The 57671-nt window shown below is 37.5% G+C and carries 51 protein-coding genes, 9 tRNA genes, 3 rRNA genes, 2 pseudogenes and 3 riboswitches (1 of these 68 running past the window's edge); of the genes and pseudogenes, 48 read left to right on the forward strand and 17 right to left on the reverse strand.

Annotated elements, in window-relative coordinates; genetic code table 11:
* The 9 genes from NSQ69_RS00815 to NSQ69_RS00855 all read left to right on the forward strand — a co-directional run.
* A protein-coding gene (locus NSQ69_RS00815; protein ID WP_002009740.1) for an energy-coupling factor ABC transporter ATP-binding protein crosses the window boundary here: on the forward strand, positions 1-808 show its 3' portion. It extends 35 nt beyond the left edge of the window; the window shows 808 of its 843 coding nt (coding positions 36-843); its start codon lies off the left edge, out of view; its stop codon occupies positions 806-808.
* Positions 784-1665 (forward strand): energy-coupling factor ABC transporter ATP-binding protein, encoded by an 882-nt coding sequence (locus tag NSQ69_RS00820; protein WP_002124690.1) that lies wholly within the window; start codon positions 784-786, stop codon positions 1663-1665. Before NSQ69_RS00815 ends, NSQ69_RS00820 begins: the two co-directional genes overlap by 25 nt.
* Positions 1653-2447 carry an energy-coupling factor transporter transmembrane component T family protein gene (locus NSQ69_RS00825; RefSeq protein WP_002124692.1) on the forward strand — a complete coding sequence of 265 codons (795 nt, stop codon included), beginning with the start codon at positions 1653-1655 and terminating at the stop codon, positions 2445-2447. The genes NSQ69_RS00820 and NSQ69_RS00825 overlap by 13 nt, the downstream gene beginning before the upstream one ends.
* 14 nt (positions 2448-2461) lie before the next feature.
* On the forward strand, positions 2462-3205 hold the full coding sequence (gene truA, locus NSQ69_RS00830) for a tRNA pseudouridine(38-40) synthase TruA (protein WP_002169325.1): 744 nt from the start codon (positions 2462-2464) through the stop codon (positions 3203-3205).
* Between the two features lie 152 nt (positions 3206-3357).
* Positions 3358-3795, forward strand: coding sequence for a 50S ribosomal protein L13 (gene rplM / locus NSQ69_RS00835; protein ID WP_002029337.1), 438 nt, complete (start codon positions 3358-3360; stop codon positions 3793-3795).
* A gap of 21 nt (positions 3796-3816) precedes the next feature.
* The gene (gene rpsI / locus NSQ69_RS00840; protein WP_002009728.1) at positions 3817-4209 is read left to right on the forward strand and encodes a 30S ribosomal protein S9; all 393 of its coding nucleotides are present in this window, start codon (positions 3817-3819) and stop codon (positions 4207-4209) included.
* A gap of 162 nt (positions 4210-4371) precedes the next feature.
* The gene (locus NSQ69_RS00845) at positions 4372-4800 is read left to right on the forward strand and encodes a DUF2521 family protein (RefSeq protein WP_002029335.1); all 429 of its coding nucleotides are present in this window, start codon (positions 4372-4374) and stop codon (positions 4798-4800) included.
* Between the two features lie 66 nt (positions 4801-4866).
* Positions 4867-5580, forward strand: a complete 714-nt coding sequence (gene cwlD / locus NSQ69_RS00850) for an N-acetylmuramoyl-L-alanine amidase CwlD (protein ID WP_002009721.1) — start codon at positions 4867-4869, stop codon at positions 5578-5580.
* A 144-nt stretch (positions 5581-5724) separates the two neighbouring features.
* Positions 5725-6792 carry an Mrp/NBP35 family ATP-binding protein gene (locus NSQ69_RS00855; RefSeq protein ID WP_002009718.1) on the forward strand — a complete coding sequence of 356 codons (1068 nt, stop codon included), beginning with the start codon at positions 5725-5727 and terminating at the stop codon, positions 6790-6792.
* Between the two features lie 53 nt (positions 6793-6845).
* On the opposite strand, the gene gerD is transcribed toward NSQ69_RS00855, so the two are convergent.
* Positions 6846-7460: a spore germination lipoprotein GerD gene (gerD, locus tag NSQ69_RS00860; RefSeq protein ID WP_002009716.1), complete on the reverse strand. Its 615-nt coding sequence runs from the start codon at positions 7458-7460 to the stop codon at positions 6846-6848.
* Positions 7461-7599: 139 nt separating this feature from the next.
* On the opposite strand from gerD, the gene kbaA reads away from it, so the two are divergent.
* Positions 7600-8211: a KinB signaling pathway activation protein KbaA gene (gene kbaA / locus NSQ69_RS00865; RefSeq protein ID WP_002124701.1), complete on the forward strand. Its 612-nt coding sequence runs from the start codon at positions 7600-7602 to the stop codon at positions 8209-8211.
* Positions 8212-8335: 124 nt separating this feature from the next.
* Here the strand turns inward: kbaA and pdaB are convergent, their stop codons facing one another.
* Entirely contained in the window at positions 8336-9100 is a 765-nt protein-coding gene (pdaB, locus tag NSQ69_RS00870) for a polysaccharide deacetylase family sporulation protein PdaB (protein WP_002091556.1), read from the reverse strand.
* 193 nt (positions 9101-9293) lie between these two features.
* Here pdaB and NSQ69_RS00875 point away from each other — a divergent pair, with 193 nt between their 5' ends.
* The 21 genes and pseudogenes from NSQ69_RS00875 to NSQ69_RS00980 all read left to right on the forward strand — a co-directional run bounded on the left by NSQ69_RS00875 (position 9294) and on the right by NSQ69_RS00980 (position 26387).
* A complete protein-coding gene (locus tag NSQ69_RS00875) occupies positions 9294-9512 on the forward strand; it encodes a hypothetical protein (protein ID WP_033708173.1) in 219 nt (72 codons plus the stop codon).
* Between the two features lie 224 nt (positions 9513-9736).
* Positions 9737-11288 (forward strand): 16S ribosomal RNA (locus NSQ69_RS00880).
* A gap of 146 nt (positions 11289-11434) precedes the next feature.
* Positions 11435-14356: ribosomal RNA gene (locus NSQ69_RS00885) — 23S ribosomal RNA — on the forward strand.
* A 91-nt stretch (positions 14357-14447) separates the two neighbouring features.
* Positions 14448-14563, forward strand: a 5S ribosomal RNA gene (gene rrf / locus NSQ69_RS00890).
* The 16S, 23S and 5S rRNA genes sit together here with 9 tRNA genes alongside, the layout of an rRNA operon.
* 9 nt (positions 14564-14572) lie before the next feature.
* Positions 14573-14647 (forward strand) — tRNA-Asn (locus tag NSQ69_RS00895).
* Positions 14648-14651: 4 nt separating this feature from the next.
* Positions 14652-14724: transfer RNA gene (locus tag NSQ69_RS00900), tRNA-Thr, on the forward strand.
* Positions 14725-14748: 24 nt separating this feature from the next.
* Positions 14749-14823 (forward strand) — tRNA-Glu (locus NSQ69_RS00905).
* 5 nt (positions 14824-14828) lie between these two features.
* Positions 14829-14904 (forward strand) — tRNA-Val (locus NSQ69_RS00910).
* Between the two features lie 16 nt (positions 14905-14920).
* Positions 14921-15004 (forward strand) — tRNA-Tyr (locus tag NSQ69_RS00915).
* Positions 15005-15069: 65 nt separating this feature from the next.
* Positions 15070-15144, forward strand: a tRNA-Gln gene (locus NSQ69_RS00920).
* Positions 15145-15149: 5 nt separating this feature from the next.
* Positions 15150-15225, forward strand: a tRNA-Lys gene (locus NSQ69_RS00925).
* Positions 15226-15230: 5 nt separating this feature from the next.
* Positions 15231-15302, forward strand: a tRNA-Gly gene (locus tag NSQ69_RS00930).
* Between the two features lie 10 nt (positions 15303-15312).
* A tRNA-Ala gene (locus tag NSQ69_RS00935) sits at positions 15313-15385 on the forward strand.
* Positions 15386-15510: 125 nt separating this feature from the next.
* Positions 15511-16656, forward strand: coding sequence for a glycerate kinase (locus tag NSQ69_RS00940; RefSeq protein ID WP_341098867.1), 1146 nt, complete (start codon positions 15511-15513; stop codon positions 16654-16656).
* Positions 16657-16926: 270 nt separating this feature from the next.
* Positions 16927-17820 carry an arginase gene (rocF, locus tag NSQ69_RS00945; protein ID WP_002029355.1) on the forward strand — a complete coding sequence of 298 codons (894 nt, stop codon included), beginning with the start codon at positions 16927-16929 and terminating at the stop codon, positions 17818-17820.
* Positions 17821-18068: 248 nt separating this feature from the next.
* Positions 18069-18890, forward strand: a complete 822-nt coding sequence (cdaA, locus tag NSQ69_RS00950; protein WP_002124707.1) for a diadenylate cyclase CdaA — start codon at positions 18069-18071, stop codon at positions 18888-18890.
* On the forward strand, positions 18883-20376 hold the full coding sequence (locus NSQ69_RS00955; protein WP_341098868.1) for a CdaR family protein: 1494 nt from the start codon (positions 18883-18885) through the stop codon (positions 20374-20376). The genes cdaA and NSQ69_RS00955 overlap by 8 nt, the downstream gene beginning before the upstream one ends.
* Positions 20369-21715 (forward strand): phosphoglucosamine mutase, encoded by a 1347-nt coding sequence (gene glmM, locus NSQ69_RS00960; protein WP_002029377.1) that lies wholly within the window; start codon positions 20369-20371, stop codon positions 21713-21715. The genes NSQ69_RS00955 and glmM overlap by 8 nt, the downstream gene beginning before the upstream one ends.
* Before the next feature lie 286 nt (positions 21716-22001).
* Positions 22002-22187 (forward strand): annotated as a pseudogene (locus tag NSQ69_RS00965) (hypothetical protein).
* A gap of 12 nt (positions 22188-22199) precedes the next feature.
* A complete protein-coding gene (glmS, locus tag NSQ69_RS00970) occupies positions 22200-24002 on the forward strand; it encodes a glutamine--fructose-6-phosphate transaminase (isomerizing) (protein WP_002091471.1) in 1803 nt (600 codons plus the stop codon).
* Between the two features lie 417 nt (positions 24003-24419).
* A complete protein-coding gene (locus NSQ69_RS00980; RefSeq protein ID WP_063225670.1) occupies positions 24420-26387 on the forward strand; it encodes a S9 family peptidase in 1968 nt (655 codons plus the stop codon).
* Between the two features lie 181 nt (positions 26388-26568).
* Here the strand turns inward: NSQ69_RS00980 and NSQ69_RS00985 are convergent, their stop codons facing one another.
* Positions 26569-27075 (reverse strand): DoxX family membrane protein, encoded by a 507-nt coding sequence (locus NSQ69_RS00985; RefSeq protein ID WP_000236347.1) that lies wholly within the window; start codon positions 27073-27075, stop codon positions 26569-26571.
* A gap of 372 nt (positions 27076-27447) precedes the next feature.
* Here NSQ69_RS00985 and NSQ69_RS00990 point away from each other — a divergent pair, with 372 nt between their 5' ends.
* The gene (locus tag NSQ69_RS00990; RefSeq protein ID WP_341098869.1) at positions 27448-28224 is read left to right on the forward strand and encodes an SDR family oxidoreductase; all 777 of its coding nucleotides are present in this window, start codon (positions 27448-27450) and stop codon (positions 28222-28224) included.
* Positions 28225-28272: 48 nt separating this feature from the next.
* Here NSQ69_RS00990 and NSQ69_RS00995 read toward each other — a convergent pair whose 3' ends face one another.
* The 4 genes from NSQ69_RS00995 to NSQ69_RS01010 all read right to left on the reverse strand — a co-directional run bounded on the left by NSQ69_RS00995 (position 28273) and on the right by NSQ69_RS01010 (position 31969).
* Positions 28273-28941: a methionine ABC transporter permease gene (locus tag NSQ69_RS00995; protein WP_002124718.1), complete on the reverse strand. Its 669-nt coding sequence runs from the start codon at positions 28939-28941 to the stop codon at positions 28273-28275.
* Positions 28916-29956, reverse strand: a complete 1041-nt coding sequence (locus NSQ69_RS01000) for a methionine ABC transporter ATP-binding protein (protein WP_341098870.1) — start codon at positions 29954-29956, stop codon at positions 28916-28918. The genes NSQ69_RS00995 and NSQ69_RS01000 overlap by 26 nt, the downstream gene beginning before the upstream one ends.
* Positions 29957-29968: 12 nt before the next feature.
* The gene (locus tag NSQ69_RS01005; protein WP_341098872.1) at positions 29969-30781 is read right to left on the reverse strand and encodes a MetQ/NlpA family ABC transporter substrate-binding protein; all 813 of its coding nucleotides are present in this window, start codon (positions 30779-30781) and stop codon (positions 29969-29971) included.
* An 85-nt stretch (positions 30782-30866) separates the two neighbouring features.
* A riboswitch (SAM riboswitch) is annotated at positions 30867-30980 on the reverse strand.
* A gap of 80 nt (positions 30981-31060) precedes the next feature.
* Positions 31061-31969, reverse strand: a complete 909-nt coding sequence (locus NSQ69_RS01010; RefSeq protein WP_002124723.1) for an NAD(P)-dependent alcohol dehydrogenase — start codon at positions 31967-31969, stop codon at positions 31061-31063.
* Between the two features lie 145 nt (positions 31970-32114).
* Between NSQ69_RS01010 and NSQ69_RS01015 the strand changes: the two genes are divergently transcribed.
* The 6 genes from NSQ69_RS01015 to NSQ69_RS01040 all read left to right on the forward strand — a co-directional run bounded on the left by NSQ69_RS01015 (position 32115) and on the right by NSQ69_RS01040 (position 38898).
* A complete protein-coding gene (locus NSQ69_RS01015) occupies positions 32115-32879 on the forward strand; it encodes a DUF6612 family protein (RefSeq protein WP_002009840.1) in 765 nt (254 codons plus the stop codon).
* A gap of 112 nt (positions 32880-32991) precedes the next feature.
* A complete protein-coding gene (locus NSQ69_RS01020) occupies positions 32992-34428 on the forward strand; it encodes an FAD-binding oxidoreductase (RefSeq protein ID WP_002167147.1) in 1437 nt (478 codons plus the stop codon).
* A complete protein-coding gene (locus NSQ69_RS01025) occupies positions 34425-34958 on the forward strand; it encodes an MFS transporter (RefSeq protein WP_002091456.1) in 534 nt (177 codons plus the stop codon). Before NSQ69_RS01020 ends, NSQ69_RS01025 begins: the two co-directional genes overlap by 4 nt.
* 90 nt (positions 34959-35048) lie before the next feature.
* Positions 35049-36767: a DUF3981 domain-containing protein gene (locus NSQ69_RS01030; protein ID WP_002187530.1), complete on the forward strand. Its 1719-nt coding sequence runs from the start codon at positions 35049-35051 to the stop codon at positions 36765-36767.
* Between the two features lie 117 nt (positions 36768-36884).
* Complete coding sequence (locus NSQ69_RS01035) at positions 36885-38144, forward strand: Bcr/CflA family multidrug efflux MFS transporter (protein ID WP_341098873.1); 1260 nt, start codon at positions 36885-36887, stop codon at positions 38142-38144.
* A 250-nt stretch (positions 38145-38394) separates the two neighbouring features.
* On the forward strand, positions 38395-38898 hold the full coding sequence (locus NSQ69_RS01040) for a hypothetical protein (RefSeq protein ID WP_341098874.1): 504 nt from the start codon (positions 38395-38397) through the stop codon (positions 38896-38898).
* 18 nt (positions 38899-38916) lie between these two features.
* Here NSQ69_RS01040 and NSQ69_RS01045 read toward each other — a convergent pair whose 3' ends face one another.
* Complete coding sequence (locus tag NSQ69_RS01045; protein WP_341098875.1) at positions 38917-39132, reverse strand: DUF3951 domain-containing protein; 216 nt, start codon at positions 39130-39132, stop codon at positions 38917-38919.
* 173 nt (positions 39133-39305) lie between these two features.
* Positions 39306-39411, forward strand: a riboswitch (SAM riboswitch).
* Positions 39412-39548: 137 nt separating this feature from the next.
* Here NSQ69_RS01045 and NSQ69_RS01050 point away from each other — a divergent pair.
* Genes NSQ69_RS01050 through NSQ69_RS01070 form a run of 5 tightly spaced genes read left to right on the forward strand, consistent with a single transcriptional unit; the run spans position 39549 to position 44848 of the window.
* Entirely contained in the window at positions 39549-40466 is a 918-nt protein-coding gene (locus tag NSQ69_RS01050) for an ABC transporter permease (protein WP_002140132.1), read from the forward strand.
* A gap of 16 nt (positions 40467-40482) precedes the next feature.
* Positions 40483-41487, forward strand: coding sequence for an ABC transporter permease (locus tag NSQ69_RS01055; RefSeq protein ID WP_341098876.1), 1005 nt, complete (start codon positions 40483-40485; stop codon positions 41485-41487).
* Entirely contained in the window at positions 41444-42454 is a 1011-nt protein-coding gene (locus NSQ69_RS01060; protein WP_002124734.1) for an ABC transporter ATP-binding protein, read from the forward strand. The genes NSQ69_RS01055 and NSQ69_RS01060 overlap by 44 nt, the downstream gene beginning before the upstream one ends.
* A complete protein-coding gene (locus NSQ69_RS01065; RefSeq protein ID WP_002169314.1) occupies positions 42451-43224 on the forward strand; it encodes an ABC transporter ATP-binding protein in 774 nt (257 codons plus the stop codon). The genes NSQ69_RS01060 and NSQ69_RS01065 overlap by 4 nt, the downstream gene beginning before the upstream one ends.
* A gap of 13 nt (positions 43225-43237) precedes the next feature.
* The gene (locus NSQ69_RS01070) at positions 43238-44848 is read left to right on the forward strand and encodes a peptide ABC transporter substrate-binding protein (RefSeq protein WP_341098877.1); all 1611 of its coding nucleotides are present in this window, start codon (positions 43238-43240) and stop codon (positions 44846-44848) included.
* A gap of 24 nt (positions 44849-44872) precedes the next feature.
* Here the strand turns inward: NSQ69_RS01070 and NSQ69_RS01075 are convergent, their stop codons facing one another.
* Positions 44873-45340, reverse strand: coding sequence for a YusW family protein (locus tag NSQ69_RS01075; RefSeq protein WP_002187526.1), 468 nt, complete (start codon positions 45338-45340; stop codon positions 44873-44875).
* Positions 45341-45512: 172 nt separating this feature from the next.
* Between NSQ69_RS01075 and NSQ69_RS01080 the strand changes: the two are divergent.
* The 3 genes and pseudogenes from NSQ69_RS01080 (at position 45513) to NSQ69_RS01090 (ending at position 46877) form a co-directional block, all read left to right on the forward strand.
* Positions 45513-46408 (forward strand): annotated as a pseudogene (locus NSQ69_RS01080) (helix-turn-helix domain-containing protein).
* Between the two features lie 18 nt (positions 46409-46426).
* Positions 46427-46618: a hypothetical protein gene (locus NSQ69_RS01085; protein WP_002124741.1), complete on the forward strand. Its 192-nt coding sequence runs from the start codon at positions 46427-46429 to the stop codon at positions 46616-46618.
* Positions 46605-46877: a hypothetical protein gene (locus NSQ69_RS01090; RefSeq protein ID WP_002091435.1), complete on the forward strand. Its 273-nt coding sequence runs from the start codon at positions 46605-46607 to the stop codon at positions 46875-46877. Before NSQ69_RS01085 ends, NSQ69_RS01090 begins: the two co-directional genes overlap by 14 nt.
* Before the next feature lie 46 nt (positions 46878-46923).
* Here NSQ69_RS01090 and NSQ69_RS01095 read toward each other — a convergent pair whose 3' ends face one another.
* The 4 genes from NSQ69_RS01095 to proC form a co-directional block, all read right to left on the reverse strand.
* Positions 46924-48564 (reverse strand): peptide ABC transporter substrate-binding protein, encoded by a 1641-nt coding sequence (locus NSQ69_RS01095; RefSeq protein WP_033730967.1) that lies wholly within the window; start codon positions 48562-48564, stop codon positions 46924-46926.
* Between the two features lie 505 nt (positions 48565-49069).
* On the reverse strand, positions 49070-50710 hold the full coding sequence (locus NSQ69_RS01100; RefSeq protein WP_341098878.1) for a peptide ABC transporter substrate-binding protein: 1641 nt from the start codon (positions 50708-50710) through the stop codon (positions 49070-49072).
* A 135-nt stretch (positions 50711-50845) separates the two neighbouring features.
* A riboswitch (SAM riboswitch) is annotated at positions 50846-50950 on the reverse strand.
* 153 nt (positions 50951-51103) lie between these two features.
* Positions 51104-51937, reverse strand: coding sequence for an aldo/keto reductase (locus NSQ69_RS01105; protein WP_341098879.1), 834 nt, complete (start codon positions 51935-51937; stop codon positions 51104-51106).
* A gap of 1 nt (position 51938) precedes the next feature.
* Positions 51939-52742 carry a pyrroline-5-carboxylate reductase gene (gene proC / locus NSQ69_RS01110; protein WP_002124750.1) on the reverse strand — a complete coding sequence of 268 codons (804 nt, stop codon included), beginning with the start codon at positions 52740-52742 and terminating at the stop codon, positions 51939-51941.
* 196 nt (positions 52743-52938) lie between these two features.
* Between proC and pnuC the strand changes: the two genes are divergently transcribed.
* Entirely contained in the window at positions 52939-53589 is a 651-nt protein-coding gene (gene pnuC, locus NSQ69_RS01115; protein ID WP_002091429.1) for a nicotinamide riboside transporter PnuC, read from the forward strand.
* A 67-nt stretch (positions 53590-53656) separates the two neighbouring features.
* Here the strand turns inward: pnuC and NSQ69_RS01120 are convergent, their stop codons facing one another.
* From NSQ69_RS01120 to modA, 3 genes are all read right to left on the reverse strand, one after another.
* Complete coding sequence (locus NSQ69_RS01120) at positions 53657-54508, reverse strand: GRP family sugar transporter (protein WP_341098880.1); 852 nt, start codon at positions 54506-54508, stop codon at positions 53657-53659.
* A 299-nt stretch (positions 54509-54807) separates the two neighbouring features.
* A complete protein-coding gene (modB, locus tag NSQ69_RS01125) occupies positions 54808-55482 on the reverse strand; it encodes a molybdate ABC transporter permease subunit (RefSeq protein ID WP_002169310.1) in 675 nt (224 codons plus the stop codon).
* Positions 55483-55487: 5 nt separating this feature from the next.
* The gene (modA, locus tag NSQ69_RS01130; RefSeq protein WP_341098882.1) at positions 55488-56285 is read right to left on the reverse strand and encodes a molybdate ABC transporter substrate-binding protein; all 798 of its coding nucleotides are present in this window, start codon (positions 56283-56285) and stop codon (positions 55488-55490) included.
* Between the two features lie 131 nt (positions 56286-56416).
* On the opposite strand from modA, the gene NSQ69_RS01135 reads away from it, so the two are divergent.
* Positions 56417-57364: a helix-turn-helix transcriptional regulator gene (locus NSQ69_RS01135; protein ID WP_341098884.1), complete on the forward strand. Its 948-nt coding sequence runs from the start codon at positions 56417-56419 to the stop codon at positions 57362-57364.
* 65 nt (positions 57365-57429) lie between these two features.
* Here NSQ69_RS01135 and NSQ69_RS01140 read toward each other — a convergent pair whose 3' ends face one another.
* The gene (locus NSQ69_RS01140) at positions 57430-57531 is read right to left on the reverse strand and encodes a DUF3948 family protein (RefSeq protein WP_002124760.1); all 102 of its coding nucleotides are present in this window, start codon (positions 57529-57531) and stop codon (positions 57430-57432) included.
* Between the last annotated feature and the right edge of the window lie 140 nt (positions 57532-57671).

The following is a 57671-nucleotide window of genomic DNA, read 5'->3' on the forward strand; positions in this document are numbered from 1 at the left end:
ATTTCAATATCCTGGGGCAGCCTCTTATGCATTAAAAGATGTTTCGTTTTCCTTATATGAAGGAGAATGGGTATCTGTTATTGGACAAAATGGTTCAGGGAAGTCTACACTTGCAAAATTATTGAATGGCTTATTTTTACCGGAATCAGGGAAAATTACTTTAAATGATACAATGATTTTATCAGAGGAAACAGTATGGGATGTTCGAAAGCAAATTGGCATGGTATTTCAAAATCCAGATAATCAATTTGTTGGAACGACAGTACAAGATGACGTTGTATTCGGCCTAGAGAACATCGGAATGCCAAGGGAGCAGATGATAGAAAGACTAGAACAAGCTCTGCAACTTGTCCGTATGGAAGATTTTTTAAATGAAGAACCCCATTCGTTATCTGGTGGACAAAAGCAGCGAGTCGCAATAGCAGGTGTTCTAGCACTTCAACCATCTATTTTAATACTAGATGAAGCAACTTCAATGTTAGACCCTCAGGGGAGACGTGAAGTAGTAGAAACGGTCAGACAACTTGTTGATCAAAAGGGTATTACGGTATTATCGATTACGCACGATTTAGAAGAAGCGGCACAGTCAGACCGTATTATTATTTTGAACAAGGGAGAAATATTAGAGGAAGGTACTCCAGAGCAAATTTTCAAATCCTCTCATATGCTCCAAGAGATTGGATTAGATGTACCTTTTTCGGTGAAAATAGCAGAATTATTAAAAAGAAATGAAATTCACTTGCAAAATACGCATCTTACAATGGAAAGCTTGGTGAACGAACTTTGGAGATTACATTCCAAAAAGTAGAACATCGTTATCAATATAAAACTCCATTTGAAAGACGCGCACTTTATGATGTAGACGTGTCGTTTCCAAGTGGGGGCTATTATGCCATTATCGGTCATACTGGTTCAGGTAAGTCGACGATGATTCAACATTTAAATGGTTTATTGCAGCCGACAAATGGTACGGTTCAAATTGGTGAACATTTAATTTCAGCAGGGAAGAAAGAGAAAAAGCTTAAGCCGCTACGAAAAAAAGTAGGGGTTGTCTTTCAGTTTCCAGAACATCAACTATTTGAAGAAACAGTTGAAAAGGACATTTGTTTTGGACCGACTAATTTTGGTGTATCTGAAGAAGAGGCAAAACAAAAGGCGAAAGATGCAATCCAGCTTGTTGGATTGGACATAGAGTTATTAGCACGTTCTCCGTTTGAATTAAGCGGTGGGCAAATGAGGCGTGTTGCAATAGCAGGCGTACTTGCGATGGAACCCGAAGTGCTTGTATTAGATGAACCTACAGCAGGGCTTGATCCAAAAGGACAGCACGAGCTCATGGAGATGTTTTACAATTTGCATAAGGAACAGGGGCTTACAGTCATTCTTGTTACCCATAATATGGAGGATGCCGCTAAGTATGCAGATCAAATAGTGGTCATGCATAAAGGAACGGTCTTTTTGCAAGGAAGAGCAGAGGAAGTATTTTCATATGCTGATGAATTAGAACAAATCGGTGTGGATCTTCCAATGTCTTTAAAGTATAAACGTGCAATTGAAGAGAAGTTTGGTATTTCAATTTCGAAGGCTACCTTATCTTTAGAGGATCTTACTCATGAAGTTGTACAGGTGTTACGAAAAGGTGGTCATGAATCATGCAGCAGTTGATTATTGGGAGATATATTCCAGGTCAGTCACTCATTCATCAACTGGATCCTCGTACGAAGCTGTTGATTGTCTTTTTATATGTATTTGTTGTTTTCTTAGCAAATAATGCGATTTCATATGGATTTTTATTTTTATATGCACTCATTGCTTTATTTTTTGCAAAAGTGCCGATTCGTTATGTACTTTCGGGCTTAAAACCAATTCTGTGGATTTTTCTTTTTACATTTTTCCTGCATATTTTTACAAATAAAGAAGGGGAAGTACTATTCCAGCTTGGTTGGTTTTCGATACATGAAAAAGGATTAGAGCAAGGAATATACATTTCTATACGATTCTTCGTTATTATTTTAATGACGACATTATTAACGTTAACGACGACACCTATTGAAATTACAGATGGGTTGGAGACGTTATTAAAGCCGTTCAAGCGTATAAAAGTTCCTGTTCATGAAATCGCATTAATGATGTCAATTTCACTACGTTTTATCCCGACATTAATGGATGAAACGAGTAAAATTATGAAAGCACAAGCGTCACGTGGCATTGATTTCGCCGGGGGACCGATAAAAGATAGGATGAAAGCTATTATCTCACTACTCGTTCCATTATTTATCAGTGCTTTTAAGCGTGCAGAGGACTTAGCGATTGCGATGGAATCTCGTGGATATAAAAGTGGCGAAGGACGTACTAAATTTAGGCAACTACGCTGGAAAATAAGTGATACAGTAACAATTGTAAGCTTACTTTGTTTAGCTTGTATTTTGGCATGGGTGCGGTCGTAATGGAGAATAGAGAAATGGAAAGAATAAAATGTACAGTTGCATATGATGGCATTCATTTTTGTGGTTACCAAATTCAACCACAGCATCGGACTGTTCAACAAGAAATAGAGAAAGCATTGCAGAAGTTGCATAAAGGAGAACTTGTTCGTGTGCAGGCATCAGGCAGAACGGATTCTACCGTTCACGCCAAAGGACAAGTGATACACTTTGATACACCTTTGTCTCTTGAAGAGTGGCAATGGAGTAATGCTTTAAATACAATGTTGCCGGATGATATTATTATCAGGCAGGTAGAGAAGAAAACAGAAGAATTTCATGCACGTTACGGTGTCGAGAAAAAAGAATATCGCTATCGTGTATTATTATCAAAGACTGCGGATGTATTCCGTAGAAATTATGTATATCAATATCCATATCCACTCGAAATAAACTCTATAAGAAAAGCGATTCCTTATTTTATTGGAACGCATGACTTTACTTCTTTTTGTTCGGCAAAAACTGACAAAAAAGATAAAGTACGAACAATTTATGAAATCGAATTAATTGAGCAAGACGATGAATTAATTTTTCGCTTTGTAGGTAATGGATTTTTATATAATATGGTCAGAATTATTGTTGGTACGTTACTTAGCGTAGGTCAAGGAAAGCTTGATCCGGATAGTATTCCAGAGATTTTAGCGAAACAAAATCGCCAGTTTTCTGGAAAGATGGCTCCAGGTCATGGACTTTACTTATGGCAGGTAAACTATAACAACTAATCCTGGTGTAACATTTGCTTGACATTAGAAACTCAAAAGTATATCATAACATATGGTATTGTTTCTAAAACCACGATTAGCCCCGGAAGGAAATCGTGTTTAAGATAAACAATAGATTTTTTCTATGGAAAAGATAACGAGGAGGGAAACACATGCGTACGACTTTTATGGCAAAAGCTAACGAAGTTGAGCGTAAATGGTATGTGGTTGATGCTGAAGGTCAAACTTTAGGTCGCCTATCTACTGAAGTAGCATCCATTTTACGTGGTAAACACAAACCAACATTTACACCACACGTTGACACGGGTGATCATGTAATTATTATTAACGCTGAGAAAATTCATTTAACAGGTAATAAATTAAACGATAAAATTTACTACCGTCACACTAACCACCCAGGTGGACTTAAGCAAAGAACAGCTCTAGAAATGCGTACAAACTACCCTGTACAAATGTTAGAGCTTGCAATTAAAGGCATGCTTCCAAAAGGACGTTTAGGACGTCAAGTTTCTAAGAAATTAAACGTGTATGCTGGAGCAGAGCATCCACACCAAGCACAACAACCAGAAGTTTACGAACTTCGCGGATAATTAATTAAAGGAGGGCTTACTTTGGCACAGGTTCAATACTATGGCACTGGACGTCGTAAGAGTTCAGTAGCGCGCGTACGCCTAGTTCCAGGCGAAGGACGCGTTATTATTAACGGTCGTGATTTTGAAAACTATATCCCATTTGCTGCATTACGTGAAGTAGTGAAACAACCTCTAGTTGCAACAGAAACTTTAGGTAACTACAATGTACTTGTAAACGTAAATGGTGGTGGATACACTGGTCAAGCTGGTGCTATTCGTCACGGTATTTCTCGCGCTTTATTAAAAGCTGATCCAGAATACCGTCTAACATTAAAACGTGCGGGTCTATTAACTCGTGACGCACGTATGAAAGAGCGTAAAAAATACGGTCTTAAAGGCGCACGTCGTGCACCTCAGTTCTCAAAACGTTAATTTTTGCGAACTACAAACCCCAACCATTTTGGTTGGGGTTTTTTTATGTTTAATTCTTCTTTTGTAATTTTTTTAGCTTGGAATATTTTAGTGCTACCGTCCTACGTATGCTTCTTCTTTAGAAGTTTAGACTAATACGTATTAGGGAGGTTTATAAGTACTATGAATGTCATTGTCAGCTTACAAGAAAAACAAAAAGAAAAGCAGTTAAAATACGAGCGGAAGATGCTGCGAGAATTATCATTAAAAACATTGCGTTTAAATATTCGTGATGCCTTTCAGATGCAAGAACTTCATCGTCAGTATGAAGATTATTGCATTGAACTAGGGATAGAATCTTATTTATTAGGAGCGAGATACAGTAAATTTGGTTATCATGGCGAATCATTCTTTGATGTGAAATATAGGGCTTTAGAAGAAGAACAACAATTAACTGAAACGTTATTTCAATTTTTAACGAGTATGACTATACGTGAAATTAAGTTGCAAGACGAGGAATTGCTTTTTGAATCTTGCCAGCAGTTTATCGGCTTGTGGTGGCAGGAAGGCTATGAAAAAGGCGAAAGAAGATATCGATTAAAGCTACACTAAGACAAGCATAAACTTTCCTCTTGTCCCATATAAGTAATTAGAGGGACTAGCTGGAGGAGGAAAGGTATGAAGAGAATTCGAATTATCTCTTTTGCGCTCGCTGCGGTTGTTTTGTTTTTTTTAGTTAAACAAGAATTTCAAATTACAAAATCGTGGCGAGCTTGGAATTTACCCTTATCAGGGAAAGTGATTGTACTAGATGCTGGGCATGGTGGGCCAGACGGAGGGGCTGTTGGTGGAAAGGATATTGTAGAAAAAGACATTACACTTGAGATTACAAAAAAGGTACAAGATTATTTACAAGAACAAGGTGCTTTAGTTATTTTAACGCGTGAAGGAGATTATGATTTAGCTAATAAAGATACAAAGTCATATAGTAGACGTAAAGCAGAGGATTTAAAAAAGCGTGTTGAGATCATTAATAAGCCTGATGTAGACTTTTTTGCGAGTATTCATTTAAATGCCCTAACTAGTAGTGGATCTAAAGGCGCACAAACGTTCTACTATCGTTCTTCGATTGAAAATGAACGGGCTGCGAAATTTATACAAGCTGAATTGAGAACAAGCTTAGAAAATACGAATCGTTCTGCTAAAACAATTCCTCACGTGTATTTATTGAAGTATGCCAAAACACCAGGTGCTTTAATTGAGGCGGGCTTTTTATCGAATGTGAATGAAAGATATATGTTAAATTCGGAGAAATACCAACAAAAAGTAGCTGCTGCAATATATCGTGGTATATTACGTTATTTTACGGAAAAAGGAAATCCTCCAGAATAAGGAGGATTTTTTCGAGTTTCTCTCGTTAACGAAGTTTTCGGAAAATATGTTATACTGGAAATGTAAACGCATTTATTTTAAAAATAAAGAGAGATAAATTTAATTAACAATACGTTATTTTTCATACAGGGGGCTGGGCTAATTATGGTAACAAAAGAGCAGGTAGTGGAAGCATTGGAAGGGATTGTAGATCCGTTTATACATAAAACGTTAAAAGAAACAAATGCAATTAAAGAGGTGACAGTCAAGCCTGAGAAGGAACATGTAAGTGTTAAAATTGCAATTGTAAAGACGGGTACAGCGGAACAAATGCAGTTGCAGTCTGGAATTGTAAAGTTAGTAAAAGAACTTGGAGCAACAACAGTGGGACTTCGTTTTGCAGAATTTACAGAAGAGGAATTAGCTCAGTTTGCACCACCGCAAGAGGAAGAGAAAAGTGAATCCTTATTATCACCGAATTCAAATACAACATTTTTAGCAGTGGCAAGTGGAAAAGGTGGAGTAGGGAAATCAACTGTTTCTGTTAACCTTGCAATTGCTTTAGCTCGTTTAGGCAAAAAGGTTGGTATCATCGACGCGGATATTTACGGTTTTAGTGTACCGGATATGATGGGTATAGAAAAACGTCCAATCGTAAGAGGGGATAAGATAATACCAGTGGAGCGTCTAGGCGTGAAAGTAATCTCAATGGGATTCTTTGTAGAAGATAACGCACCTGTTATTTGGAGAGGACCGATGCTTGGGAAAATGTTAAATCACTTTTTCACAGAAGTAGAGTGGGGTGATTTAGATTACTTAGTATTGGACCTACCACCAGGTACGGGTGATGTTGCTTTAGATGTACATTCGATGTTGCCGGCTTGTAAAGAGATTATTGTAACAACGCCGCATCCAACAGCGGCATTTGTAGCAGCGCGCGCTGGAGCCATGGCTTTACGTACAGAACATAGTATTCTTGGTGTTGTTGAAAATATGGCGTATTTTGAAAGTAAAGCAACTGGTGAAAAAGAGTATGTGTTTGGAAGAGGTGGAGGAGATAAATTGGCTACGGAACTCCAAACGGATATACTTGGCCGAATTCCACTTCAACAACCTGATTGGAATAAAGAGGACTTTGCGCCGTCAGTATATGAAGATACACATACAACGGGTCTCATTTATCGTACGATAGCTGAGACAGTTATTGATAAAACAGCTGTTACACAAAAATAAAGTAGTAATGAGTGGACAATATATACATTGTCCACTCAGTTCTATAATTTTTATTATTGTTCTTTGTTCCCATCTTGAGAACCGCCTTCACCACCTGCGCCTTTCTTATCAGACCCACCTTTTTCGGCTTTTTGTACACCTTTACTAATGATGTCAATCATCTTAGCTTGGAAGAGAGGACTTTCGGCAGTTTCAGTTAGTACTTGCTGTAAATATTGACGATATTCTTTACTCTTCATTGTTTGTAACATAATTTTCTCTACTTCAGGATTTTTCATAATCTCTATAACACCTGATTGGTATTCAGGATCTTTTAGTAAAGTTTTCATTAAGTTTGTTTGTTCTTTTCCCATACTTTTAGCAAATTTCGATGAGAACTCAGGGTCTTTAAAGAGCTTTTCCCAGAATTGTTGCCCTTTTTCAGATACCAGTGCATCTTCAATCGTTTTCTTTACTACTGTTTCATCTAGTATGAGTGCTTGTTTCATTTTTTCATCAGTTAATACATCTTGGATCGCTTTTTTTCCTTGATCGGTTTTTAAAATATCAACAATCATTTTTTTTGTTTGATCATAATCAAGTTCGGATTTTGCTTCTTTTTCTTGTGCACATGCCGCTAGTGCTATAAATAGAAAAGAAGAAATCAAAACGAGCAGCATCCGTTTCATAAGTTGGAGCTCCTTTCAGCAAAGTTCTCTTTTTTTAATATAAATCTCTTTAAGGAATTTATACATTAACATGGCTAGCTTTTTGAAATTGTCATTGTTACAATTTAATTAGAAATATAAGAATAATGGGGGATGTGTTGTGAATAGCCGCAAGTGGGTACGACTATTTTTTACGACGTTGTTTCTTGGTGGGATTAGCACAGTCTTTATTGGTTTTGTTTTAGAGTGGGACAAGTACGCTAAATTTTTTCAAAATTTCGACGGAAAAGAGATTTTAGCAATTTCCTTTTGGTTGATGGGCGTAGGATTTATTTTTAGTGTTATAAGTCAAATGGGGTTCTTTGCGTATTTAACGATCCATCGTTTTGGATTAGGGATGTTTCGGTCATCTTCTTTATGGAATACAGTGCAACTGTTCTTTATTGCGTTCGTATTGTTTGATTTCGTTTATTTAAGGTCAGTACTTGTTGCGAATGGGGAAGTTTCATTAGGGAATAACATACTTGTTGCTGGGATGTTATTTGTGTTTGGGGCAATTGTCGCTTATATAAAGAGTAAAGAAACGAATAAAAAAGCATTCGTTCCCGCTCTGTTCTTTATGGTTGTTGTAACAATTCTTGAATGGGTACCAGCGCTCCGGATTAATGATACTGATTGGTTATATTTAATGGTGATACCACTTTTATTATGTAATTCATATCAGTTACTTGTATTGCATCGTTTAATTGGACAAAAGAGTAAGTCAGCTTAATGAGGAGAGTGGATTTTTAATTATCCAGATTCTTATCGTCTGTAAATGCTAGGATAAAAAAGCTCTGCTATCTTAACAAAAGATAGCAGAGCTTTTTATGTGTGAAGAACCGTGTAGAAAGGAACTACTTAATATCTTCACTTTTTGTACTTGTGTTGGAAATAAGTTGTGATACAGATGTTTGTTCATATCCGTCGCTCTTTAATTTTTGTAAGAGTAATGGTAAAGCCTTATTTGTTTGAAGGGCAGAATCAGAAGCATGTAATAAGACGATATCTCCACCCTTTAAATTGCTAGAGACTGTGGAAATGATTTTATTTACGCCGGGATTTTTCCAGTCATTTGAATTGTTACTCCAATGAACGATGGTGTATCCGAGTGATTCCGCTATTTTAAGAGTTGTTTTGTTAAAATCGCCACTAGGTGGACGTAATAGCTTGACTTGTTTTACGCCAAGTTTCGTAAAAACATCTTGTGCCCGCAAAAGATCTCGTCGTATTTCATTTGCTTCTAGTGAAGTGTAGGATGTGTAATTATAGCCCATACTACCAATCTCATGTCCATCTTTCATGATGCGTTCGACAATATCAGGGTGTCTTTCAGCCCATGCAGCAGAGAGAAAGAAGGTTGCATTCTTAATTTCTCTTTCTTTGAGTGTATTAAGGATTGGAATAGCTTTTTTGTCCCCCCAACTAATGTCAAACGTGAATGCAACTTGTTTTTTTGCAGTGTCCCCTTTGTAAATCACTTTAGGGCCAGTAGCAGTTGAAAAAGCAGATTCATGTGAATATGTTTTTAAAAAGAGTAGCCATGCTGTAAATAAGGAAAGTACGATTATTAAGCTAATGTGTTTAAATGTTCTTTTACTCGTAATAAAAAAGAAAAACATAATATTACGCCCCTTTGTCCAATCCTTTTCAGTTACATATATGCTTTAAATTAAAAAAAGAGAACAAGGGATTAATATCGTAAGTGGTGGATATAATGAGTGATAGAATTTTGTTTTTTGATGATACAGTATTGATAATTGAAAATGAGTGGGGCGTTTATCGGTACACGTAAGGAGTTATTGGGGTGATAATTTGCTTGGGATTATGTTGACGAAGGAAGAGAAAAAAGAAATTGAATACATACTGAAGAGAGAGTTAGAGGAACTTTTATTTGATTTTGAAGATGAGCGTATACATAGCGTTGTAAAAAAGGCGATGGAAGAAAGGTATAAAATCATTTTTTGTTTATTTCGGAGAGTTGCTAATAGGGAAGAATGTATTCGTTATGTAAGAAAAAGAATTTTTTATTAAAAAGTGTTGACGCTAAGAGTAAGGATATGATAAATTAATAAACGTCGCTGATGCAGAAACGCAGAAAACGACAAAAAAGAAATTAAAAAACTTAGTTGACATCGAAAAATGAAGATGTTAACATAAGGAAGTCGCAAATGAGCGACTAAGTAGTTCTTTGAAAACTGAACGAAACAAACAACGTGAACGTCAATTTTTATTTTTAGATGCTAGACAAACTAACTTTATTGGAGAGTTTGATCCTGGCTCAGGATGAACGCTGGCGGCGTGCCTAATACATGCAAGTCGAGCGAATGGATTAAGAGCTTGCTCTTATGAAGTTAGCGGCGGACGGGTGAGTAACACGTGGGTAACCTACCCATAAGACTGGGATAACTCCGGGAAACCGGGGCTAATACCGGATAATATTTTGAACTGCATAGTTCGAAATTGAAAGGCGGCTTCGGCTGTCACTTATGGATGGACCCGCGTCGCATTAGCTAGTTGGTGAGGTAACGGCTCACCAAGGCGACGATGCGTAGCCGACCTGAGAGGGTGATCGGCCACACTGGGACTGAGACACGGCCCAGACTCCTACGGGAGGCAGCAGTAGGGAATCTTCCGCAATGGACGAAAGTCTGACGGAGCAACGCCGCGTGAGTGATGAAGGCTTTCGGGTCGTAAAACTCTGTTGTTAGGGAAGAACAAGTGCTAGTTGAATAAGCTGGCACCTTGACGGTACCTAACCAGAAAGCCACGGCTAACTACGTGCCAGCAGCCGCGGTAATACGTAGGTGGCAAGCGTTATCCGGAATTATTGGGCGTAAAGCGCGCGCAGGTGGTTTCTTAAGTCTGATGTGAAAGCCCACGGCTCAACCGTGGAGGGTCATTGGAAACTGGGAGACTTGAGTGCAGAAGAGGAAAGTGGAATTCCATGTGTAGCGGTGAAATGCGTAGAGATATGGAGGAACACCAGTGGCGAAGGCGACTTTCTGGTCTGTAACTGACACTGAGGCGCGAAAGCGTGGGGAGCAAACAGGATTAGATACCCTGGTAGTCCACGCCGTAAACGATGAGTGCTAAGTGTTAGAGGGTTTCCGCCCTTTAGTGCTGAAGTTAACGCATTAAGCACTCCGCCTGGGGAGTACGGCCGCAAGGCTGAAACTCAAAGGAATTGACGGGGGCCCGCACAAGCGGTGGAGCATGTGGTTTAATTCGAAGCAACGCGAAGAACCTTACCAGGTCTTGACATCCTCTGAAAACTCTAGAGATAGAGCTTCTCCTTCGGGAGCAGAGTGACAGGTGGTGCATGGTTGTCGTCAGCTCGTGTCGTGAGATGTTGGGTTAAGTCCCGCAACGAGCGCAACCCTTGATCTTAGTTGCCATCATTAAGTTGGGCACTCTAAGGTGACTGCCGGTGACAAACCGGAGGAAGGTGGGGATGACGTCAAATCATCATGCCCCTTATGACCTGGGCTACACACGTGCTACAATGGACGGTACAAAGAGCTGCAAGACCGCGAGGTGGAGCTAATCTCATAAAACCGTTCTCAGTTCGGATTGTAGGCTGCAACTCGCCTACATGAAGCTGGAATCGCTAGTAATCGCGGATCAGCATGCCGCGGTGAATACGTTCCCGGGCCTTGTACACACCGCCCGTCACACCACGAGAGTTTGTAACACCCGAAGTCGGTGGGGTAACCTTTATGGAGCCAGCCGCCTAAGGTGGGACAGATGATTGGGGTGAAGTCGTAACAAGGTAGCCGTATCGGAAGGTGCGGCTGGATCACCTCCTTTCTATGGAGAATTGATGAACGCAGTTCATCAATAAACGTTGACTTGTTTTGTTTCGTTCAGTTTTGAGAGAACTATCTCTCAAGTTTAAATGTATGTTCTTTGAAAACTAGATAACAGTGTAGCTCATATTTTTTTAATTTTAGTTTGGTTAAGTTAGAAAGGGCGCACGGTGGATGCCTTGACACTAGGAGTCGATGAAGGACGGGACTAACGCCGATATGCTTCGGGGAGCTGTAAGTAAGCTTTGATCCGAAGATTTCCGAATGGGGAAACCCACTATACGTAATGGTATGGTATCCTTACCTGAATACATAGGGTATGGAAGACAGACCCAGGGAACTGAAACATCTAAGTACCTGGAGGAAGAGAAAGCAAATGCGATTTCCTGAGTAGCGGCGAGCGAAACGGAATCTAGCCCAAACCAAGAGGCTTGCCTCTTGGGGTTGTAGGACATTCTATACGGAGTTACAAAGGAACGAGGTAGACGAAGCGACCTGGAAAGGTCCGTCACAGAGGGTAATAACCCCGTAGTCGAAACTTCGTTCTCTCTTGAATGTATCCTGAGTACGGCGGAACACGTGAAATTCCGTCGGAATCTGGGAGGACCATCTCCCAAGGCTAAATACTCCCTAGTGATCGATAGTGAACCAGTACCGTGAGGGAAAGGTGAAAAGCACCCCGGAAGGGGAGTGAAAGAGATCCTGAAACCGTGTGCCTACAAATAGTCAGAGCCCGTTAATGGGTGATGGCGTGCCTTTTGTAGAATGAACCGGCGAGTTACGATCCCGTGCGAGGTTAAGCTGAAGAGGCGGAGCCGCAGCGAAAGCGAGTCTGAATAGGGCGTTTAGTACGTGGTCGTAGACCCGAAACCAGGTGATCTACCCATGTCCAGGGTGAAGTTCAGGTAACACTGAATGGAGGCCCGAACCCACGCACGTTGAAAAGTGCGGGGATGAGGTGTGGGTAGCGGAGAAATTCCAATCGAACCTGGAGATAGCTGGTTCTCCCCGAAATAGCTTTAGGGCTAGCCTTAAGTGTAAGAGTCTTGGAGGTAGAGCACTGATTGAACTAGGGGTCCTCATCGGATTACCGAATTCAGTCAAACTCCGAATGCCAATGACTTATCCTTAGGAGTCAGACTGCGAGTGATAAGATCCGTAGTCAAGAGGGAAACAGCCCAGATCGCCAGCTAAGGTCCCAAAGTGTGTATTAAGTGGAAAAGGATGTGGAGTTGCTTAGACAACTAGGATGTTGGCTCAGAAGCAGCCACCATTTAAAGAGTGCGTAATAGCTCACTAGTCGAGTGACTCTGCGCCGAAAATGTACCGGGGCTAAATACACCACCGAAGCTGCGAATTGATACCAATGGTATCAGTGGTAGGGGAGCGTTCTAAGTGCAGTGAAGTCAGACCGGAAGGACTGGTGGAGCGCTTAGAAGTGAGAATGCCGGTATGAGTAGCGAAAGACGGGTGAGAATCCCGTCCACCGAATGCCTAAGGTTTCCTGAGGAAGGCTCGTCCGCTCAGGGTTAGTCAGGACCTAAGCCGAGGCCGACAGGCGTAGGCGATGGACAACAGGTTGATATTCCTGTACCACCTCTTTATCGTTTGAGCAATGGAGGGACGCAGAAGGATAGAAGAAGCGTGCGATTGGTTGTGCACGTCCAAGCAGTTAGGCTGATAAGTAGGCAAATCCGCTTATCGTGAAGGCTGAGCTGTGATGGGGAAGCTCCTTATGGAGCGAAGTCTTTGATTCCCCGCTGCCAAGAAAAGCTTCTAGCGAGATAAAAGGTGCCTGTACCGCAAACCGACACAGGTAGGCGAGGAGAGAATCCTAAGGTGTGCGAGAGAACTCTGGTTAAGGAACTCGGCAAAATGACCCCGTAACTTCGGGAGAAGGGGTGCTTTCTTAACGGAAAGCCGCAGTGAATAGGCCCAAGCGACTGTTTAGCAAAAACACAGGTCTCTGCGAAGCCGTAAGGCGAAGTATAGGGGCTGACACCTGCCCGGTGCTGGAAGGTTAAGGAGAGGGGTTAGCGTAAGCGAAGCTCTGAACTGAAGCCCCAGTAAACGGCGGCCGTAACTATAACGGTCCTAAGGTAGCGAAATTCCTTGTCGGGTAAGTTCCGACCCGCACGAAAGGTGTAACGATTTGGGCACTGTCTCAACCAGAGACTCGGTGAAATTATAGTACCTGTGAAGATGCAGGTTACCCGCGACAGGACGGAAAGACCCCGTGGAGCTTTACTGTAGCCTGATATTGAATTTTGGTACAGTTTGTACAGGATAGGCGGGAGCCATTGAAACCGGAGCGCTAGCTTCGGTGGAGGCGCTGGTGGGATACCGCCCTGACTGTATTGAAATTCTAACCTACGGGTCTCATCGACCCGGGAGACAGTGTCAGGTGGGCAGTTTGACTGGGGCGGTCGCCTCCTAAAGTGTAACGGAGGCGCCCAAAGGTTCCCTCAGAATGGTTGGAAATCATTCGTAGAGTGCAAAGGCATAAGGGAGCTTGACTGCGAGACCTACAAGTCGAGCAGGGACGAAAGTCGGGCTTAGTGATCCGGTGGTTCCGCATGGAAGGGCCATCGCTCAACGGATAAAAGCTACCCCGGGGATAACAGGCTTATCTCCCCCAAGAGTCCACATCGACGGGGAGGTTTGGCACCTCGATGTCGGCTCATCGCATCCTGGGGCTGTAGTCGGTCCCAAGGGTTGGGCTGTTCGCCCATTAAAGCGGTACGCGAGCTGGGTTCAGAACGTCGTGAGACAGTTCGGTCCCTATCCGTCGTGGGCGCAGGAAATTTGAGAGGAGCTGTCCTTAGTACGAGAGGACCGGGATGGACGCACCGCTGGTGTACCAGTTGTTCTGCCAAGGGCATAGCTGGGTAGCTATGTGCGGAAGGGATAAGTGCTGAAAGCATCTAAGCATGAAGCCCCCCTCAAGATGAGATTTCCCATAGCGTAAGCTAGTAAGATCCCTGAAAGATGATCAGGTTGATAGGTTCGAGGTGGAAGCATGGTGACATGTGGAGCTGACGAATACTAATAGATCGAGGACTTAACCATATAATATGAAGCTAATGTTATCTAGTTTTGAAGGAATATATATTTAAAATTCCTTTGGACATTCTCAAAAGAATGTGTATAATGTTAAAAGTCTGGTAATGATGGCAGAGAGGTCACACCCGTTCCCATACCGAACACGGAAGTTAAGCTCTCTAGCGCCGATGGTAGTTGGGACCTTGTCCCTGTGAGAGTAGGACGTTGCCAGGCTTATATTATTCCGCAGTAGCTCAGCGGTAGAGCTATCGGCTGTTAACCGATCGGTCGTAGGTTCGATTCCTACCTGCGGAGCCATTATGCTTCCATAGCTCAGCTGGTAGAGTACTTCCATGGTAAGGAAGAGGTCACCGGTTCAAGCCCGGTTGGAAGCTTGGGAAAAGTTTTGTTTTTTTTTTGGCCCGTTGGTCAAGTGGTTAAGACACCGCCCTTTCACGGCGGTAACACGGGTTCGAATCCCGTACGGGTCACCACTTTTGGAGGATTAGCTCAGCTGGGAGAGCACCTGCCTTACAAGCAGGGGGTCGGCGGTTCGATCCCGTCATCCTCCACCATATATTTTTAAATGTCGGAGGGGTAGCGAAGTGGCTAAACGCGGCGGACTGTAAATCCGCTCCTTTGGGTTCGGCAGTTCGAATCTGCCCCCCTCCACCATTTTCTTTAAAATAACCTGAGAGGGTTTATTTTTTTGAAAAGATAACCATACTAGTAAATATTAATGGGCTATAGCCAAGCGGTAAGGCAACGGACTTTGACTCCGTCATGCGCTGGTTCGAATCCAGCTAGCCCAGCCATTTACGAGCCATTAGCTCAGTTGGTAGAGCATCTGACTTTTAATCAGAGGGTCGAAGGTTCGAATCCTTCATGGCTCACCATTTTCGCGGAAGTAGTTCAGTGGTAGAATACAACCTTGCCAAGGTTGGGGTCGCGGGTTCGAATCCCGTCTTCCGCTTAATTACTAAGGGGCCTTAGCTCAGCTGGGAGAGCGCCTGCCTTGCACGCAGGAGGTCAGCGGTTCGATCCCGCTAGGCTCCATATAAATAGGAAAAGCTTACATCAAATGATGTAAGCTTTTTTTGTGTTTAAATTTCACTCAAAAAGGAAACTTTTCCGTATATCGTTTAAAATGAAAAAAAGGGATTGAATAAGGGGGGATAATTATGAAAGTTGTCATTGCATCGGATTCATATAAAGAAAGCCTGAAAGCTATAGAGGTATGTGAAGCTATTGAAAGGGGTTTTGCAGCAGTTTTTCCTAAAGCAGAGTACGTTAAAGTACCAATTGGAGATGGAGGTGAAGGAACGGTCGAATCTCTTGTTGGTGCTACAATGGGGGGAATTATATCACTTAATGTGACAGGGCCGCTTGGGGAGAGTGTGCAAGCCTATTATGGAATGTCTAAGGATAAGGAGACAGCATTTATTGAAATGGCGGCAGCATCAGGATTACAACACGTTCCAATTGAAAAGAGAAACCCACTTATTACAACGACAAAAGGGACAGGTGAACTGATATTACATGCATTAGATCAAGGAGCTAAACACATTATTTTAGGGCTTGGAGGAAGTGCTACAAATGATGGTGGGGCAGGTATGTTGTCTGCTTTAGGCGTAGAGTTTATTAATAGGAAAGGTGAAGTAATTGAGCCCTCTGGAGGAACATTACATTTGATTACTGCTCTTAACCTTTCTCGTATGGATACACGTTTGAAGGATATAAAGCTAGAAGCAGCATGTGATGTCGACAATCCATTAGTTGGACCAAAGGGAGCGTCTTTTGTATTTGGGAGACAAAAGGGTGCGAATGTAGAGATGATGAAAGAGCTAGACGGGAGTTTAAAACATTATGCTAATATACTTAAACAGTACGTATCTTTTGATGTGTCCCTAATACCTGGTGCAGGGGCAGCTGGAGGAATGGGAGCCGCTGTCGTTGCAGTACTAAAGGGACAGCTAAGAAAAGGGATTGAAATTGTATTAGATTATACAAATTTTGATAAGTGTATAGAGGGTGCCGATCTTATTGTAACTGGTGAGGGAAGGATAGATGAACAAACAGCTTATGGAAAAGCTCCTGTTGGTGTCGCGAAGCGGGCGAAATGCCGTCATATTCCTGTAATTGCTATTGGTGGATCTGTATCTCCGAACTATACAATTGTTTATGAAAAGGGAATTGATGCAGTATTTAGTATTACAGCAAGTCCAATGACATTAGAAGAGGCATATAAAAGGGCAGAAGAGAATATAGAAATGACAGCGAGAAATATTGCAGCAGTGTGGAAACTAGCATCAGAAAAACGCTTCTAAGTGTAGAAGTGTTTTTTAAATTCAGTTATTTGAGGATGTTTTGTGTAATTCTAGGTATTGATGGAGAAAGGCACGGATAAAAATATTAGCTGATAGAAAAGTTAGTTGGTTCATTAAGTTAACTTTATACATAGAATAGTTTAAAAATCGGGAGTCCAACGTAAATATAAGTGAATAAAATGTATATCCATGCAGAAAAATGTCGAGTTGAGTCAGACTATATAAAAGATTTAAAATATTTAGTGAAGGCATAAAAGGGGGATACTATCTATGAAAAAAGAAATCTCAGTTATTGGAGTTCCAATGGATTTAGGACAGATGCGTCGCGGGGTTGATATGGGACCAAGCGCGATCCGTTATGCAGGGGTAGTTGAAAGAATTGAACAAATTGGATATGACGTAAAAGATATGGGAGATATATGTATAGAGAGAGAAAAAGAAGTAGATGAAAATACAAAGTTACGAAACCTTACTCAAGTTGCAACTGTATGTAATGAACTAGCGACTAAGGTTGATCATATTATAGAAGAAGGTCGTTTTCCACTTGTATTAGGCGGTGATCATAGTATTGCTATCGGTACGCTAGCTGGTGTGGCGAAACATTATAAAAATTTAGGTGTTATTTGGTATGATGCACACGGTGATTTAAATACAGAAGAAACATCACCATCTGGAAATATTCACGGTATGTCACTTGCTGCAAGTTTAGGTTATGGACATTCTTCACTTGTAGATTTATACGGGGCATACCCGAAAGTAAAAAAAGAGAACGTTGTAATTATAGGTGCACGTGCATTAGATGAAGGAGAAAAGGACTTTATTCGTGAAGAAGGCATTAAAGTATTCTCAATGCATGAAATTGATCGTATGGGTATGACGGCTGTTATGGAAGAAACAATTGCGTATTTATCTCATACTGACGGTGTTCATTTATCATTAGATTTAGATGGGCTTGATCCTCATGACGCACCAGGAGTTGGAACACCTGTAATTGGTGGTCTATCTTATCGTGAAAGCCACTTAGCGATGGAGATGTTAGCAGAAGCTGATATTGTTACATCTGCTGAATTTGTTGAAGTAAATACGATTTTAGATGAGAGAAACAGAACAGCAACAACAGCGGTTGCTTTAATGGGTTCTTTGTTCGGTGAAAAACTAAAATAAATGTAAGAAAAGCAACTGAGAAGTTGCTTTTTTTATTTGAAAATAGGCGTATAATAATGACTTATATTATACTGTAGGATAAGAAAGTTTGACATCTTACCAATTTAAGCTAAAGGGGGGCGTTTGTAATTGTCGTTTGGTTCATGTATGGTATAATTAACTAGTTGTTGGAAATACATACAGATAGAGCATAAAATAATATTTCAATATATGGATAGAATTGCTCGTAAGTAGGAGGAAGGGTTAGCATGCCTTTTGAAGATACGACCATTTTGAAATATCTTAGTACGGCATTAGATATTGCTGTTGTATGGTTTATTATATATAAGCTAATTCTTATAATTCGGGGCACGAAGGCTGTGCAACTTTTAAAAGGTATTACAGTTATTATTGTCGTCCGGATGATTAGTATTTTACTTGAATTGCATACGCTATATTGGCTAACGGAACAAGTATTAACGTGGGGATTTTTAGCCGTTATTATTATCTTCCAGCCAGAATTGAGAAGAGCACTTGAGCAGCTAGGACGGGGTAGCTTATTTTCGCGTGTGGGAAATCAGGGGGAAGATGAACCTGAAATTGTTGCAACAGCGATAGCTAAAGCAACGGAATATATGGGAAAACGTAGAATTGGTGCACTAATTACTTTGTCAAAAGAGACTGGGATGGATGATTATGTAGAAACGGGTATTCCGCTAAATGCAAATGTATCATCGGAATTACTCATTAATATTTTTATCCCTAATACCCCTCTTCATGATGGAGCAGTAATTATGCAGGGGAGTACAATTAAAGCAGCAGCATGTTACCTTCCGTTATCAGAAAGCCCATTTATTTCTAAGGAGTTAGGAACTAGGCATCGCGCTGCAATGGGAGTTAGTGAAGTCACTGATAGTATTACAGTAGTTGTGTCGGAAGAAACAGGCCAAATTTCTTTAACGAAAAACGGTAAGTTACATCGTGATTTGAAGACAGAACAGCTGAAGGACATGTTGTTAGCAGAATTTAGTGGGAACGAAAAAACGACTTCTTCGTCTTTATGGAATTGGAGGAGAAAGCGTCATGGATAAGTTAATGGAGAATCATTGGTTTTTAAAAGGAATCTCATTACTATTGGCGTGTATGCTTTTCATGTCAGCAACTTTAACTGAAAAAAATACGACATCGAGTATATTACCTTTCGTAAATGAAACGAAAGAAACATTAACTGATTATCCTATTACCCTGAAGTATGATGAAGAGAAATATATTGTAAGTGGTATTCCATCAGGTGGAGTTAAGGTGAAGTTGGAAGGTCCAAAATCAGCAGTTGCTACAGCAAAAGCAAAAAAACAATTTGATATATCAGTTGATTTGCGAGATAGTCAAAAAGGAACTTATGAAGTTTCTTTAAAAGCGAATGGGCTTCCAGATGATGTGAAAGGAACAGTCCAACCAGCAACAATCAAAGTTACTCTTCATGAAAAAGCGAGAAAATATGTTCATGTAGACTTAAAATTATCAAATGAGGATCAGATGCCAGCGGGTGCTACTCTCGAAAAATCAAACATTAAACCTGATACTGTTGAGGTAGTTGGGACGAAAGAAGAAATCGAAAGTATTTCATCTGCTAAGGCGTATATTGATTTAAAAGGTGTTAATAAAACTGTTACAAAAACAGCCGAAGTTACATTATACAATAAAGAAGGAAAACGTTTAAATGTAAGAACGAGTCCATCTAAAATTAGTGTAACATTGAATGTGGCGACGCAAGCTACGGCCAATAATACTGAAAAAACTGTTCCTGTGACGTATACGAAAAAGGGGAGTTTGCCAGAAGGATTGACTGTTACAAATATTAGCGTTGAGCCGAGAGAAGTAACGATAGCAGGTCCAAAAGACATTTTGGATAATATACAATCTATAGAGGGGGTCGAGGTAGATTTTAGTCAATTGACGGATTCTACAACATTCGATGCCTCTGTTTTATTGCCAAAAGGTGTAACAAGTGCAAAACCAAATCAAGTGAAGGTTTCCGTAGGGGTACAAAAGGTAAAACAAACGAAAAGTAAAACTATTGATGGTATCCCGATTCAAAAAAGTGGAATTCCGAATGATGTTACTGCGCAGCTACTTTCGCCACAAGATGGAAAGATAAGCGTTGATATTTCAGGAGAAGCAAGTATAGTAGATAAAATAACAGCTGCTCAAATAACAGCGGCGATTAATCTGCAAAATGTATCTCCGGGGACGACAGATGTTTCTATTCAAGTGAGTGGTCCTGGTAATATTTCGATAGAAGCAAAACAAAAAAGTGCTAAAGTCACAATTGTGAAGAAAGAAAAGCCGGATAAAGAAGTACAGGGTAATATTGAACAACCAGATTCAAAAAACAATCAAGAAAATCAAACTGAAAAACCAAAAAATCCTGAACCTAATCCAGAAAAGGATCAGGAAAAAGAAAAAGAAAAAGACAAAGAAAAAGAAAAAGACAAAGAAAATGGCCAAGAAACGAGCCAAGAACCAACAGTAGATAATCAAAAAGAGCACGAAAAAGGAGCGAATAATAATGGGTAAATATTTTGGTACAGACGGAGTACGCGGGGTTGCAAATAAGGAATTAACACCTGAATTAGCTTTTAAAATAGGACGTTTTGGCGGCTATGTATTAACAAAAGATACAGATCGTCCAAAAGTAATTATTGGCCGTGATACACGTGTATCTGGACATATGCTAGAAGGAGCTTTAGTAGCAGGCCTATTATCAACTGGAGCGGAAGTAATGCGCCTTGGTGTTATTTCTACACCAGGTGTGGCTTATTTAACAAAAGCTTTAGGGGCGCAAGCAGGTGTTATGATCTCTGCATCTCATAACCCAGTACAAGATAATGGAATTAAGTTCTTCGGTTCAGATGGATTTAAATTAACAGATGAGCAAGAAGCAGAAATTGAAGCGTTATTAGACAAAGAAGTTGATGAGCTACCACGTCCAACAGGTACTAACCTTGGACAAGTGAGTGATTACTTTGAAGGTGGACAAAAATATTTACAATACATTAAACAAACTGTAGAGGAAGATTTCTCTGGGTTACATATTGCTTTAGATTGTGCACATGGTGCTACATCTTCTTTAGCTCCATATTTATTTGCAGATTTAGAAGCTGATATTTCAACAATGGGAACTTCACCGAACGGTATGAATATTAACGCTGGAGTAGGTTCTACGCATCCAGAAGTGTTAGCTGAATTAGTAAAAGAAAAAGGTGCTGACATTGGTCTTGCTTTTGATGGTGACGGAGACCGTTTAATCGCAGTAGACGAAAAAGGAAACATCGTTGATGGCGATCAAATTATGTTTATTTGCGCGAAGTATATGAAAGAAACTGGTCAATTGAAACATAATACAGTTGTTTCAACAGTTATGAGTAACTTAGGTTTCTACAAAGCGCTTGAAGCAAACAATATTACAAGTGATAAAACAGCAGTTGGTGATCGCTACGTAATGGAAGAGATGAAACGTGGTGGATATAACCTGGGCGGAGAACAATCAGGTCATATTATCTTACTTGATTACATTACAACTGGTGATGGAATGTTAAGTGCACTTCAACTTGTAAACATCATGAAAATGACGAAAAAGCCATTATCTGAGCTTGCAGGCGAGATGACAAAATTCCCACAATTACTAGTAAACGTTCGTGTAACAGATAAAAAACTAGCATTAGAAAACGAGAAAATTAAAGAAATTATTCGTGTTGTAGAGGAAGAAATGAACGGAGACGGTCGTATTCTTGTTCGTCCATCTGGAACAGAACCACTTATTCGTGTAATGGCAGAAGCACCGACACAAGAAATTTGTGATGGGTATGTACATCGTATTGTAGAAGTTGTGAAAGCGGAAGTTGGAGCTGAATAATTTACCAAATTTGTTTTAAAAGGAGCACAAGAAGTGCTCCTTTTTCATATGTTTTATAGATAATGAAAAAAATTTCATTGACGATTTATATTGTTTGTTATACGATGGTCTTGTTCTTTTTCTCAAAGGAAATATTGTAAATTATAAAAGCGCCAGAACTACAAGTAGTGTAGTTGACGAGGTGGAGTTTATCGAGATTTCGGCGGATGACTCCCGGTTGTTCATCACAACCGCAATCTTTTACTTAAAACATTAAGGTGACTTAGTGGACAAAGGTGAAAGTGTGATGAGAGAAGAGGAACGGATGAATACTAGCTGTATAAGTATATACGGACTTTAACCCAATCGAGAGGAAGGTGAAAGCCGTTACAAGCTTACAGGGCTAGCAATATGTAATCCGTTTTTTAGTATAAATAAAAATGGTATCGGACTATGTCGTTACATGTTCGCAGAGCAGTGTAAGCATTTGTAACGGCGACTAAACATGTGTGGAATCGTAGGATTTATTGGAGAGCAAGATGCAAAGGAAATTTTATTAAAAGGTTTAGAAAAGCTAGAATATCGCGGATATGATTCAGCAGGTATTGCAGTACAAGCAGAGAACGGTGTTGTTGTATACAAAGAAAAAGGCCGTATTGCAAAACTTCGCGAAGTCGTAGAAGAGAACGTAGCAGCAAGCGTGGGAATCGGTCACACACGCTGGGCTACACACGGTGTTCCAAGCAAACTAAACGCGCATCCGCATCAAAGTACATCAAAACGCTTTACACTAGTTCATAACGGTGTAATTGAAAACTATGAGTTAGTGAAAAAGGAATATTTACAAGATGTAACGTTCGTAAGTGAAACAGATACAGAAATTATCGTGCAACTTATGGAACAACAAGTAAGTACAGGACTAAGTGTAGAAGACGCGTTCCGTCAAACGTTATCTCTTTTACATGGTTCTTACGCAATCGGACTACTTGATGCTGAAAATCCAAACATGATTTATGTTGCTAAAAACAAAAGCCCGCTATTAGTAGGTGCTGGTGATAACTTTAATGTTATTGCAAGCGACGCTATGGCGATGTTGCAAGTTACAGATCAATTTATCGAGTTAATGGATAAAGAAATGGTAATCGTAACAAAAGAAAGCATTACAATTAAAAACTTACAAGGTGAAACGATTGAACGTGCACCGTTTACAGCGGAATTAGACGCAAGTGATATTGAAAAAGGAACGTATCCTCATTTCATGCTAAAAGAAATCGACGAGCAACCACTTGTAATCCGTAATATTATTCAAAAGTACCAAGATGAAAATGGCGAAATTGAATTAGATCAAGATATCCGTAACGCAATTTTAGATAGCGATCGCATTTACATCATTGCATGTGGAACAAGTTATCATGCAGGTCTTGTTGGAAAGCAATTCATTGAGAAATTTGCGAAAGTACCAGTTGAAGTACATGTAGCAAGTGAATTCTCTTACAACATGCCATTATTAACAGAAAGACCATTCTTCATTTATATTTCACAAAGTGGTGAAACAGCTGATAGCCGTGCAGTACTTGTGCAAACAAATGAAATGGGTCATAAAGCATTAACAATTACAAACGTACCTGGTTCTACGCTTTCTCGTGAAGCTGATTATACACTTCCTTTATATGCAGGACCAGAAATCGCAGTTGCATCGACGAAAGCATACACAGCACAGCTTGCAGTACTTTCAATCTTAGCGGCTGACATTGCAAAAGCAAAAGGTGAGGTTCTTGATTTCGATTTAACACATGAATTAGGACTTGTAGCAAATGCAATGGTAGTACTTTGTGATCAAAAAGAAGAAATGGACGCATTAGCAAAACAATTTTTAGCAACAACGCGTAACTGCTTCTTCATCGGACGTAGCGTAGACTTCTTCGTAGGTTTAGAAGGTGCGTTAAAACTAAAAGAAATCTCTTACATCCAAGCAGAAGGATTTGCTGGAGGAGAATTAAAACACGGTACAATTGCCTTAATCGAAAACGGTACACCAGTTATCGCACTTGCTACACAAGAGCACGTAAACCTTGGAATTCGTGGTAACGTGAAAGAAGTAGTAGCACGCGGAGCTAACCCATGTATCATCTCAATGAAAGGCTTAGAAATGGAAGGTGACAGCTTCGTATTACCAGCTGTACACGAAGCACTAGCACCGCTAGTAGCAGTTATTCCATTCCAACTTATCTCATACTACGCAGCGCTTCACCGCGAATGTGACGTTGATAAGCCACGTAACTTAGCTAAGTCTGTTACTGTTGAGTAGGAGATTGGTAGAGTAACTAGATTATTGTAAATTTAAAATAAAGTCACGACGTTTATAAAAAAGTTGTGAAGCTTTGCCCCTTTGGATATGATTATCTAAAGGGGCATTTTTGTGTCGAAAAAAAGAACATCTAAAATCGATAAGTGGATTAAAGAGGGGCAAGGAACTGGCAGTGGGAGAGATTATCAGCCTTGTCTTGAAATTCAAGATGATCCCTCATTAGATCGGTCAGTGGGATTTAAAAAGTATAAAAACCGGCAGATAGCATGAGGTTTTATCGGATTTGGGACGGAACTACTTTTATTTAACTGAATTTTCTGTTGTTATTTCAGATATTCGTTGATGGAAAAAAACACTGATTAAAGTTTCACTTTATTGAACAAATTAGATTACTAGACATTACAAGGGGGTTTATTAATGAAGGTGAAAGAAAAAACATATTTAAGTATAGAAGAGATTATTTCATTACCAACCTTATCAGGTGCAAATATAAGTGATGACGACAAAGGCGTAGCATTTGTTAAGAAGACAGCTAACTGGAAAGACAATACATATAGGAATCATATATGGATATATGAAAAAGATAAGGAGCAGAGTTACCTATTAACAACTGGGGATATAGATAGTATACACCCATTATGGTCCCCAGATTCTAGGGATATCGCATACCTTAGCCCAGTTGGTGACGGAGATAATAAGAAAAATCAAATCTTTGTTAAGTCAATAGATGGTTATAGTGAGTTACAAATTACTGATGAGAAAGAAGGGGTCAGTACATTCAAATGGGAGCCTACTGGTAAAGGTTTTTATTATGTTGCACAGTCAAAAGAATGTGAGGAAATAAAGAAACGTAAAGAGCTATATGGGGACTTCCAACATGCAGGTAAGGAACATCGGAATAATTGTTTATATTACATTGAAATAGAAAAAGGGATACAAAATGATAAAGAGGAACGTGAGATTAGCGGTGTTTATCAACTAACGGATGGTAAGGATTTTTATATACATAACTTTGATATTTCAAATGATGGGACAAAGGTTGTATTTATGGCTACACCAAGCCTAAACGATCATATGAATGGTGATCTATACATATTAGATGTTGAAGCTGAGGAACTACAAAAGATGAATGTAGATAAGTTGTTGGGCGGGAGCGTTTGCTTTTCTCCTGAGGGCAGCAAAATATGTTACTCAGCAAGCATAAGAGAGAAGGATTACTATAGAAACCATATACAAGAAAGTACATTAGAGATATATGATATGAATACTGGAGAGGTAATTCAGCCTCTAACAAATTTTGATAGTACGGTTATGCCATTACAGTGGACAGATAAGGGGATTTTAATTAGATGGCAGGATAAAACTAACTATCGTATTGGATTGCTATGTGAGGATGGCACTGTGGAAATGTTAGGTGACAAAGTAGATGGCTTTATAATGGATGCTTCTATAACAAGGGATGGAAATCATATATCCTATAGTAAGGCTATAACAAATGAAACCTTTGAAATCTATTTAGACGATAAAAAAATAACGGATGAAAATAGCTTTTTTAAAGGGAAGCTGAAAAGTAACAGGGAAATAATCTCATGGCAAAGTAGTGATGGTCTTGAAATAGAGGGTGTTTTATCAACCCCAGTAGATTTTGATGCCAACAAAAAATATCCTTTATTAGTAGTAATCCATGGTGGACCAGCTTGGGCATCTTTTCCGATATTCTCAGACTGTTTTAATGAGAAATATCCGATTGAGCAGTTTATCGAAAAAGGCTTTATAGTTTTAGAGCCAAACTATAGAGGAAGTTCTGGCTATGGTAATGAGTTCTTAAAAGCCAACTATAGAAAACAGGGAATTGCTGACTACGAGGATGTTATATCTGGAGTGGATGAACTAGTTGAGCAAGGGATTGTAGATAAAGATAGAGTAGGAGTTATGGGATGGAGTAACGGAGGATATATATCAGCCTTCTGTTCTACGTTTAGTAATAAATTTAAAGCTATTTCAGTTGGGGGCGGAATTACTAACTGGAGTACCCATTATGTAAATACAGATATCCCTTACTTTATTAGAATGCATTTAGGAAATACTCCATGGAATGATCCAGATATATATACAAAAACATCGCCAATGACATATATTAAATCAGCCTGTACGCCTACCTTAATCCAACATGGCGAAAAGGATGCAAGGATTCCAACTTCCAATGCATATGAGCTATATCAAGGGTTAAGGGATATGGAAGTTAATACAGAATTAATTATTTTTAAAGGAATGGCATATAGTTCTGACCAGCCAGGAATTAATGTGGCTATTATGAAGCAGAATTTGATGTGGTTTTCACACTATATTCTTGGAGAAAGTATGAAAGAATTTAGGGTTTTATAATGGCTTGTTTTAGTCTTTAAGCTTTTTAGGTGCTTGAAATAAAGTCGTACACATTTATTCGGTTATATATGATTGAGTTTAACATTGCGGATAAGGCAAACTGTGAAATGTTTTGGTGTAAATGAGAAAAGAGCCTGAATGTAGGCTCTTTCCTTATTTATATTTAAAAGATGAACTATTCTTATGCAGTTTTACTTAATTTATATGCTTCACGGTTATTTTTTTTGAAAAGTTTTGGGAAAACATAACCATCTAATCCAATACGTCCAGCATTCTGTCCTGCAACTAAAATGAACATAGTTAAAATAAGCAGGTTTGGGTTTACACTAACAGTTCCGCTTAATAAAAATGAAAGGTTCATTATGATGCCGAAAAATGCAGCTGTTTTTGTTAATCCACCTAAAATCAAACCTAGCCCTACTAAAATTTCTCCCCATTGAACTAAAAAGCTAAATAGGTCTGCGTTTGGAAGAACAAAATGTTGAAGAAAATCTGCCCACCAACCTTGTACTGCAGGGTGGTCACCTGATGCTTGAGCGATAGCTCCTTTTAGAAAACCACTTGCGTCAAAAGATTGTCCAAAAACTTTTCCTATTCCAGCAGCAAGCCATGCATATCCTATGTAAAGTCGTAAAAATAATAATATGAAAGTAGCGCGTTTATCAGTTCTTAAAAAATTGATAACCATTGAAATCCCTCCAATGTATTGTATTTACATGTTTATTATATATCCATTGTGAATAAATTCACAATGGAGGAAATGTGAACAAAAATAGGTTAGGAGTAATTGTTTTATTTTTTGTAACATTTCATTTATTTTGGTAGACTAATAATGGAGATATATCAAAAGGAGGCAAAATAGATATGTGGATGAACTTGTAATGATTAGAAATTAGATAGATGAATTTTTCTCTCGTAAGTGAGGGTTTATTTAGCTACCTATAAATCATTCAAGGAATGCATATTTGTTTTGTACATCCCTTTTGTAAGGATAGATGCCTATGTGGGGAAATTTATATCTCTTATATAAAATATGCGTCCTTTAACTTTGGAGGAGTATATGATGAATCAATTAAAAAATAAAGTAGCAGTTGTTACAGGTGTAAGTCGTCTAGACGGTATAGGAGCAGCTATTTGCACGGAGTTAGCAGAGGCTGGATACGATATATTTTTTACGTATTGGACAGAATACGATAAAGAGATGCCTTGGGGCGTTGATAAAAATGAACAAATACAATTAAAAGAAAAGTTGATACAAAACGGTGTCAAAGTATCGAGCATGGAGTTAGATCTAACTCAGAATGATGCATCAAATCAGCTTATAAATAAAGTTACTGAACAATTAGGGTACCCTCATATATTAATTAATAATGCAGCATATTCTACAAATAATGATTTCTCTAATTTGACTGCTGAAGAACTAGATAAGCACTACATGGTAAATGTTCGTGCGACTACATTGTTAAGTAGTCAATTTGCCCAAGGTTTTGATAAGAAATCTGGTGGTAGAATTGTGAATATGACGTCGGGACAATTTAAAGGACCTATGGCAGGAGAATTAGCGTATGCAACAACGAAGGGAGCAATTGACGCTCTTACTAGTACGTTGTCAGCGGAAGTGGCCCATTTAGGGATAACAGTGAATGCAATTAATCCAGGTCCAACTAGTACAGGATGGATGACTGAGGAGATAAAGCAAGGATTAAGACCGATGTTTCCTTTCGGCAGAATTGGTGAGCCAAAGGATGCAGCAAGGCTTATTAAGTTTTTAGTGAACGAAGAAGCCGAATGGATTACAGGGCAAGTTATTCATTCAGAAGGTGGATTTAAGAGATAATTTTATAATTAAAAAGAAGGTATCTCATTTCAATGAGATACCTTCTTTTTAATCTTTCTTCAATCTTCGTGCAACACCATTCCCTAAAGACTGTAATCCTTGAACGAGGATAATCAAAATAAAGACGGTTGCATACATTACTTCAGGTTCGTAGCGTAAATGTCCGAATCGATATGCTAAATCACCAAGGCCGCCAGCACCGACAAGTCCAGCCATTGCTGTTGCACCGATTAAGCCGATCGTTGCGATTGTTAATCCAAGTACGAGAGACGGGCGAGCTTCTTTAACCATAACGTGCCAAATGATTTTTAAAGTAGAGACTCCCATTGCTTGATATGCTTCAATGACACCGCGATCCACTTCTAATAAAGCAGTTTCCATTAAACGGGCAATGTAAGGGGCTGTGAAGACAACAAGTGGTACGATAACACCTTGCACGCCAATGGACGTTCCCATTAGAAACTTTGTAAAAGGTAAAATGAAGAATAATAGAATGATAAACGGAAGAGAACGAATGATATTAATAACTGTATTAAGAATAGGATAGATAATTTTATTTTCTCGCTGTCCACCAGGTCTCGTTAAAACAAGTGTGACACCGAGTGGTAATGCAATAAGAATAGAGATAAGTAGTGAAATAGATGTCATTTGAAATGTTTGAATTGTTGCTTCCCATATTACGTTACCCCACTCATCCAAAAAGGACTTGTTTCCCATAATCTGTTCTACCTCCTTCTACGATGATCCCTTGTTCTTGTAAAAATGATAAGGCACGGTGTACTTCACTTTTTTCACCTTGCATATGAACGATCAGTTTTCCATATGCCTCATGTTTTAACTGTGTAATATTGCCTGATAAAATATTAGGATATACGTGGAAACGTTTTGTAGCGACAGCTAACGCTGGTTCTCCTGAAGCGGTTCCTATAAATGAAAGTGTTACGATTTCCCCGGTGCTTTGTAGTTCTTTCTGTACCTCTTCTGGAATTTTAGCTGCAAACGCGCTATTTACAAATTTCTTCGTTGTTACATGTTGTGGATTTGTAAAAATGTCCTTCACTGTTCCACTTTCAACGACAGATCCATGTTCCATTACAGCAACTTGGTCACAAATACGCTGGATGACATTCATTTCGTGTGTAATTAGCAAAATCGTAATTCCGATTTCTTCGTTGATCTTTAATAATAAATCAAGAATAGAATCAGTCGTTTCCGGATCTAATGCGCTCGTTGCTTCATCACTTAATAAAACTTCAGGCTCATGAGATAGTGCGCGAGCGATCGCTACACGTTGTTTTTGACCACCAGATAATTCACTTGGATAGGCATCTTTTTTATTAAAGAGATCAACAATGCGTAAATACTTTTCTACCCTTTTTTCAATTTCATTTTTGGGAAGACCAGATAGACGTAAGGGTAGTGCGATATTTTCATAAACGGTAACGGTTTTAAGTAAATTGAATCCTTGAAAAATCATGCCGATCTTTTTTCTCGCCTTTGGGAGTTCTTTTGTCGATAAGGTTGTTAACTCTTGTTCATTTACAATGATATCTCCTGTCGTTGGTTTTTCTAATAAATTTACACAACGGATTAATGTACTTTTACCAGCGCCACTATATCCGATGATTCCAAATACTTCGCCCTTTTTTACTTTAAGGGAAGTTGATTTAAGAGCCTCAACATTCCCTTTTTTTGTTGTAAATACTTTGGAGACGTTTTTTAATTCAATCATTATAGTCAGCTCCTACCAAGACGGTAAAACAGAACCATCGAATTTTTTCTCAATGAAATCTTTTACTTCTTTAGATTGATAAGCTTTTTTTAATTTATTAACAACAGCATCATCTTTATTTTCAGTACGAACAACGACCCAATTCACATATGGTGAATCTTTTCCTTCGCGGAAAATAGAATCTTTCGCTGGGCTTAATTTTGCACCTAATGCAAAGTTTGTATTAATTGCAGCTGCCTTTACTTCACTTAGCTGTGTTGGTAATTGAGATGCCTCTAATTCAACAATCTTTAAATTTTTCGGGTTTTCAATTACATCTTTTGCAGTCGCTTTTTCTGTAGCTTTTGGATCAACCTTTAAAACACCTGCTTTTTCAAATAGCTTTAAAGCACGAAGCTCATTTGTTGGATCATTTGGGACAGCGATTGCATCGCCCTCTTTTAATTCTTTTACATCTTTTAAGCTTTTAGAATATACACCCATAGGGAATGTTACTGTGGAAAATACTTCAGTTAATTTCATGTTGCGTTCAGCTTTAAATACGTCTAAATAAGATTTAGTTTGATAGCTATTTACATCGAGGCTTTTTTCATCTAAAGATACGTTTGGCGCTACATAATCATTAAATACCTTTACATCAATTTCGAGACCATCTTTTGCTGCCACTTCTTTTACCTTTTCAAAAATTTGTTCATGCGGTCCACCCGTTACGCCGACAGTAATCTTTTTCTCATCTAATGCTTTTACCTCTTTATCAGAATTAGCACCACATGCACCTAACAATAATATCGCTCCACTTACAATACTTAATGACACCTTTTTCATCTATAATTCCCCCTTAATATACGTTCCAAAATAAAAAGCACCTCTCAAAAATAAGAGAGGTGCCGAATAGACAAAATAGGTTCCTCTCTTATCTTCCAAAACGAAAATCGTTCTGCAGGAATTAGCACCTTAGCTTATACGTTATAAGCTCGGTTGCCGGGCATCATCGGGCCAGTCCCTCCGCCACTCTTGATAAGAGTATGTGTATGTAGTTTTTTAATATGGTACTAATAGTAAATCTTACAAAAAGAATTGTCAATATTATTTTCTGAATATATTTTATTTTAGGATAATTGAAACATTCCCTTTTTTATGTCCCTTTTCCACATACATGTGAGCTTCAGCAATTTCTTCTAATCGGTAAGTTCTATCAATAACGGGCTTTAGTTTTTCCGTTTCGACTAGTTTTTTTAATAGAATCATATCCTCTTTACTTACCTTGGCCATCATTCCATTAACAGATACATATTTTCCATTGGGTGTTAATGTATTTGTACAAAGGGATTTTTTATACTTCCCAACTGCATCAAATATAATATCGTAGCATTTGCCTTGCTTAGTAAAATCTTCTTTCGTATAATCAATTACTTTATCAGCTCCTAAAGATTGCACGAGTTCAAAATTTGAATTACTACAAACAGCCGTAACGGTCGCGCCGAAATATTTAGCAAGTTGTACAGCAGCTGTTCCTACTGATCCGGAGGCACCATATATGAGCACTTGTTGCCCTTTTTTTATACGGCCCTTTCTCAGGAAATGTAATGCTGAAGTTCCGCCAAAAGGAATAACTGCCGCTTCTTCATACGTCACATTGGTAGGTTTTAATGTTATTAATCCACTTTCATGTACGCATGTGTACTCGGCATAACCACCGAGGTTTAGTTCTGTTAATGCAAAAATTGGATCACCTTTTTTAAATTGAGTTACATCTGTTCCTACTTCTTCGATTTCACCGGATAACTCTACGCCGAGTACAGGTTTTCTCGGTTTTCTGAAACCTAATATGATCCTCATAGGAATCCAAAATAAGAGGGGGCTATTAAAGCCGCGTATTCTACAATCTCCAGTCGTTACACTTGTTGCGTGAATTTTAATTAATACTTCGTTCTTTTTAGGTGTAGGTTTCTCTATATTTTGAAGCTGAAGAACGTTAGGTGGTCCATACTGTGTGCAAATGATCGCCTTCATAATGACCTCCTGAAATGAGTTGTTGTTATTTACATCATATTTAAAACCTTCATTAAACATGTCGCTATATAGCGAATAAAGATTAAAAATTATATAGATTTCGTAGGAAAAGAGGTGATATTATTTTGGGAAAGGGGGCGATATTATGAAAAAAACTATTATTATTTCAAGTTTAGTGCTTGCAATCAGTCTAGGGGTAGGGTGTAGCAATGAGAAAACAACAAAGACTGATGAACCGAAAAAAGAAGCCATGCAAAAAGAAAAGGAATTAGAAGCGAAGGATGTTTTCAAGAAAACGAACGAAGCTTTTAAAAATGAAGAAAATGTAACGATGACATATGATGTAGGGTTAAAAGCTGAGGGAACAGAGATGGATATATTAAAGGCTAAGATGCAATTAGAGCCAAAGACAAAGAATTCTCGTTCTGAAATGAATATTTCTGGTACAGATGTTGTAGTGTATACTGTGGATGGTAAAGTTGCTGGTGAGGTGAAAAACCCTAATACAGGAGAAGTTATAACCGTACCAGAGGAGCAATTAAACGCTGGTGGAATGAAAGCGACTCAAGATATTATAGATAATTTAGAAGTACCAGCAGTAGTTTTAGATAAAATGAAGATGGAGAAAAGCGGAGATAAATATAAACTGAAATTTACATTAAAAGGGCAAGAAACAGAAAGTATGTTAACTAGCATGGATGAAACGCAGAAGAAAATGTTACAAGCACAAAATGCGAAGATAGAAGAAGTGGATGCAGAATATATCATTACAAAAGATTTTAAATATGAATCAGCGAAGATAGATATGATTATGAGTAGTAATGGTAAGGATAAGGCACACATTATTACGAATGCAAAATATACGTCGTACGAAAAGTTTGACCCAATACAATTGCCGGCAGCAAAGTAACAGTTTTGATCAGGGGGGACCTAAAATAAGGTGTCCTCTCTTTTTTATACTTTCTTCTTAGGAAAATAGGTACAATATGAAGAGGGAAAACTGTGGAAGAGGAGAGTGTCATTTGAAAAAAAGAAAGATAGCGGTGGTCATTGTAGCTTATACAGTGTTGCTTGCGACATCTATAAATACATATAAAGAGCAACTAGAACATCCTATTATGAGCGATGTAGGAAAGTTGCTTCCAACGAAAATTAAACGTGTTGAAAATGCTGAGGATGAACGTTCATTAAAACAGTTAGTGCAAGATGCAAATGTTTCTGGAGAGAAGATTTCTATTGCAGGTATGCAACATAGCCAAGGCGGACAGACGTATTATCCGAACGGTACGATGCTTGATATGAAAGGATATAATGAAATATTAGAATTCGATCCGGAGAAGAAGAGGATTAGGGTGCAAAGCGGTGTCACATGGAATGACATTCAAAAGAAAATCAATCCATATGGTCTTGCAGTTCAAGTGATGCAATCTCAAAATATTTTTACTGTTGGTGGTTCATTAAGTGTAAATGTACATGGGCGTGATATTCGTCATGAAGCATTGATTGATACAGTAGAGTCGTTCAGATTGTTAATGGCAGATGGTACGGTGCGTAATGTAAATAGAGAAGAAAATGCTGACTTGTTTCCGTATGTAATTGGGGGATATGGATTATTTGGTGTGATTTTAGATGTGACGCTACAGTTAACAAACGATGAATTGTATGAAACGCATACGAAAGTACTAGATTATAAAGAATACTCTTCATACTTTAAGAATAAAGTGCGAAGGGATGAGAATATACGTATGCATTTAGCACGTATTTCTGTTGCCCCAAATTCATTTTTAAAAGAGATGTATGTGACAGATTATGTACTGGCAGAAGATCAACAGAAGTTGAAAGAGTACAGCAAATTAAAAGAAGAAAATATTATAGCTGCGCCGAAATTTTTGCTCGGGTTATCACGTTATAGTGACTGGGGAAAGGGCGCATTTTGGGACATACAAAGAAGTTATTTTGAACGTACAGATGGTAAGTACGAAACGCGAAATAACGTAATGAGATCTGATAGTACTTTTATGGAATACGATAATCCAAACTTGACCGAAGTTTTACAAGAGTACTTTGTACCGATAGATGGTTTTGCAGCGTATATAGATGATTTGCGAAGCGTTTTAAATGAAGAGGAATTAAACCTTCTTAACATTACAATCCGCTATGTAGAAAAGAATGAGAATGCGGTGCTATCTTATGCGAAAGATGATATGTTTGCGCTTGTGCTTCTAATTAATCAAGGGCGTTCTGAAGATGAAATAAAGAAAACAAAAGTGGTCATTCAAAAGATGATTGATGTTACGTTAAAGCATAATGGAAGTTATTATTTACCGTATTATTCTTATCCGGAAAAGGAGCAACTAAAGAAAGCGTATCCTCGCATAGAAGAATTCCTTCAGAAGAAGAAGGAAGTAGACCCAGAGGAAAGGTTTGTGAATTTATTTTATAAGGAGTATAGCAAATGACATATAGAAGATTTGTAGCCTCACAAAGCATTATTATGATGGCGGGTAGTATGGTATTTCCTTTTTATATACTATTGCTTCGAAATGTAGGAAATAGTTTCTCGCAATTTGGCTGGGCGTACGGCTTATTTGCCTTAACTTCAGCTCTAGTATATCCGTTAGTTGGAAGAATCTCTGATAGGGTAGGTGATAGAAAGTTATTAATTATATACGCATGGTCCATGGCTATATTAATGCTTTTTTTCCCTATTGCAACAGAAGTTTGGCATGTATACATTCTCCAAATTTTAATGGGTATTTTAGGTGCTGTGCAGCGTAATACGGAGAAGACATCGTTAGCACGAAAGGTAGCGCATAAGGAAGCTGGTTACGAAATTGGAAAATACCATGTATGGACATCAATTGGGGGCGGAGTAGCTATAATTGCAACTGGTTACCTAGTGGATTTCTTTACGATAGGGACTATTTTTTACATTGCTTCAGTTTTATATGTAGTTAGTGGATTTGTATTAAGCCGCGGTGATAAGTAATTAAAAGTATTTCCATTCCCATTTTTACCTGATTACCCTTTATTTGTTATACTTATGGAGAAGACAAAAGAAAAGGGGACATTGCCTTTGATGAAATTTATAGTTTTAGCTATTCTCACTTTGTTTTTGATTCCATGGACTAGAAGCGGTAATAAAATTCGCGCTGTGGATAAAGGAGGAAATGAGAAAGTTGTAAAGGGTAAGAAATCATCTATTTTAGTTATTCCTGTTTTATTTTGGATAGGTATTGCAATCTATGAATATTTCTGGCTAATTGATGATCGAGCAGATTCTATTCTTACTCATTATTCTGTTGCAGTAGCGATTTTAATTGGGCTTGTTTTATTCTCACAAGAGCAGGTAGGGAAATTAGAAGGTACGTTAAAAGGACTTCTAATGTTCCTTTTACTCGCAAGTTACGGCTATTTTGGTTATTTGCACGATATAGTAATCTCGCAAAAGAAATATGATTCGGTCGTGAAGGTAGAGAAAGATATCTCAGAGCCATTTACTGAAAATGACCAACCGTTTACAGTTCCGCCTAAAACAGCGGAAAATAAAATGAAAAAGGTATTTGGTGATATTCCGAAAGTAGCTTATTTTGAGCTAGGGGAATTAACGCCACAAATGGTAAATGGTGAGGCTTTATATGTAGCACCGATAGAAGTTTCAGGATTTTTTAAAGCACGTAAAGCGGAAACAATTCCAGGTTACGTAACGATGTCAGGTACAAATCCTGATGCGGAAGCGAAATTACATCTTGGATATAAAATGAAGTATGTACCAAGCATGTTTTTCGGTAATAAATTAGAACGTGTCGTTCGAAAAGCAGAGCCAGATTTAGTTTTTAAAGGGAAACCAAAATTTGAAGTTGATGATAAAGGAAAACCGTATTATACAATGACATACGGCGAGTTTATTTCAGGAAGATCAGGGTTTGAAGTAGAAGGCGTTGTCGTAGTAGACGCACAAACAGGTGAAGTGAAAAGATACGACAAAGGAAAGGCACCTAAATTCGTTGATGGCGTATTAAATCACGAGACTGCATCTACATTAAATACGTATTTTGGTAAATATATTCACGGATTTTGGAATACAAAATTCTCACAAACGGATATGAAGATTCCGACTGAGTGGGGAACGAAAGAAGGAGTTACACCAATCTTCGGTAAGGATGGAACGTTATATTATTTTACTGATTTCACCTCTCCGAAAGAAGGAGTAGATTCTGCACTAGGCTATTCGCTTATTGATGCGCGTACAGGTAAGTTGTATTACTATAATGGAAAAGAAGTAAAGGGAATTATGGATGGTTCGGCTGCTACAGAAGTAGTGGATAATTCCTTTAAGAGAGAGAAATGGCACGGAACGATGCCGGTTATTTATAACGTGTACGGTAAACCTTCTTGGATTGTACCTGTTATTGATGACGGAGGATTAGTACGTGCTCATACTGTCATATATGCTTCTAATGCAAAAGTGTTTGCAACAGGTTCAACGCAAAAAGAAGCACTTGAGAATTATAAAAATGCGCTGAGCGGAAGTGGTGATTCATTTAGACCGACTTCAAATGGGAAAGAAGCGCAAAAAGAAGGTACTGTACAACGTGTGTATAAAGAAAAATCAGGTGAAAATACGATTGTGTACGTACTATTAGAAAACGAGCAAAAAGTATTCATGGTACCGGCGAAGAAATTCCCATATGCAATGTTTACAGAAGTAGGAGATCCAATTCAAATCACATATTTAGACACAGGAGAAATGATGGCATCTGTATCTAAATTTACAAATAGTAATTTGAAAAAGTAAAGCGATAGAGATTCTATCGCTTTTTTTACATTATTAAACAGGAAAATACGGTATACTTGACGTATATTCCTGTTGTAACTATAATTGTTACGATTAAGTATTTATATGAAAGGGTGAATGGAAAAAGTGAATGGAGTTAATCACGAAATATATAAACCTGTAAAGACAAACAGGTTATGGATGATTCTTGTATTAGGGACACTTACGGCAATTGGGCCATTATCTATTGATATGTATTTGCCTTCTTTACCAAAGTTAACGGATGATTTACAAACGAGTGCATCCCTCGCGCAGCTTACATTAACTGCTTGTCTGCTTGGGCTTTCAGTAGGGCAGTTATTTATTGGTTCAATTAGTGACATTTACGGAAGACGCAAACCTCTTATTATCGCTCTTATTATTTATGTTGCTTCTTCTTTACTTTGTGCTGTTGCACCATCGATTTGGAGTTTAGTGCTTTTACGTTTCTTACAAGGTGCTTCAGGATCTGCTGGTATCGTTATATCACGTGCAATGGTACGTGATATGTATTCAGGTTCTGAAATGACGAAGTTTTTCTCACTGCTTATGTTAGTAAACGGAGCAGCGCCTATTTTGGCACCAATTATTGGAGGGCAATTATTACAGTTCACATCATGGCGCGGCGTTTTTATCGTTCTTGGAGCAATTAGTGTATTCATGCTAATATCAGCTACTTTCGTATTACGTGAAACATTACCTCCTGAAGAAAGAGAGACAGGTGGATTATCAGGAACGCTTGCAACATACGGAAAGCTTCTGAAAGATCGTTTATTTATGGGGTATGCATTGTCGCAAGGATTAGTAACAGCTGCAATGTTTGCTTATATTTCTGGTTCACCGTTTGTGTTGCAGAACATATACGGAGCATCACCACAGCAATTTAGCTTATTCTTTGCGATTAACGGTATCGGTATTATTATTGCTAGTCAGGTTACGGGCCGTTTAGCAGGGAAAGTTAATGAGAAAACTTTATTTGTTGCTGGTATTATTATTGCGGCTGTTGGCGGTCTATCATTACTACTTACAATCGTATTAGGAATAGGGCTAATCGGTGTTTTATGCTCGCTATTTCTTGTTGTATCAAGTGTTGGGGTTGTATCAACAACCGGCTTCTCGTTAGCGATGAGAAATCAAAAACAAGCAGCAGGAACAGCATCAGCTTTACTAGGTTTATTACAGTTCATTTCAGGAGCACTTGTTGCACCATTAGTAGGTATTGGCGGAAGCAATACCGCATTACCGATGGGGGTTGTGATAGCGCTTTGTGAAATTGGTGCTGTGTTATGTTATCTATTTATGGCCAGAAGAAGTGAGAAGCAGTTTGAACTGCAACAAAGACAAAATTTAGAGGCTTAATTTATAAAAAAGAGCTGATTCAAACATGTGTTGAATCAGCTCTTTTTTCATTTCTTTGAAATAACTTATACAGTGTTGTAAGGTGATGCAAAAGTTATTTGCATAAAGTGACGATACTGTGACAAAAATGTTGGTGTGTATATTAAGATCTCGTCTTAAGTGTAAAAAGTAAGGTGTTCTCGGTATAATAACAAGTGGAGATAAAAGAAACTATAATGAGTAATAGCTGTAGATAAAAGGAGAAGAAGAGATGAAGAAGGTTTTGGGTATTGCTGTAATGGGAAGTATGCTCCTTCTAGCAGGGTGTAATGGAAATAAAGATACGAAAGAACCGAAAGAAAAGGTAGAGCAATCTACTGAACAAACAGAAGAGATGAAAGTGTATCGCGAAATACATGAAAAATATGATATGAAGATGAACAAAGAAATTAATAAAGCATTACAGTTATGGGAAGTGGCAAAAGAAAAGGGCGGTAAGGAAATAACGAATGCTAAATATAAAGAAGAAGTGCAGAAGGTAACGACGGGCATGTTAGAAGATATTGATCATATGCGTAAAGAAATTCGTGTGCCGAAGTCGAAAGAGGACGAACATGAACTATATGTTGGTTTCTTAAATGAAGCAGAACAAGCGATGAAAAAATTACAGAAGTTAGCTAAAGAAGAAGATTCATCGTTGATTCGTGATATAGAAATTAATTTTTCAACAGCATCGACATACTATAAACGCTTTCAAACAGAGGCGAAAAAATAACCTTGCGCATGCGCAAGGTTATTTTTTCTTTTTACCATCTCCGTCTTCATCCTCGGATACTAATATCTTCTGTTCTTCGTGAAATTCTGAAATTGTTTGTCCAGTAATATTATCGAATGGAGTGTAAAAAGAAGTGATGCTTTTCTTTTTAATGAAGAGTTTATAGAAGCCGATGATGACGAGTATGACGATTGTTAATGGCAATCTTATAGTAGCCAGAAGTAGTGGATCCATCTTATAACTCCTTTAATATAATTTCTTTTTATTATAAGCGAAAGATTGTAATTTCAATAACTAATATAATAGAAAACTGATTTTTCTAAATATATCCAATTTGATTGACTTTTCATTTTTTCAGAATTATAATTCAAAATATACAATTTGAACCAAATAATAATATAGCAATTTACTTATCCAGAGAGGTAGAGGGACTGGCCCTATGACACCTCAGCAGCGGGTTCTGTAACAGGAACACCGTGCTAATTCCAGCAAGCAAGTCTTGAAAGATAAGTGATGGGCCTTCGTTTATTAAGCCTTGATCTTATTTTTTAAGATCAAGGCTTTTTGTGTTTTAAGAAGTAGAGAAGGAGTAATGGCAACAAATATGTCAATAAAACAAAGTAAATTCATTTGTTTAGGGGGTTATTGAAGTGTATGTTATTAAAAAACTATCGGTTATGGTATTCACGCTATGGGTCATTACGACAGTAACATTTTTAATTATGCATATTATTCCAGGTGATCCGTTTTCATCAGATGCGAAAATCTTTCCTGAAGAAGTAATACAAAACATGAGAGCGAAGTATCACCTTGATGAACCGTTATGGAATCAGTATGTTGCTTATTTGGATGGGGTAGTTCATTTTGATTTTGGCGAATCTGTTCAATCGACAGGTCAAGGTGTATCGGAAATTATAACAACTGGTTTTGGACCATCGGCAATTATTGGTTTACAAGCACTTGTTATTTCATTGTTAGTCGGAATTGCCGCAGGTACATTTGCCGCGCTATATCATGGGAAAGTGATTGATTATAGTGTGAGCTTGCTTGCGATTCTCGGTATTTCTATTCCTAGTTTTATTTTAGCACCACTATTTATACAAGTATTCGCCATACAATTTGAATTACTACCAGTGGCGTCTTGGGGAACATTTGAGCATACTGTATTACCCTCCTTCGCATTAGCGTTAGGACCAATCGCAGTTATTACAAGATTTGTTCGCTCTAATATGATTGAAGTGTTGCAGAGTGATTATATTAAGCTAGCGAGAGCGAAAGGTATACCAATTAAGAAAATCATTATAAGACATGCTCTTCGAAATGCGATTGTTCCGGTACTTACATTTGTTGGCCCATTAATGGCTGGACTTTTAACAGGGACTTTCGTTATTGAAAAAATCTTTTCAATTCCTGGTTTAGGAAAATATTTTGTAGACAGTATTTTCAACCGAGATTATCCGGTGATTATGGGAACAACCATTTTCTATAGTGCGCTATTAATTGTATGTATTTTTATTACAGATATCATTCATCGTATTGTTGATCCGCGCATTCGTTCTATTACGTAAGGAGGGTGATGTTTAAATGGGGGCTTATGAAATTAATGACCAGTTATTAACGAATGAAGAGAAAAAAGAATTAACGATAAATAAAGATCAGCAAACGATTAGCCGGAAAAAGGAAGTGTTTCGCAAGTTTATATCAAACCCTATAGCAGTTTTAGGGGCAGTGACGTTATTACTAATTATTGTTTTCTCGCTTATTGGCGAAAGTTTAACGTCATTTACTGCGAGTGAACAAGTAAAAGAAGCAACAAACTTACCACCTAGTAGTGAGCATTGGTTCGGAACAGATGATTTAGGAAGAGACATATGGGCGCGTACTTGGGCTGGAGGGAAAATTTCACTAACAGTTGGATTAGTGGCAGCAGCTCTTGATATTGGGCTAGGTGTACTAATTGGTGGCTTTAGTGGATATGTGAGAGGACGTAATCGTCTTGGAACGTTAATTGATGAGTGGATTATAAGAGGGATTGAAGTGTTATACGGTATCCCATATTTACTGATTGTTATTTTACTATTAATCATTATGAAACCAGGACTTTTTACAATTATTATAGCTCTTGCGTTAACGGGATGGATTGGCATGGCACGTCTCATTCGGGCGCAAGTACTTTCATTGAAACAAAGAGAATTTGTTATCGCAGCAGAGCGATTAGGTACACCTCATATGAAAATTATATATGGGCATTTAATTCCAAACTTAACAGGGATTATTATCGTAAATTTATCATTTACCATTCCAGCAGCTATTTTCTCAGAATCATTTTTAAGCTTTATCGGACTTGGAGTACAATCACCGGCGGCAAGCTGGGGCACGATGACGAACGATGCACTTGGGACGTTACTAAGCGGAGAATGGTGGCAACTATTCTTCCCGGCAATCATGATTGCATTCATCATGTTCGCATTTAATGCGATTGGTGATGGTTTGCAAGATGCAATTGATCCGAAAATCGTAAAACGTAATCGAAAGGAGAAAAAACATGGCACAAATCTTATCTTTAGAAAACGTAACGTTGGCCGTTGAAAAAGAGAATAGTAAGCAAGCGATTGTGAAGCATGTTTCCTTTTCTATTAACGAAGGTGAAATAGTTGCACTTGTCGGAGAAAGTGGTTCAGGGAAAAGTGTTACAGCACAATCTATTATCGGCTTAAATCAAGAATCAATTCATATTGATGATGGAAATGTATCTTTCAAATCAAAGGAATTAACTGGTTTACAAGAATCAGAATGGAATCAAATTCGCGGGAAAGATATTTCCTTTATCTTTCAAGATCCGCTTTCATCTTTAAACCCAACGATGAAGGTAGGCAAACAAATTGCAGAAGTAATTTTGCAACATGAAAAGAAATCGAGAAAAGAAGCGAAAGAAATTGCGATTAACTTACTAAATGATTTAGGGATACATGAAGCAGAGAAACGCTTTGAACAATACCCGTATCAGTTGAGCGGAGGTATGAGGCAGCGTATTTGTTTAGCAATTGCATTTGCTTGTCACCCAAAGCTTGTTATTGCAGATGAACCTACAACAGCATTAGATGTAACGATTCAAAAGCAAATTATGGAGTTGTTAAAAGCAAGAAAAGAAAAACAAAATACGAGTATTTTATTAATTACACATGATTTGGCACTTGTACGTGAAGTAGCTGATCGAGTAGTGGTAATGTACGGAGGACGTGTCGTTGAAAAAGGGACGATACAAGAAGTAATAGGTTCACCTAAGCATCCATATACGAAAAGTTTATTACAAGCAATTCCGAATATGGATGATTCCGAAAAAGTATTACGTGCTATAGAAGGAACGACACCTTCCATTGAAACATTAAATAGCTTTGGTTGTCCTTTTGTAAATCGTTGCCCAGTAGCGATAAAAGAATGTATTCATCGCTTCCCAGAGAGAACGACATATTCTGAGGAGCATAGCTCACATTGCTGGCAACATATTCTGGAGCATAATAAAGCGAAATCAAAAGAGAAGGTGAATGCCTCATGACGACAGATTTAATTACTGTAAAGCAAGTAACGAAAACGTATGGAAGTAAAAATAAAGAAATCGCAGCTTTAAAAGATATATCACTTTCTATCCCGAAAGGAACAACGCTTGGCATTATTGGGGAAAGTGGTTCTGGAAAGACAACACTTGGTAAGCTCATAGCTGGGATCGAGCGTCCAACGTCTGGTGAAATTGATTATAACGGTCAAGTTGTTCACAAGCTGAAGTCAGCTCATAAGCGGGATTTCTTACAGAAAGTACAGTTCATTTTTCAAGATTCCACAGCGGCATTAAATCCGCGCTGGAAAGTACGCGATATTGTAACAGAAGGTTATATTTCATTCGGTTTAGGCGATAAAGGATTGAAAGATAAAGTCGCAGGTGATGCACTAGAGCGTGTTGGATTAGATAGACGATATATTGATCGCTATCCACACGAATTTAGCGGCGGACAACGTCAACGTATTGCTATTGCAAGAGCGTTATTATGTGAGCCAGAAGTTTTAATCCTTGATGAACCAATTTCAGCATTAGATGTTTCACTTCAAATCCAAATTGTGCACTTGTTGCAAAAGATTCAAAAGGAACAAGGCTATACATATTTATTTATCGCGCATGATTTACCGATGGTTCACTATTTATGTGAAAAAGTGGCTGTCTTATACAAAGGAGAACTTGTTGAATTTGGATATACGGACGAAGTATTCCGTAATCCACAACATTCTTATACAAAAACATTATTAGCATCAACACCAAAAATTTCAGGTTAAAGGAGAATGTAGGATGAAGAAGTTTTTACTGTTTGTCATTATGACTGTTTTAGCAATTACTTCTGTTGCTTGCGGTAAGAAAGAGACGCAAAAGGCAAGTGCTGGTAAGGGTGAAGGCGATCGATTAGTAACGAATATTAGTAGCGATCCGTATACGCTTGATTCTGCCATTGCGACAGATAGCACGTCAGGTTATGTAATTGGGCAATTGTTTTCAAGTTTATATACGCAAGATAGTGACGGGAAATATCAAAATGAATTAGCAGAGAAAGAAGAAGTAAACGCTGATGGAACTGAATATACAATTCATTTAAAGAAAGATATTAACTGGTCGGACGGTTCTCCTATTACAGCAAATGATTTTGAGTTTGCCTGGAAGCGATTATTAAATCCGAAAACGGGTTCTATGAATGCGACAGAAATGTATTTTATTAAAGGAGCAGAGGCATATAATACTGGAAAAGGTGAAGAAGGACAAGTTGGTATTCAAGTCGTTGATCCTCAAACATTAAAGGTAACACTTGAGCACCCAGTTGCTTCTATTAAACAAAAATTAGCAAGTTCATTATTTATTCCATTATCTAAAAAATCAATTGATGATAATAATAAATTAAAAACAGATCCAAAAGAGTTAATTACGAACGGACCATTCACATTAAAAGAATGGAAGCATAACCAAGCTATTACAGTACAAAAAAATAAAGAATACTATGATAAAAAGGTAACATTAAAAGAAATTGAGTTTCGTATTATTCCAGATTCTAAAACAGCGTACCAATTGTACAAGTCAAAAGAATTAGATTTACTAAGTGGTTTACCACAAGAGATGATTGAAAAAGAAAAAGGAAACAAAGAATATAAGCGTGTTGCAGGATTCTCATCTTATATTTATTCCTTTAACGTAGAAAAAGAGCCGTTTACAAATGCGAAAGTACGTAAGGCATTTTCATTAGCGGTTGATCGTAAGTTTATCGTTGAAAAATTGTATAAAAATAATGCACAAGAAGCATATGCATTCGTTCCAGAAGGAGCAAAAACACAAGATGGTCGTGATTTCCGTAAAGAAAAAGGCGATTACGTAAAATTCGATTCAGCAGAAGCGAAAAAATTATTAGAAGAGGGCATGAAAGAGCAAGGTTGGTCTACATTACCTGAAGTAACATTAAAATTCACTACAGATACACAACATAAAAAAGTAGCAGAAGCAATGCAGGAAATGTTTAAGAAAAATCTTGGTGTAGATATTAAATTAGAGAATAAGGAGTGGAAGAGTTACATCGACACATACAAGCAAAGTGATTTCCAATTAGCTTATATGGGATGGGGCGGCTCTCTATTAGATCCAATTACTAAACTAGATTTATATGCAGGTGATGGTCCAAACAACTATGCAAAATGGCATAATAAAGAATTTGACGCTTTAGTAAAAGAAGCAGAAGTTGAACAAAACGAAGATAAGCGCTTTGACCTATTGCATAAAGCAGAAGATATTATGTTTGATGATACACCATTAATCCCAATTATTTTCCCAAGCTCTTCGTATTTACAAAAATCATCAGTATCTGGCGTCCAATTCATTATCGGTTCTAGTCCAGAACTAAGATACGTAAAAATTAAAAAATAAAGAAGTAGGCAACCGCCTACTTCTTTATTTTATTTCTCTTTTATATTCTTTTTTCGTTCCGTCAGAGAAGACAACTTCTAAAGCGAATTTTTGATAGTCTTTATCAAGTTTGAATACATTTACTACTTGATCGATTACTTCTTGATCTGGTGTGTTTTTATCGAATTTTAATTCTTGTAGAAGAGGGCTTAATTTTGTAATAGCTTCATCACCTGTTAATTTTACATCTGCTTTATGGTCTTCAACTTTTGCTTCCATTTTTTTATCGGCTGCTACATTTTTATAATCAGCTTCGTAGTCTTTCTTTGTATCCTGATAGTCCGCTTTTAAATCAAATTCATTGAAATTTAGCTTTAAATCAGCAGGAGCTTCGTTTTTTGCCTCTTCTGTAGTCTTTTTATTAGAAGTTGTGTCTTCTTTTGCAGGAGCTTTACATCCTGTTAATGCAGGTACTAGCATAAGAGCTAATAAAATTGATAGTAAAATTCTCATTATAAATTCCTCCTTATGTAAATTTGTTCTATACAAGTTTTTCCCAATTTCATGTAATTATGTATGTGTTGAAAATAAATTATTTACTTATAGCTTTAAGAATTAATCCGCAATTTAAATCAAAAATGATTTGTATGTATATGGTAAATTGAAGTTGTAAGGAGGTACTGAAATGCATGAAGAGTATAAAGAGATGATAAAAAAAGCAATCGAATATATAGAGAATCATTTACATGAAGAGCTTACAACAGAAAGAGTGGCATTTCACGGGGCAGTATCGATGTACCATTTTCATCGTATTTTTCAAAGTTATATTGGGATGAGTGTAACGGATTATGTTCGTAAGAGAAGATTAACTCATGCTGCACAGGCTTTAGTATCGACTGAAAGAGCAGTCATTGATATTGCAGTGCAAAATGGCTTTTCCTCACAAGAGGCATTTACTAGAGCTTTTAAAAGAATGTTTCAATTACCACCAAAAAAATATCGGAAATATTTCCAGTCATTTTATATAGAAAGAGAGGGCGTTTCAATGGAAAAAGGTATACCGAAAGGATGGGTATTAAGTGGAAGTCATCCTGCTGAATATGAGATGGGTTTAGATTACGAAGTTGTTCATCAAGGAAAAGTATCTGCATAAAAGGAAAAGAGAACGTTACACACGGAGGGTTTTCAACATTAATGCAAATGTTCCGAGCGGATAAATATGTAGGTAAGAGGTTGCGTTTAACAGCATTTATTAAGAGTGAAAATGTAAAAGACTGGGCAGGATTGTGGATGCGAGTAGACGGAAAAGATACAGAGCCTATTGCTATGGATAACATGCAAAATCGTCCAATTAAAAATACGAATAACTGGCAATCATACTCGGTTGTACTAGATATAAAAGAAGAAGCACTTGGTATTGCATTTGGTGTTTTATTATCAGGAGAAGGCTGTGTCTGGCTAGATAGTATTCGTTTTGATGAAGTGGATGAAAAAATTCCTTCAACAGATTTGGCAGAAAATTTTTATGAAACACTCCTAGAAGAGCCGGTGAATCTGCAATTTGAAGAAATAGAAAATTAAAAAGTAAGGAGAAAAGATATGCTCAAATATGTGAAATTGATAAGTATTAGTTTAGTAGTATCATCGTGTATTATGGGAATCAACTATTTAATTAGTTATCTTTGGTCAGGGCATATACCTTCTTTGACGTGGAGAACATATTTGATATTTATGGTTATATTTATGATGAGTTTTGGTTCAATACAAAAAGAGAGCTATGAAGAGAGTTGATAATCGTCCTTTTAGTCTTCTTAGTATTAATACATATGTATTTATCACTGCATTGGAAAAACAGGTTTGCCGTTCGGGATTATTTCCCGCAACATATGCAGCGAATGGTTATTACACAATAATATTTGGTGGAGTTAATTTAGCGGAAAATATTATTTCATTATTACTTATTATACTAGTTACACAATTGGTAGCGGGAATCACTATAGGTATAAAAGTGATAGTAAAGAGGGGAAGTTCTGTAGTTAAAGAAGCATAAAGTAAAAAAGGTATCCTTCGTGGGATACCTTTTTTACTAGTGTTTATTATTTTGCAACTTCTGTCCACTTGTAGTTAAATTCACCGCCGAAGTCAGTTGTTACAAGTCCTTTAATGAAAGAGCGTTGTAAGTAAGAGCGACCTTGTTGGTATAAAGGAGCGACAGCACCATCTTGTAATAAGATTTTTTCAGCTTGCTTCATTGCTTCCCAGCGACCTTTTTCATCACCAGCTAAATCAGTTTTTACTTTACGAATAAGCTCGTCGTACTCTTTGTTAGAGTATTTATCGAAGTTATAAGCACTATCTGTTGTGAATAGATCTAAGAATGTAATAGGATCCGCGAAGTCAGGGCCCCAGCCATCGATTCCAATTTCGTAATCACCACTTAATAGTAGTTTTAACTGTTGTTTACGTGGTTGAGGTTTTAAATTCACTGTTAATCCATCTAGATTCTTTTCTAATTCACCTTTTAAATATTCACCAGTTTTCTTAGCTAAAGCATTATCACTTGTTAATAGTTCAATTGTTACTTTGTCAGTAGCAAGTTCTTGTTTCGCTTTTTTCCAGTTTTCTTTTGCAGATTTCACATCATCTTTGACTAGATTTCCATTCTCTTTACGGAAGTCATTACCGTCTGGACTTTTTGCGAATTTCGCAGGAACCATTCCTTCTGCTGGAATTGCACCGTTATTTAAAATTGTTTCTACGTACGCTTTTTTATTCATTGCTTCGTTAATAGCGAGGCGTGCATGTTGATTTTTTAATACTGCATTTTTCTGATTTAGTCGTAAGAATTGGATACCGACTTCAGCGCGTTCCTTGAAGTTGGAATCGTTCTTATACTTATCAACAAACTCCGCAGTTAAAGCAACACGATCAATTTGTCCTGAATCATATAAGTTAACTTCTGTAGATTTATCTTTAACGACATTGAAGTTGATTTCTTCTAGTTTTACAGTTTTAGCATCCCAATAGTTAGGGTTCTTCTTCAATTGGAAGCTTTGTTCATGTTTCCAGTTATCTAATGTGAAAGCACCATTGTAAATTAAATGATTTGTTTCTAAACCGTATTTATCGCCTTGAGATTTTAAATACTCTTCATTGATTGGTAAGAATGTTGCAAATGTCGTTAAGCTTAAGAAGTAGGGAACAGGGCGGTCCAGTTGTACTTCTAAAGTTTTATCGTCAAGAGCTTTAACGCCTAATTGATCGATTGCTACTTCTTTTTGGTTTATTTGTTTCGCATTTTTTATATCAAAGAATAAGAATGCATATTCAGCAGCTGTTTCAGGGTTAACGGCACGTTGCCAAGCGAAAATAAAATCTTTTGCTGTAACAGGAGTACCGTTTGACCATTTTGAATCACGAAGATGGAAAGTATACTTTGTTTTATCCGGACTAATGTCAACCGATTCAGCAACACCAGGGATCGGTTTATTATCTTCTCCTATAGCATATAAACCTTCAAAAACATTTCTCATTACATTCATGGATTCCCCATCCGTCGCTTTTGCAACATCCATTGTTGGAATTTCTGAAGCAAATGATAAGTTAATCGCTTGTTTATCGGGTGCTTTATCGTTCGCTTTTGCTCCGCCTGCATTATCTTTATTTCCCCCGCAAGCAGTTAGTAGTAGACTTGCCCCTAAAACAGATGCAACAACAGGTACAACTTTTTTCTTCATTGTTCTTTCCTCCCTAAATGTGTTGTTCGTAACGTCATAATGTCCATGTCTTGAAGTGTAGCTATAGAAGGAGAGAAAACCTATTATAAATATGTGGATATAGGTAATCAGGTATTCTATATGTATATACATGTTGAACTATAATCTATCGTTATATGTTTCAACTTAGTAGACATTACATTTTGATGATAAAATATTTTGTTTCTTTGATTATTTAGAATATTAACACTGGAAAGAACTATATGTCAATAATAAAAAGTGGAGTGTTAATTTCTTGGAATAATATATTGAAAAAGCAGATTTCCTCATATTAGGGAATCTGCTTTTAATATATTTTGCTAAAAAAACAATGGGGGTGGGTGAGAACACGATGATCTAAGTTGCATTTTATCCCGCATTAATGGGCAGTAAGATCCTCGCCTCAAAATTCAGTGAAAGCAAAGAAGTTAGGGGGGATCAACTGCCCGTAAAAGCCCGATTGGTGAGGGCTGATTAAAGTTTCACTTTATTTTTCAATTTTTGCCCATTTGAAGTTTAATTGACCTGCAAAGTCTACTTGCACAATGCCTTTCACATAAGAACGCTCTAAATAAGATTCTCCTTTTTGGTAAAGAGGAGCGATAACAGAGTCCTTAAATAAGATTTTTTCTGATGCTAGTAACGCTTTCCAGCGAGCTTTTTCATCACCAGCCAAAGTAGTTTTAACTTTTTCAACTGTCTCATCAAACTCTTTATTAGAGTAATGATCTAAATTGTAAGGGTTATTCGTCGTAAATAGTTCAAGGAATGTAATTGGATCAGCAAAGTCAGGGCTCCAACCGTCAATTCCAATCTCGTAGTCACCTTTTAATAAGAGTGAAACTTGTTGTTTACGTGGTTGCGGTTTTATATTTACCGTTAAGCCATCTAAATTCTTTTCTAGTTGTCCTTTTAGGAACTCACCAGTTTTCTTCTCAAGGTCACCATCACTTGTTAATAATTCTAATGTTATCTTTTCAGAACCAAGTTCTTTTTTTGCTTTCTTCCATAATTCTTGTGCAGATGTTGTATCAACTTTTGTTAAATCGCCGTTTGCAGTACGGAAGTCTTTTCCATCAGGCCCTTTTGCAAAGTTTTTCGGCACGAGACTAAAGGTTGGTGTAGAGCCATCATTTAATAACGTATTTACAAAAGATTTTCGATCAATTGTTTGATCGATTGCTTGGCGTGCAGAAACGTTTTGAAGTACTTTGTTTTGCTGATTCATACGTAAAAACTGTACCCCTACGTTCGGACGTTCTTTAAAGTTAGCATCCTTTTTATATTTATCAACGAAGTCAGATGTTAGTTTTATACGGTCTAATTGTTTGGATTCGAATAAATTTACTTCTGTTGATTTCTCTTTCACAACGTTGAAATTGATTTCTTCGAGTTTGACATTATCTTTATCCCAATAGGTAGGGTTTTTCTTAAATTTAAAGCTTTGTTCATGCTTCCAATCGCTTAGTGTAAAAGCTCCGTTGTACAAGATTTTGTTATCTTCTAAAGCGTACTTATCACCTTGTGCTTTAAAGAATTCCTCGTTGATTGGTAGAAATGTTGGGAACGCCGTTAAGCTAATAAAATACGGAACAGGGCGCTCTAATTCTACTTCAAACGTATGGTCATCAACTGCTTTTATACCAAGTTGATCGGATGGGAGTTCTTTGCTATTAATTTTTTTAGCGTTTTTAATATCCAGGAATAAAAAAGCATATTCAGAAGCTGTTGCTGGATCGACAGCTCTTTGCCAAGCGAAGACAAAATCTTTCGCTGTTACAGGTGTGCCGTTCGACCATTTTGAATCTCGTAAATGGAATGTGTATTTCGTTTTATCAGCACTTACTTCATGAGATTTCGCAACGCCAGGAACAGGTTTATTACCTTCACCAAGATTGTATAAACCTTCAAATACGTTTCTCATTACTTGACCAGAATCAGTATCTGTAGCACGAGCCGTATCCATTGTTCGAATCTCAGTAGGAGAAGATAAGTTTAAAACTTGCTTACTAGGTGCCTCATCTTTTGCATTTGCTCCGCTCGCTTCGTTTTTATAACTACCGCAACCAGATAATAAAATACTTACTCCTACAACTGATGCAATACCGGGTACAAACTTCTTTTTCATTTGATTTTCCTCCTAAATAGTTAATAAGATTGGATGATGATGAGGGAAATGAAAAACAAAAAATCCCTCTTTTCGTATTGAGAAAGAGGGATTTTTACGTACAAGTTATGCACCCGTATATAAACGAAGTCCCTCATTCTATCTTTCAAGCACAAAGCTTGCAGGAAGTGGCACAGTATTCAAAATGAACCTGCTGCCGAGGTTTCAAAGGGCCAGTCCCTCCACCTCTCTTGATACAATGAGTAAACAAATAAATTTTATTAATTTTTGTGTTTCTTTGATAATTCAAAATCTTACACCTTAGATAATGAAGTGTCAATCAAATGGAATATAGTTTAAATTTTCAGTTTTATTTTTTTAAAAAAACCACTGCATATGGCAGTGGTTTCCCTACTAGAAGTTAAAGTTATCTGGATCTGGACCAACGCGATGATTTTCATTTAAAGCTTGAATTGCTTTCATATCATCCGAGCTTAATTCAAAGTCAAAGATGTTTGTATTTTCAATAATGCGGTGTTCTTTAATAGACTTAGGGATTGTTACAACTTCATTTTGTAGATCCCAACGTAAAATAACTTGTGCAGTCGATTTATTATATTTCGTAGCGATTTCTTGTAATGTTGGGTGATTAAGTAGCTGCCCCTGCATTAATGGTGACCAAGCTTCAAGCTGGATGTTATGTTCTTTACAGAAGGCATGTAATTCTTCTTGTGCTAAACGTGGGTGGTATTCCACTTGGTTAACCATTGGTTTAATTTCTGCAATTTCAAATACGTCTTGCAAATGGTGAATATGGAAATTACTCACACCGATAGCACGAACACGACCATCTTTATAAAGCTGCTCTAAAGCTTTCCATGATTCAGTGTATTTTCCTTTTACAGGCCAATGTACTAAATATAGATCTAAATATTCTAGACCTAATTTTTCTAATGTAGTTTCAAATGCTTGTAGTGTTGACTCGTAACCTTGATCACTATTCCACACTTTTGAAGTGATGAATAACTCTTCACGAGGAATACCAGATTCTTGAATTGCCTGTCCAACGCCTTCTTCGTTTTTATATATCGCAGCAGTATCGATACTACGGTATCCATTTTTTATAGCTGCTTTTACAGAATCAATTACTTCTGTACCATCTTCAACTTTAAAAACACCCAAGCCGAACCAAGGCATTTTCACGCCGTTATGTAATGTTGTATAGTCGTTTAAACTTGTTAAAGTCATATTAATTCCCCCTAGCTTTTTTATTGGTCGCTTCAACTGCTTGTTGAATGACTTCTGAAAAATTATTTTCATATAGAACTTTTAAGCCTTCAGCCGTTGAACCTCCTGGTGTTGTTACTTGTTCGCGGAGCATAGCTGGATCCTGATTTTGCTGGAGCATAGCGGCAGAGCCAGCAATCATTTGAATGACAAGGTGTTTTGCTGTTTCCTCATCAATCCCATAGCTTTTCGTTGCTTCAATTAAACCTTCAGCAAAGTGATAGAGAAAAGCGGGTGCACTACCAGTAACTGCGGTAAGTTGGTGAACTTCCTCTTCGGTACAAAACTGTGAGGTACCGATACCTTTTAAAAGAAGTTGTAACGTTTCTTGATGTGTTTCATCTACAGAATGTCCCGTCGTATATAAGGAGATAGACTTTCCAATCCCAGCAGCTGTATTTGGCATAATCCAAGCAACAGGTGTCCCTTGGGGAAGTCTTTCTTCTAGATAAGATGGTCCGATTCCGGCAGCAACTGTCACGACAAATTGATTAGTTAGAAGAGGGGATAGATCCGCTAATAGCTGTTCATGTGCGACAGGCGGCATTGCTAAAACGATTGTATCTACAGATTTAATATGCTGTTTCCAATCTGTTGTAATCGATAGATCATATTGAGTTTGTAATTGCGTTAGTTTTTCTATGTTACTTCGGTTGGAAACAATAATTTCTTCGATGTATTCTTTACTTGTTGTAAGTAGTCCAGTAAATATAGCTTCTGCCATACGACCGGCACCAATAAATAAAATTCGATGTTTATTAGGCATATCCTTTATTCCTTTCTGATGAGAATATGTTATAAAAAACGATACCATTTTTAAGAGAATTTTGTAAAAAGAAACGGCTTATCGTAAGTGGAATAGATGAGTGGGGGGGTTTACAGGAGAAAATTTATAGTAAGTATAAGAGTTATTTCTTATACTGTTGATAGGGAGTTTATTACATATCTGGGGAGAGATAAATATGGTTAGAAGTCCACTTTTTTTACTCATTTCTAGTATTATTTGCATATTAGTTGGATTCTATATCCGATCAAGTTATATTGAAATTTTCGCATCGGTTATGGGGATTATTAATGTTTGGTTACTTGCAAGGGAAAAGGTATCAAACTTTTTATTTGGGATGATTACAGTTGCGGTATTTCTGTATATTTTCACTACACAAGGCTTATACGCAATGGCAGTATTAGCAGCCTTCCAATTTATATTTAATGTGTACGGTTGGTATTACTGGATTGCGCGTAGTGGAGAGGAGAAGGTAAAGCCGACAGTTCGCTTAGATTTGAAAGGATGGATTATTTATATACTTTTTATTTTAGTTGCTTGGATTGGTTGGGGATATTATCAAGTCCGTTATTTAGAATCGACAAGTCCATATTTAGATGCTTTAAACGCTGTATTAGGATTAGTAGCTCAATTTATGCTGAGCCGAAAAATCTTAGAAAATTGGCATTTATGGATTTTGTATAACATAGTTAGCATTGTGATTTATATTTCAACGGGCTTATACGTCATGTTAGTATTAGCTATTATTAATCTATTTTTATGTATCGATGGCTTGCTTGAATGGAAGAAAAACCATAAAGAGCGAGAACGTGTAAATAATTATATTTAGAAAATAATTGTAATCAAAAAACCCCCTGAAGCATATACGTTTCAGGGGGGGTAAATATAGTGTGAATTTATGCTTTTGTCATACCAAGCAATACAGCGCCGCCGATAATTAAAACACTACCTAGTCCAATAAAGATCAATTGACGTTTTGTTTTCTTTTCACCTAAGAAGACAATCGCACCGAATGTTGAGATAACGATTCCAGTTTGAGATAATGGGAAGCTTGTCGCTACTCCGACACGTGGTAATGAAAGAAGTAAGAATAAGTTTCCTGTTCCCCATAGTAAACCAGATAAAGCATTACGCATTGCATATTTGTTAAATGGTTTATGTTTAGACGTCAGTACAACCGCACCAACGAACATACCAACTGCCTGTGGTAAAATAGCAGACCAACCATCAATGTTATACCAACGAATAATAATTACATATACAAGATAACCGAAAGTAGAAACAATTAAAGTAAGAAGTCCCTTTTTCAATTGTCCTGGTGGCTGTGCATTTTCTTTATCATCTAGTGATGTGAATACAACACCAACTACGATTAATAGGATTGCAATCGTTCCCAGAACAATCGTTGTTGTAGTAGTCCATTCACGGAAAGCGATAACCCCAAAGATAGAAGTTGCAACAAGTTGCATACCAGTAGAAATCGTTACAGTAGTTGAAACACCTAGTTTTTCAACTGTTTTTAATTGGTTTACTTGTCCTAAAGCCCAGAATAAACCTGAAATAAAACCAACAATCAAGACTGTCATTGTTAAAGCTGGTTGAGTAAATACATACATAACTGTTGCGAAGAATAGAGCACCGATTGTCATACCTACCGTTTGGCTATATGCACCACCGCCCATTTTTACGCTTACTAATAAGATGTTTCCCCATGCGATTGCAGGAAGAAGCGCTAATAAAATGTCCATTACAAGACTCCCTTCGGTTTTCTATACCAATATAATTACATATCGTTCTAACGATCGGTAATGCCCCACTAATAGAGTAGAAGATTACCGATCGCTAAAACAGGATGAAGAACTTACGATATAAATGCGTTTTCATTTCTTCACTTTTTGAAACACTTTCATATAATAACAGGAAATTACCTATTTTAGAAAGTGAATTCAAATAAAATGTATATTTAAATAAGAAATAAAATTCAGTCATTATTTAGGTCATTTTATTTTTCGGGAAATAAAAAAAGCAGCTTTTGTCGAAAACTGCTTTAGGAAGTGGTAATTCGCTTGTTAATGATTTGAATACATAATAAAAATAGTAATGACATGCTAATTGTTATGATGACAAGAGTCCAAGCGAGTTGCATATTACTTGCATCAATAGCCATATAAATTGCAGTTGGAATCGTTTGTGTTTTGCCAGGTATATTTCCTGCAAACATTAAAGTAGCACCAAATTCCCCGAGTGCGCGAACGAAGCTTAAAATCATACCGCTAAGTAGCGCGGGGAATGCAAGTGGGAGTGTAACGTGTAGAAAAACTTGATATTCACTCGCACCAAGGTCGCGCGCACCATCTTCAATTTGCACATTCGCGATGGAAAATCCTGTTTTTGCTGATTGATACATGAGCGGAAATGCAACGACTGTAGAAGCAATGATAGCAGCAGTAGATGTAAACATAATGGACTGCTGAAATAATGATTCAATCCACTTTCCAATGGGACTGTTATTTCCAAAAATGATAATTAGAAAAAAGCCGATAACAGTTGGTGGAAGCACCATTGGTAATAAGAAAATAGTTTCTAGTAGTACTTTATATCGCCACGAGGAGCGCGCTAATGCTCGTCCAATAATCGTTCCTAAGATCGTAACGATAATGGTGGCGCATGCAGCTACTCGCAAGGATAGAAAGACAGGTGACAAAATTGTATCAAAGCTCATAGCAATTATGGCAGGATTGTAAATCCATATTTCTTAAAGATAGATTGTGCATCTTTTGATTGCAAATACTCATAGAATGAAGTCGCCTCTTTCTTATGCTTAGATTCCTTTATAACACCTAAAGGATAGTGGATTGGCTCATGAGAATTAGCCGCTACCGCCTCTACAATTTTCACCTTGTCTGAAACGAGAGCGTCTGTTTTATATACAATACCAGTATCAACATTACCTGTTTCTACATATGTTAACACTTGGCGAACATCTTTTGTAAATACGATTTTATTTTGAACGTCATTCCAAAGATTTTCATGTGTGAGAGAAGCTTTTGCATATTTTCCTGCAGGTACAGATTCGGGTGTACCAAGTGCGATTTTCTTGATTTTCACATCCTTTAAATCTTGAAATTTTGTAAGAGAACTATCTTTTGGAACGACTAGAACTAGTTCATTTCCAAGAAGGTTTTTCCCTTCTTTTTCATTAATGAATCCTTTTTTAACAAGGGTTTGGAATTTATCTTCTGCTGCAGAGAAGAATAAATCAGCAGGTGCACCTTGTTCGATTTGTTGTTGAAGTGCACCAGAAGCACCGAAGTTAAAAGAAAGTTTAATGTTTGGTTCTTTCTCTTTATATTGTTTTTCAATTTCTTTTAGTGAATCTTGTAAACTTGCAGCCGCTGATATAGTCAGCTCCACTGATTTTCCCTCTTTAGCAGCTGACTTTTCTTCGCTTGAACAAGCTGCACTGAATATAAGAAGAAAAGAAAGTATAAGTACCCCAATGGATCGTAATGTAAATTTGTTCATAAAAAATCCCCCTTCGTTTACTAAACTAATTATAACTAAATATAACTAAATATAACTAGTTATAATTGAATATAATTTGAACGATATAGTTGTTTTTAAAAACTAGGAGAAATATTCTTTTCTTTGTTACAATGAAGGAAGAAAGTGAGGAATCGTCTATGGATTATCATTCCTACACAACGGAAGAAGTAGCAAAGCGATTAAAAGTATCAAAACTAACTGTATACGACTTAATTAAAAAAGGAGAACTGCCTTCTTATAGAGTTGGTAGACAGATGCGCATTGATGCAGCTGATTTAGAACAATATATAAAGCAAATGAAAACAGGGAAGGTACAATTTACTCCTGTAAAGAAGGACGAAATTAGTAGTTCGAATACACGCATCATTAGTGGTCAAGAACTAACGTTAGATATGTTGGCAAAGCATATAGAAAATCGATTGCCAAATTCTAATATATTGAGAGCGTATCAAGGTAGTTTAACGAGTTTAGTGAAGATGTACCAAGGAGAAGGAAGTGTCGTTAGTTTACACTTATTTGATGGTGAAACGGGTACATATAATGTTCCTTACGTAAAACGTATTTTAGTTGGACAACCATATATTATGATGAATTTATTAGCAAGAAATGTTGGGTTTTATGTGCAAAAAGGGAATCCACAAAATATAAAAACATGGGCTGATTTAGCTCAGTCATCTATACGATTTGTAAATCGAGAAAAAGGTTCTGGTATTAGGGTGTTAGTGGATGAGCAATTGCGAATTCAAAAATTAAGTAAAGAAGATATTAACGGGTATGAATGGGAAGAATCGAATCACCTTGGCGTTGCCTCGCAAGTCGCGAATGGAAAAGCTGATATTGGGGTAGGTTCAGAAAAGTTTTCCCAAATTGTGAACGTAGACTTTATTCCAATAATGAAAGAACAGTATGATTTAGTACTTCTGAAGAATAAAGAAAATGAGGAACTTATTGAGGTTATAAAAGAGGTTTTGCAATCTGAAGAGTTTCACAATGAATTAAAAGCAATTGGTGGATATGATATAAGCAAAACAGGCCAAATTATATATGAAACAAACTAAAAGGCTGCTTGTCTATAAGACGAGCAGCCTTTTCTATATATAAAGGGGTTGGGGGAAACAAAGTGTTAAATAAGACTTTGAGCAAGTGCATAAATGAATGCAGTAAGAAGAGTAGCTCCACTTGCAAGTCCGATAAAGTCTGATTTGTTGAAAGTAATGTTGTTCATTATAATCTCTCCTTATTTGTTTAATGTAGTTGCAACTGCTTTTGCATCGACAAGTGCGGATAGCACCATGCCCATTGTATTGAAAAATTTGTTTGATTTCATTTTGTTCATCATGCGTATCCGCTCCTTTTCGAATTGTT

The sequence above is a fragment of the Bacillus sp. FSL R10-2201 genome, assembly GCF_038008665.1.
GTDB lineage: Bacteria > Bacillota > Bacilli > Bacillales > Bacillaceae_G > Bacillus_A > Bacillus_A mycoides.

Coding starts and splice junctions, on each gene's coding strand:
- NSQ69_RS00825 (WP_002124692.1), top strand. CDS start 1,653: ATGCAGCAGTTGATTATTGGGAGATATATTCCAGGTCAGTCACTCATT.
- truA (WP_002169325.1), top strand. CDS start 2,462: ATGGAAAGAATAAAATGTACAGTTGCATATGATGGCATTCATTTTTGT.
- rplM (WP_002029337.1), top strand. CDS start 3,358: ATGCGTACGACTTTTATGGCAAAAGCTAACGAAGTTGAGCGTAAATGG.
- NSQ69_RS00845 (WP_002029335.1), top strand. CDS start 4,372: ATGAATGTCATTGTCAGCTTACAAGAAAAACAAAAAGAAAAGCAGTTA.
- cwlD (WP_002009721.1), top strand. CDS start 4,867: ATGAAGAGAATTCGAATTATCTCTTTTGCGCTCGCTGCGGTTGTTTTG.
- NSQ69_RS00855 (WP_002009718.1), top strand. CDS start 5,725: ATGGTAACAAAAGAGCAGGTAGTGGAAGCATTGGAAGGGATTGTAGAT.
- gerD (WP_002009716.1), bottom strand. CDS start 7,460: ATGAAACGGATGCTGCTCGTTTTGATTTCTTCTTTTCTATTTATAGCA.
- pdaB (WP_002091556.1), bottom strand. CDS start 9,100: ATGTTTTTCTTTTTTATTACGAGTAAAAGAACATTTAAACACATTAGC.
- NSQ69_RS00940 (WP_341098867.1), top strand. CDS start 15,511: ATGAAAGTTGTCATTGCATCGGATTCATATAAAGAAAGCCTGAAAGCT.
- rocF (WP_002029355.1), top strand. CDS start 16,927: ATGAAAAAAGAAATCTCAGTTATTGGAGTTCCAATGGATTTAGGACAG.
- cdaA (WP_002124707.1), top strand. CDS start 18,069: ATGCCTTTTGAAGATACGACCATTTTGAAATATCTTAGTACGGCATTA.
- NSQ69_RS00955 (WP_341098868.1), top strand. CDS start 18,883: ATGGATAAGTTAATGGAGAATCATTGGTTTTTAAAAGGAATCTCATTA.
- glmM (WP_002029377.1), top strand. CDS start 20,369: ATGGGTAAATATTTTGGTACAGACGGAGTACGCGGGGTTGCAAATAAG.
- glmS (WP_002091471.1), top strand. CDS start 22,200: ATGTGTGGAATCGTAGGATTTATTGGAGAGCAAGATGCAAAGGAAATT.
- NSQ69_RS00980 (WP_063225670.1), top strand. CDS start 24,420: ATGAAGGTGAAAGAAAAAACATATTTAAGTATAGAAGAGATTATTTCA.
- NSQ69_RS00985 (WP_000236347.1), bottom strand. CDS start 27,075: ATGGTTATCAATTTTTTAAGAACTGATAAACGCGCTACTTTCATATTA.
- NSQ69_RS00990 (WP_341098869.1), top strand. CDS start 27,448: ATGATGAATCAATTAAAAAATAAAGTAGCAGTTGTTACAGGTGTAAGT.
- NSQ69_RS00995 (WP_002124718.1), bottom strand. CDS start 28,941: ATGGGAAACAAGTCCTTTTTGGATGAGTGGGGTAACGTAATATGGGAA.
- NSQ69_RS01000 (WP_341098870.1), bottom strand. CDS start 29,956: ATGATTGAATTAAAAAACGTCTCCAAAGTATTTACAACAAAAAAAGGG.
- NSQ69_RS01005 (WP_341098872.1), bottom strand. CDS start 30,781: ATGAAAAAGGTGTCATTAAGTATTGTAAGTGGAGCGATATTATTGTTA.
- NSQ69_RS01010 (WP_002124723.1), bottom strand. CDS start 31,969: ATGAAGGCGATCATTTGCACACAGTATGGACCACCTAACGTTCTTCAG.
- NSQ69_RS01015 (WP_002009840.1), top strand. CDS start 32,115: ATGAAAAAAACTATTATTATTTCAAGTTTAGTGCTTGCAATCAGTCTA.
- NSQ69_RS01025 (WP_002091456.1), top strand. CDS start 34,425: ATGACATATAGAAGATTTGTAGCCTCACAAAGCATTATTATGATGGCG.
- NSQ69_RS01030 (WP_002187530.1), top strand. CDS start 35,049: ATGAAATTTATAGTTTTAGCTATTCTCACTTTGTTTTTGATTCCATGG.
- NSQ69_RS01035 (WP_341098873.1), top strand. CDS start 36,885: ATGGAAAAAGTGAATGGAGTTAATCACGAAATATATAAACCTGTAAAG.
- NSQ69_RS01040 (WP_341098874.1), top strand. CDS start 38,395: ATGAAGAAGGTTTTGGGTATTGCTGTAATGGGAAGTATGCTCCTTCTA.
- NSQ69_RS01045 (WP_341098875.1), bottom strand. CDS start 39,132: ATGGATCCACTACTTCTGGCTACTATAAGATTGCCATTAACAATCGTC.
- NSQ69_RS01055 (WP_341098876.1), top strand. CDS start 40,483: ATGGGGGCTTATGAAATTAATGACCAGTTATTAACGAATGAAGAGAAA.
- NSQ69_RS01060 (WP_002124734.1), top strand. CDS start 41,444: ATGGCACAAATCTTATCTTTAGAAAACGTAACGTTGGCCGTTGAAAAA.
- NSQ69_RS01065 (WP_002169314.1), top strand. CDS start 42,451: ATGACGACAGATTTAATTACTGTAAAGCAAGTAACGAAAACGTATGGA.
- NSQ69_RS01070 (WP_341098877.1), top strand. CDS start 43,238: ATGAAGAAGTTTTTACTGTTTGTCATTATGACTGTTTTAGCAATTACT.
- NSQ69_RS01075 (WP_002187526.1), bottom strand. CDS start 45,340: ATGAGAATTTTACTATCAATTTTATTAGCTCTTATGCTAGTACCTGCA.
- NSQ69_RS01085 (WP_002124741.1), top strand. CDS start 46,427: ATGCTCAAATATGTGAAATTGATAAGTATTAGTTTAGTAGTATCATCG.
- NSQ69_RS01090 (WP_002091435.1), top strand. CDS start 46,605: ATGAAGAGAGTTGATAATCGTCCTTTTAGTCTTCTTAGTATTAATACA.
- NSQ69_RS01095 (WP_033730967.1), bottom strand. CDS start 48,564: ATGAAGAAAAAAGTTGTACCTGTTGTTGCATCTGTTTTAGGGGCAAGT.
- NSQ69_RS01100 (WP_341098878.1), bottom strand. CDS start 50,710: ATGAAAAAGAAGTTTGTACCCGGTATTGCATCAGTTGTAGGAGTAAGT.
- NSQ69_RS01105 (WP_341098879.1), bottom strand. CDS start 51,937: ATGACTTTAACAAGTTTAAACGACTATACAACATTACATAACGGCGTG.
- proC (WP_002124750.1), bottom strand. CDS start 52,742: ATGCCTAATAAACATCGAATTTTATTTATTGGTGCCGGTCGTATGGCA.
- pnuC (WP_002091429.1), top strand. CDS start 52,939: ATGGTTAGAAGTCCACTTTTTTTACTCATTTCTAGTATTATTTGCATA.
- NSQ69_RS01120 (WP_341098880.1), bottom strand. CDS start 54,508: ATGGACATTTTATTAGCGCTTCTTCCTGCAATCGCATGGGGAAACATC.
- modB (WP_002169310.1), bottom strand. CDS start 55,482: ATGAGCTTTGATACAATTTTGTCACCTGTCTTTCTATCCTTGCGAGTA.
- modA (WP_341098882.1), bottom strand. CDS start 56,285: ATGAACAAATTTACATTACGATCCATTGGGGTACTTATACTTTCTTTT.
- NSQ69_RS01135 (WP_341098884.1), top strand. CDS start 56,417: ATGAAGGAAGAAAGTGAGGAATCGTCTATGGATTATCATTCCTACACA.
- NSQ69_RS01140 (WP_002124760.1), bottom strand. CDS start 57,531: ATGAACAACATTACTTTCAACAAATCAGACTTTATCGGACTTGCAAGT.